The sequence below is a fragment of the Cellulomonas sp. PhB150 genome (genome assembly GCF_003755175.1).
In the GTDB taxonomy this organism is placed as follows: Bacteria; Actinomycetota; Actinomycetes; order Actinomycetales; family Cellulomonadaceae; genus Cellulomonas.
Genome location: NZ_RKHX01000004.1, coordinates 282,318 through 338,537, shown reverse-complemented (window position 1 = coordinate 338,537; position 56,220 = coordinate 282,318). Strand labels below are relative to the sequence as shown.

Below are 56,220 nucleotides of genomic sequence, written 5' to 3'. Positions count from 1 at the left end.
CGGGCCAGGACCACGGCGTCGAGGTCACCGGGTCCGGTGCCCGAGCCCGCGACCCGGCCGAGTCGGGTGTCGACGTTGCCGCGGATGTCGACGACGACGACGTCGGGCCGGGCGGCGAGCAGCTGTGCGGCCCGGCGCGGCGAGCCCGTGCCGACGACGGCGCCGGTCGGCAGGGTCTCGAGCGTGAGGCCGTCGCGGGCGCACAGCGCGTCGCGCGGGTCCTCGCGCAGCGGCACCGCGCCGAGCGCGAGGCCGGCCGCGTCGCCGGTGGGCAGGTCCTTGAGCGAGTGCACCGCGACGTCGCACCGGCCGTCGAGCAGCGCGTCGCGCAGGGCGGTGACGAACACGCCCGTCCCGCCGAGGGTCTGCAACGAGCCGGTGAGGCGGTCGCCGTCGGTCCGGACGCGCACGGTCTCGACCTCGAGGTCGGCGAGCGCGGCGAGCGCGTCGGCGACGTGGCCGGTCTGGGTGAGGGCGAGCGCGCTCGCGCGTGTGCCGATGCGGACGTGCTGGGGCATGCCGTCAGTCTCCCTCGCCGCGGCGCGGGTGTCGAAGCGCGCGGGGTCAATTCCGCAGGCGGCCGAACGGACCTGACAAGTCGTCAGGAAATGGCGAGAAATAGTGACGCGGGTCATGCCCGTGCGCCACATTTCTTAGGGTTGCCTGTCCTCCCAAAGAATTGCCTGACGAATTGTCAGAAAGAAATGTGCGCGGGATCACTCGGGGACGAGCGAGCGGCCCGCGGCCCGCGCGTCCGGGATCACTGCCGCGAGGCCGTTGCCCGCGACCCAGGCGCCGGCCACGGCCACGTCGGGCTGCGTGGCCAGCGCGGCCCGGACGGCTGCGACCCAGTCGCGGTGCGCCGCGCTCGGGCGCGGCAGGGCCTGCGTCCAGCGGACGGTGGCGTGCCCGACGACGTCCCGCTCGCGCAGCGGCACGCCGAGCAGCGTGGACGCGTCCGCGAGGGCCGTCGCGAGGTCGGGCGCGGGTCCGTCCTCGCCTGCCCGGCCGTACGACAGCCGGACGACGTGGCGTCCCGCGCCGGCCTCGGCGGCCAGCCACGGCCACTTCGCGGTGGCGTGCGTCAAGGCCTTCGCCTGCACGTCGTCGGCCTCGCGCGCGACCAGGACGCCCGTGCCGCGGGGCGCGGCGTCCAGCGCGGGGGCGTCGAGGACGACGGTGACCAGGGTGACGGCGGCACCGGTGTCGGGGGTCGACCCGAGCCCGACGAGGTGGTCGAGGAGCCCGGGCGCGGGGGCCGCGAGGACGACCCGCTCGGTGCCGATCTCGCCTCCGGGCGTCGTGACGACGAGGCCCCCCGACGCGCGCCGGATGCTCGAGACCGGGGTGCGGAGCCGGATCTCGCCGGCCTGCTCGGCCAGCGCGTCGACGAGGCCGTGGACGCCCCCCGTGAGGCCGGCGACCGCCGTGCCGGCGGGCGCCGCGGCGCGGATCGAGCGGACGGCTCGGGCCAGGGACCCCCGCGACCGTGCGACCGCGGCCGTCAGCCCGGGGGCGACCGCGTCCACGGCGAGATCGTCGGGCTCGGCGGCGTGCACGCCCCCGACGATCGGGCGGACCAGGCGGTCGAGGGCCCGCGCACCCATGCGCGCCCGGACCAGGCCCCCCAGCGTCGTGGCGTCCGCGCCGACCGAGCGCGGGAGGACCAGGTCCAGGGCGGCGCGCGCCGCGCCGAGCGGTCCGAGCGTCCGCCGCACGTCCGACGCGAACGGGGCCGACGGGATGCCGAGCAGTCCCGTGCGGGGCAGGGGGCCGTCACCCGACGGGAGGTGGACCCACGAGCCCAGCCCGCTGGGCGCGCAGACCCCGTCCGCGAGGCCGAGCTCCGCGAGGTAGCCCGCGACGACGCCACCCCGCGTGGCGAACGACTCCGCGCCCGCGTCGAGCCGGAGGCCGGCGACCTCGTGGCCGCGCACCGCCCCGCCGGGGGCGTCGCGGGCGTCGAGCACGAGCGTCCGGACGCCCGCGAGCTCGAGCTCGCGGGCCGCGACGAGGCCCGCCACGCCGGCGCCGACGACGACCGCGCCCCAGCGCTCGCCGAGGCGCTCGTCGGGGTGCTCGCCGGAGGGCACGGCTACAGCGAGTGGATCAGGCCGACGAGGCGCGTGAGCACGTCCGGGTCCGTGGTCGGGGGGACGCCGTGCCCGAGGTTCACCACGTGGCCGGGGGCCGAGGCGCCACGGGCGACGACGTCGCGCACGTGGGCCTCGAGCACGGGCCACGGGGCCGCGAGCAGGGCGGGGTCGATGTTGCCCTGGATCGGGGTGTGGCCGCCGAGCCGGCGCGAGGCCTCGTCGAGCGGGATCCGGTAGTCCACCCCGACGACGTCCGCGCCCACGTCACGCATCGCGGCGAGGAGCTCGCCGGTGCCCGTGCCGAAGTGCACGGTGCGCACGTCCAGGTCCTTGACCTGCGACAACGCGCGGGTCGAGGCGGGCGCGACGTGCTGCGTGTAGTCGCCCAGCGACAGCGAGCCCGCCCACGAGTCGAACAGCTGGGCGGCGCTCGCGCCGGCCAGGACCTGCGCGCGCAGGAAGGCGCCGGTGACGTCCGCAGCCCACTCGGTCAGTGCGCGCCAGGTCTCGGGGTCGGCGTGCATGAGCGTGCGCGCGGCCAGGTGGTCGCGCGACGGCCCGCCCTCGACGAGGTAGGCGGCGAGCGTGAACGGCGCGCCCGCGAAGCCGATGAGCGGCGTGCTGCCGAGCGCCTCGACCGTCAGGGCCACGCCCTGTGCCACGGGCTCGAGGTCGGCCGGGGTCAGCGTGAGCTCACGCAGCCGCGCCACGTCGTCGGCCGTCCGGACCGCGGCGCCCATCACGGGTCCGACGCCGGGCTTGATCTCGACGTCGACGCCGGCGAGCCGCAGCGGCACCACGATGTCGGAGAAGAAGATCGCGGCGTCCACGCCGTGCCGCCGGACCGGCTGCAGCGTGATCTCGCTGGCCAGCTCGGGGGTCAGGCACGCGTCGAGCATCGCGGTGCCGCCCCGGGCGGCCTTGTACTCGGGCAGGGAGCGACCGGCCTGGCGCATGAACCACACGGGCAGGCGTTCGGGGCGCTGACCCGAATATGCGCGCACCAAGGCGGAATGCGTCGTACGGCCGTCGACGAGGGGATGTGTGAGCGGAAGAACCACGCCTCGATTGTGCCTGACAAATGCCGAAGTGATTCAATCGGAGACGTGGTGCTGCTGTCCCTCGTCGCTTCGCACCACGAGCTCGACCTCGCGGTGCTGGAACGTCTCTCGTCGGACGTGGCCGTCGTGGGCGGTGAGCTCGTGTCTGCGTCCCCTTCCATCTCCGGTGCCGTCGTGCTCGCGACGTGCAACCGGTTCGAGCTCTACCTGGATGTCGACGACGCCGCGCACACCCCCGCCGCGCGAGCGGCCGCAGCCGCCGCCGTCGCCGCCCGGTCCGGGTACGACGAGGCGAGCGTCGCGACCCACCTGCACGCGATGACCTCGACCGACGCCGCCGGCCATCTGTTCGCGGTGGCGAGCGGCCTGGAGTCGATGGTCGTCGGCGAGCGTGAGATCGCCGGCCAGGTGCGCCGCGCCCTGACGACCGCTCGGCGCGACGGCACCACGACGAGCGACCTCGAGGCCCTCTTCCAGGCAGCCTCCCGCGTCAGCCGCGCGGTCGACGCTGGCACGGGCCTGGGCGGCGCGGGTCGCTCGGTCGTCGGCGTCGCGCTCGACATCGCCGAGACGGGCCTGCCCGTCTGGTCGGACGTGCGCTGCGTGCTCATCGGCACCGGCTCGTACGCGGGCGCCTCGCTCGCGGCACTCAAGGCGCGCGGCGTCGGGGACGTGCGCGTGTACTCGCCCAGCGGCCGGGCCGGCCAGTTCGCCGCCGCGCGCGGTGTGCGCTCCGTGCCCGCCGGCGCGGACCTCGCGACCGAGCTCGCGAACGTGGACCTCGTGGTCGCCTGCAGCGGCGCCGCGGGTGCCGTGCTCGAGGTGGACGCCCTCGCCGCGGCCCGCCCCGCGGGCGCCAACCCGCTCACCGTCGTCGACCTCGCGCTGCGCCACGACGTCGACCCCGGGGTCCGCGCCCTGCCGGGGGTCCGGCTCGTCTCGCTGCACACCGTCGCCGAGCACGCCCCGGCCGAGCACGCCGCCGTCGAGGCCGCCCGGGGGATCGTCGACGGCGCGGCGCGGGCCTACGAGGCCGAGCGGCGCGTGCGCGAGTGGAACCCCGCCGTCGTCGCGGAGCGCACCCGCGTCCTCGGCGGCCTCGAGTCCGCGCTCGAGGTCCTGCCGGCCGACCTGCGCGACGAGCGCACCGAGCGGGGCCTGCGCCGCCGCACCCGTGCGCTGCTGCACGGCCCGACCGTGAGCGCGCGCGACGCCGCGCGCGCCGGCGACACCGGTGCGTACGCCGCCGCCCTCGCCGCGCTCGCGGCGATCGACGTCCCGGCGGTCGAGCCCGCCTAGCTCCTGACGGCCTGCCGCTGCGGCACGGCCGCCGGGCCCGGCGCCCACGTGTGCGGGACCACCTGGTTGGTCTGGATGTCGGTGAGCTCGGCCGCGTAGACGACGGCCTCGTAGACGCCCGCCTCGACGTGGTCCATCTGGAGGTGCTCGGCGCGGTCGATGTCGTCGCCGAGGTGCGAGATGCGGGCGACGACGTAGCGCTGGGCGTCCTGCCACTGGTCGACGACCCGCACCGAGAGGCCGTTCCACTGCGCGGTGAGGTCCAGCTCGAAGAGCTCGGTGACCTCCTGGCGGGGGACGCGGCGGTACCAGCGGCCGTTCGCGGACTGGCGGAAGCCGGTCTCGGCGAGCGGCGGGTTCGCGAGCGCGAGGACGAGGGTGTGCCCGTTGTCGACGACGTCCGCCTCGAGGTACGCACCGTGCCACTTGGCGACCGGCCCGACGCAGCGGGACAGCGACGCCAGCGCGGGGCGGGGGCTCCCGAGGTGGGTCAACGACCAGCCGGTGCCCACGTCGCCGTACCGGGCGAGCAGCGTCGCGGTGCCGTCGGCGTGCACGCGCACGAGCTCGGCGCCCGGCGGGATGCGCGAGTGGCGCAGCCACCACAGCGGGACGATGTAGCCGGGCACGTCGCGGTACTGCAGCTGCGGGGAGGACTCGAAGCGCAGCACGTCGATGTGCTCGTCGTGCGGGCTGAACGGCGACCCGGGGTACCCGAGGCCGTGGACCTCGAACAGCTGCGAGGGGGTCGTGGCGAACGAGACGTCGGCCGCGCGCACGACGTACCCCGCGAGCCGGTCGTGGCCGGCCGCCAGGTGGGCGTGCGACAGCGCAGGCGTGATCGCCTTCTGCATGAGCGTCACGGGGCTACCTCGCCAAGGGACGGTCGAGCGCCGCGAGCTCGGGGGGAGCGCGGGAACTCGGATGAACACGGATGAAACGGACGGGGGGTGCGCGCACGATTGTGCAGACAAACCGGGCGCGTGTCCAGGTCGGGTCCATCGTCCGGGTGACGGCGTGGCGCCACCCGAGGGGTCAGTCCTCCAGGTAATGGACCAGCGAGGCGGCCAGGCCCGTGTAGGACGCGGGCGTCAGAGCGGCGAGCCGAGCGGCGACGTCGTCGGGCAGCCCGAGGCCGGCGATGAACTCGCGCATGTCGTCGGCCGTGAGCCGGCGACCGCGCGTGAGCTCCTTGAGCCGCTCGTACGGGTTCTCCATCCCCGTGACCCCGGCCACCGAGGCCGCGCGCATGGCCGACTGGACGGGCTCGCCGAGCACCTCCCAGTTCTCGTCGAGCTCGCGGGCCAGCAGGTCCGCGTCGACGGAGAGCGCGCGCATGCCGCGGCGCACGTTGTCGATCGCCAGGAGGCTGTGCCCGAACGCGGGTCCGATGTTGCGCTGCGTGGTCGAGTCCGTGAGGTCGCGCTGCAGGCGGCTCGTGACGAGCGTCGCCGCGAGCGTGTCGAGCAGGGCGGAGGAGATCTCGAGGTTGGCCTCGGCGTTCTCGAACCGGATCGGGTTGACCTTGTGCGGCATCGTCGAGCTGCCCGTCGCGCCGGCCACCGGGATCTGCGTGAAGACCCCGCGGCTGATGTACGTCCACACGTCGGTCGCCAGGTTGTGCAGCACGCGGTTGTAGCGCGCGACGTCCGCGTAGAGCTCGGCCTGCCAGTCGTGCGACTCGATCTGCGTGGTGAGGGGGTTCCACGTCAGGCCCAGGTGCTCGACGAACGCCTTGCTGACGGCCGGCCAGTCGGCCCCCGGGACGGCGACCACGTGCGCGCCGTAGGTGCCGGTCGCGCCGTTGAGCTTGCCGAGGAACTCGTCGGCCCCGATGCGGCGCAGCTGGCGGCGCAGCCGGTGGGCGAGCACGGCGAGCTCCTTGCCGAGCGTCGTCGGCGTGGCGGGCTGGCCGTGCGTGAGCGCCAGCAGGGGCTGGTCCTTGAGCTCGGTGGCGAGCGCGGCGACCTCGTCGGCCACGGCGGAGGCGGCCGGCAGCCAGACCTCACGGACCGCGTCGCGGACCATCAGCGCGTAGGACAGGTTGTTGATGTCCTCGCTCGTGCACGCGAAGTGGACGAGCTCGCCGACGTCGCGGAGCCCCGAGCCCTCCGGCGCGGCAGCGAGCCGTCGCTTGAGGAAGTACTCGACCGCCTTCACGTCGTGCACGGTCGTGCGCTCGATCTCGGCCAGCTCGGCGATCTCGTCGGCGCCGAACGTCGCGACGACGTCGCGCAGGTAGGCCTCGTCGGCCGGCGTGAGCGTCGGGGCACCGGGGACCACGCCGTGCTGGGCCAGGTGGATGACCCACTCGACCTCGACGTGCACGCGCTCGCGGTTGAGCGCGGCCTCCGAGAGGTGGTCGACGAGCGGGGCGACGGTGGCCCGGTAGCGGCCGTCGAGCGGCCCGAGGGCGATCGCGGGGTTCACGTCGGCCAGGCTCACGCGCGCAGTCATGGCCACATCGTCCCAGAACCTCCGCACCGGGACGCGCCCGCGTCCACGGTCCGCGTCGTTACCCTGGGCACGCGATCGACGAGAGGGGGGCACGTGCAGCGCACGCAGGAGGCACGACGAGCCGTCGTGGCCGTCGTCCTCGTGGCGCTCGTCGTGCTCGGTGCCGCCCTCGCCGGGCCGTGGCACGTGACCCCGCGCGGGACCGCGCTCCCGGCTCTCCGGATCACGATGCCGCCCCGCCCGACGCAGACGCAGGCGTCGCCCCCGGCCGAGCTGACGGGCGGTCCCAGCCACGTCGGGGCGCCCGGCTGGATCCTCTACGCCGTGCTCGCGCTGCTCCTGGGCCTGCTCACCTGGTACCTCGCACCCAAGGTGCGCCGTGCCCTCAACGCGTGGTCCGCCCGCAGCGAGGCCGTGCCCGAGGGCGGCGACCCGGGCGACCTCCTCGGCGCGGAGGTCCTGCCCGCCACGCCCGTGCTCGAGCAGGGCGTGGCCCGTGCGGCGCGGTTCCTCGCGGACGACCGGGTCCCGCCCGGCGACGCCGTCATCGCCGCCTGGGTCGCGCTCGAGGAGTCCGCGGCCCGCAGCGGCGTGGTGCGCGACCGCGCGCAGACCGCGTCCGAGTTCACCGTCGACGTCCTCGGCGCGACGCAGGCCGACGCCGCGGCCACCCGTCGGCTCCTGTCCCTCTACCTCGCCGCCCGCTACAGCGAGCACCGCCTCACGCCGCAGGACGTCGCCACCGCCCGCGACGCGCTGACCCTGCTCGCCGACGGCGTCGCGCACCTGCGGAGGGCCGACGCGTGACGCGGCGCCAGGTCCGCAGCGCGATCATCGGCCTCGTGCTCGGCACGGGGGTCGCGCTGACCAGCGTCGCGCTCGGCACCGCCCTCCTGCTCGGCCTGGCCGTCGCCGGGACCGTCGTGGTGGTCGGGCGCGCGACCGCCGACGTCGAGCCAGAGGTCGGGCACGAGCGGCGGGTCCGGCGCGACGGCGTGCGCGGCGAGGTGCAGGACCTCGCGTGGTCGCTCGTCGGCCGCGACGGACGGGTGGGCGAGCGCGCGCTGCGCCGGCTGCGCGACGCGGGCGTGACCCGGATGGCCCGGCACGGCGTCGCGCTGGCCGACCCCGCCGACGCCCCCCGCGCGCGCGAGCTGCTCGGCGACCGCGCCTACGTGACCCTGACGCGCATGTCCCACCCGCTGCCCAGCGTCGCCGACGCGCGGCACACCATCGGCGCGCTCGAGCGTCTCGGATCCAACAGCCCGGAGACCCCATGACGAATCCCCTGCCCGTCGCCGACGTCGCCACCGCCGGGCGCGCGGTCCTCGACGAGGTCGCCACCGCCGTCGTCGGCATGCGCGAGCCCCTGCGCGTCGCGCTCGCCGCCGTCCTCGCGTCGGGCCACGTGCTGTTCGAGGACGTCCCCGGACTCGGCAAGACGCTGGCCGCCCGGTCCCTGGCCACCGCGCTGGGCCTGGAGTTCCGCCGGGTGCAGTGCACGCCCGACCTGCTGCCCTCGGACATCACCGGCTCGAGCGTGTTCGACCCCGCGACCACGTCGTTCGAGTTCCGCCCGGGCCCGGTGTTCGCCGGCCTGCTGCTGGCCGACGAGATCAACCGGACCGCACCCAAGACGCAGTCCGCCCTGCTCGAGGCCATGGCCGAGCGGCAGGTGACCGTCGACGGCGTCACCCACCAGCTGCCGCAGCCGTTCCACGTGTTCGCGACGAGCAACCCGGTCGAGTACGAGGGCACCTACCCGCTGCCGGAGGCGCAGCTCGACCGGTTCATGGTGCGGCTGGCCGTGGGCTACCCGGACCGCGACGCGGAGGTCGACGTGCTCGCGCGCCGGCTGGAGCGCCGGGCCGAGGGGGCGCCCGTGCGGACCGTCGTCGACGGCGCCACGCTGCTCGGCATGCAGGCCGGCGTCGAGGCCGTCACGGTCGACCCCGACGTGCTGCGCTACTGCGTCGACCTCGCGGCCGCGACGCGCGAGCACGCCGCCGTCGAGGTGGGCGCCTCGCCGCGCGGCTCGCAGGCCCTCGTGCTCGTGGCCCGCGCGCTCGCCGTGCTCGACGGCCGCGACTTCGTCGCCCCGGAGGACGTCAAGACCGTCGCCGTGCCCACGCTCGCCCACCGCATCTCGCTCACCCCGCAGGCGTGGGCGGGCGGCGTCGCGCCGCAGCGCGTCGTGGACGAGGTCCTGCACACGGTCGCGGGGCCGACGACCGCCCGGCGCGTCCCGGCCGACGCGTGAACGAACGCTGGACGCGGGCCCGCGCCACGACCGCCGCGGTGGTCGTGGGGGCCGTGCTGCTCCTGACGGGCGCCCTGCTCGGGCGCCCGGACGTCGCCGTGCTCGGCGCCGCGCCCGTCGTGGCGGCCGTGCTCGACTGGCGGCGTCGGCCCTCGCAGGCCGTGCAGGTCCGGCTCGACGCGCCCGACGAGTCGCCGCCGGCCGGCGTCCTGGCCGCCGACGTGACGGTGGTCGCGCCGCCCGGTGCGGCGGCGGTGCTGGTCGGGGTGCGGAGGCACGAGAGCGAGCTGGACGAGGTCCTGGTCCGCGTCGACGGCACCCGGGTGCTGCCGCTCGTCGTGGAGACCATGCGCACCGGGCCGCAGCCGCTGGCGGAGGTCGACGCGGTGGGGATGGGCGTGGGCGCGGCCAGCGTGTCCGAACCCGCGGAGCCGGCGGCGCGCTCGGTCGTCGTGCTGCCCGCGACACGGCCCCTCGAGGAGCTGCCGCTGCCCCCGCGCCTGCGCGGCCTGACCGGCGGGCACGACTCCCGGCGGCCCGGCGAGGGGGGCTCGCTGCGCGACGTCCACCAGTTCGCCCCCGGCGACCGGCTGCGCCGCATCGACTGGCGCGTCACGGCGCGCCGATCGCCGCGCCTGCAGGAGCTGTACGTGCGCCGCGAGCACGCGCTGGCCGAGGCCGCCGTCATGCTCGTCGTCGACTCGCGCGACGACGTCGGTCCGGACCCCGCCACCTGGCGCGGCACCGTCCGGCCCGCGACGAGCGACTCGACCTCGCTCGACCTGGCCCGGCAGGCGGCCGCGTCGGTCGCGCAGGGGTTCCTCGCCCTGGGCGACCGGGTGGGCCTCGACGACCTCGGTGCCCTGCGCCGCCCCCTGCCGCCCGGGGGCGGGCGCCGCCAGCTCGACCGGATCCGGCAGGCGCTCGCGGTGACGTCGCCCGAGGGGGAGCCGCGGCGGCGGGTGCGCGCGCCCCAGGTCCCGTCCGGCGCGCTGGTCGTCGTGTTCTCCACGTTCCTCGACGACGACGCGGCCGAGGTCGCCGCCCAGTGGCGGCGCACCGGGCACCGCGTGGTCGCGGTCGACGTGCTGCCCGCGCTGCGCGACAAGCACCTCGACGACAAGCAGCGGCTCGCGCTGCGCCTGGTGCGCATGATGCGCGAGGACCGGCTCGCCACGCTCGCGGACGCCGACGTCGAGCTCGTCGCCTGGCGCACGTCGCCCGGCGTGGGGCTCGCGCGGCTCGCCCGCCGGGCGCAGCGCCGCGTCGGCGCGGGGGCGCGATGAGCGCGGCACGCGAGGCGCAGCTCACCACGGCCGCGACCGTGCCCGCCCTCGTGCTGCGCGCGGTCCTGGGCGTGCTCGTGGCCGTGCTCGTCGTCCTCGCCTGGGCGGCGAGCTACGACGTCCTCGGTGCCGTCGTCGGGGTCGCCGCCGCGATCGGGGCGTACGTCGCGCTGCGGCCGTGGTCGGTGGTGGCTGCGCTCGCGGTCGCGCTGGCGGGCTTCCTCGTGCTCGTGGGTGGCCCGGCCTCCCTGCCCACCGTGATGGTCCTCGTGCTGCTCGTCCACCTCGTCCTGTGGGGCGCGGCACTCGGCGCGCGCACGTCCTGGCGCGCGCGGGTCGAGGTGGGCGTCGTGCTCGACGGGCTGCGGTCGCTGGCCGGCGTCCAGGCCGGTGCGCAGGTGCTCGCCGTCGTCGCGGTGCTGCTGGCCGGGGCCGAGGTCGGTGCCGCCGACGTGTGGCGGGCCGCCGCGATGCTCGCCGCGATCGGCGTCGCCGTGCTGGTCCTCCCGCGGGCACCGTCCGCCGACTGAGGCGTCCACAGCCCCGGCGGCTCGGGGCCGCGTCCACAGATCGCGTCGTGCCCGCCCGGCGCCCGGTGGCCGCCGGCCTACCGTCGCCGCATGCTCGACGACCCCGTCCCGTTCCTGCTGTCCGCCCTCGACGCCTCCGGTCGCGCCCGGCGCTGCCTGGTCGCCGCGGGTGGCGTGCCGTGGAGCGGAGCGGTGGCCGTGCGGTACCGGTCCGAGATCGACGTCGCCGTGCTCGAGGCGGCGGCGCTGGACCGGGCCGTCGGGGAGCTGGTCGCCCTCGTGGGGTGCCGGGTGTGAGCGGTGTCCCCTGGGGCGACGGCGTGCGGGCCGTCGGCGGACCGGGGCCGACGGCGGTCGAGCTGCGGGACCTCGACGCCGCGGCCGCGGCGCTCGGGGCGGCCGCGCGTGCGCTGCGGGCGTGCGCGGCCGACCTGCGGGCCGCGGCGCGGGTGGTCGACCGCCTCGACGCCGTGCTGGTCCCCGCCCCTGTCGCCTACCCGTTCGACGCCGCCCGGGCGGAGGCCCTCGCGCGCGCCGCCTGGGCCGCGGCGGCCCGGGCCGACGACCTGGTGCGGCGGCTGCGGCGGGTGGTCGAGCTCTACGTCGAGGCGGAGTCGTGGGTGGCGCGGACGGTCCGGGAGGTGGTCGCCCTGCAGGCGCACGTGGTGGGGGAGGTCCCGCTGGTGTGGCCGCTCGTGGCACCGCTGGCGCCCGTGGTGGTCGCCGCAGCCGCGGCCGGAGACCCGCGGGCGCTCGCCGGCCGGCAGGTGCCGTCGTCGCTCGTCGGGCCCGTCGCCGGGTTCCTGCGTGGCGCGCTGCCCGGCACGCGGGTGCCCAGCGGTCGCCCGCTCGGGCCCCTGGCGCAGGAGCTGGTCGGCGGCGACCCGGCACCCACCGCGCTCGTGCCCCGGTCCGACCCGCCCGGGCTGCCCGCGCCGCGGTCCGCCGCCGACGTGCTGCGCAACGTGTCCGCCTCCTACCCGGCTGCCCACGGCGGCGCGCCCGGCACGCCGCCGTCGACCATCTCCGTGCAGCGCCTGACCCACCCGGACGGCAGCCACGGCTGGGTCGTCGAGATCCCGGGGACGCAGAGCGCGGGCTTCGGCGGCGACGTCGCCACGGACATGACCACCAACGCGCGCCTCGTCGCCGGGCTGCCCGACGACATGTCGAGCGGCGTCCTGCACGCGCTGCGCGACGCGGGCGTGCCGCCCGACGAGCCCGTCCTGCTCGCGGGCCACAGCCAGGGCGGGATGGTGGCGGTCGCCGCGGCCGCGCTCGCCGTGGGCTCCTACGACGTGCGCGCGGTGCTCACCGCCGGCTCACCGGACGTGCCGCGCGCGGTGCCGGCCGGCGTCCAGGTGCGTCACTACCGGATCGACGAGGACCTCGTGCCGCAGACCGACGGCCGCCCGGACGCCGTGAGCCGCGACGTCGTGTCGGTGCGCCGGAGCATCGGCTCGGCGAACCTCGCGCACGCCCACGGGCTCGACCAGTACGTGCGGACCGCCGAGCTCGCCGACGCCCAGCTTGCGGGGAGCCCGGCGCTGCGCGGGTTCGACGCGGCGCTCGCAGGGGTGCTCGGCCCGGCCGGGACGACGGCGGAGACGCGGCAGTTCGCGGTCACGCGGGCGCCCGACGCGGTCGTGACCGACCCGGCGACGGGGCGACGCCGCGTCCCTCGACTCGACCCGGCGCCCGGCGTCAGTCCCGGCGGCTCTCCGGGATGAGGACCGAGAGCGCGAAGCTGACGATCGAGATGATCAGGCCGCCGAGCACCGCCCACCAGAAGTCGTCCACGCGCAGGCCCCAGGTCGTGAACTCGGTGATCCACGCGGTGAGCATGAGCATGAGGGCGTTGACCACGAGCGTGAACAGCCCGAGCGTGAGGATGTACAGCGGGATCGACAAGATCGCCACGATCGGCTTGACGATCGCGTTGACCAGGCCGAACACGAGCGCGATCAGCACGATGATGCCGACGTGCTGCCACGTGGTGTCGTAGCCGACGATGTCGAGGCCGGACAGCAGGATCGTCGCGAGCCAGATGGCGACGCCGTTGATGAGGACGCGGAGCAGGAAGGCCATCCCGCGATCCTGCCATCTGGGGAGGCCTTCGGCCCGGTTCCCGGCCGCGACGGGGTGGCATGCTGGCACCCGTGACCCGCGTCCCCTTGCGCCAGGCCCTCTCCGACCTCCCGCCGTACGTGCCGGGCGGCCGCGCCCCGGTCGGTGCCGCGGCGTTCAAGCTCTCCTCCAACGAGAACCCGTACCCGCCGCTGCCGTCGGTCGTCGCCGCGATCATCGACGCCGCGGCCGACGTCAACCGGTACCCGGACATGTACGCGACCGAGCTGTCCGAGGCGATCGCCTCGTCGCTCGGGGTCGCGCCCGAGACGATCGTGACCGGCTGCGGCTCGGTCGCGGTGCTGGGGCACGTTCTGTCGGCGGTCTGCGAGTCCGGCGACGAGGTGGTCGTCCCGTGGCGGTCCTTCGAGGCCTACCCGATCGCCATCTCCCTGGCGGGCGCGACCGGCGTGCGCGTCCCGCTCGCCCCGGGTGGGTGTCTCGACCTCGAGGCGATGGCCGCCGCCGTCACCCCGCGGACGCGCGTCGTGCTCGTGTGCACCCCCAACAACCCGACCGGCCCGGCGGTGCACGCCGACGAGCTGGCCACGTTCCTCGCGGCGGTCCCCTCCGACGTCCTCGTCGTGCTCGACGAGGCCTACGTGGAGTTCGTCCGCGACCCCGACGCGCCCGACGCCCTGGCCGTCTTCGCCGACCACCCGAACGTCGTCGTGCTGCGGACGTTCTCCAAGGCGTACGGCCTGGCCGGCCTGCGGGTCGGCTTCGCGGTCGCCCGCCCGCGCCTGGCCGCCGGGATCCGCGCGGCCTCGACGCCGTTCGGGGTGTCCCACGCGGGCCAGCTGGCCGCGCTCGCGTCGCTGCGCGCGTCGGGGGAGCTGCTCGCGCGCGTCGACCGCATCGTCGGTCAGCGCACCCGGCTGCTCGAGGGCCTGCGTGCCCAGGGGTGGGACGTGCCGGACAGCCAGGCCAACTTCGTCTGGCTGCCGCTCGGCGAGGCCTCGAGCGCCTTCGCGGAGCGGTCTGCCCGCGCGGGGGTCGTCGTCCGGCCCTTCGCCGGCGACGGCGTGCGGGTCAGCGTCGGCGAGCCCGAGGCGGTCGACCTGTTCCTCGAGATCGCGGCGGCCCAGCACACGCGATGACGGGTCTGTCGGGAGTCCACAAGGCGCGCGTCGCCGCGTTGTCGGAGGGCTTCTGGCGCAACCTACGGTTGCGTAGGCTACGGTGACGTAGGTTCGGGACAACCCACTCGGACTGACCGGTGCGGCCTCCGGGCCGCGGCACGCGAAGGAGCTACCGCGTGAGCTCGACCTCCCTCCCCGAGAGCCAGACGCCCACGACCCCCACCCCCGGGTCGGACGCCTCAGCGACGGGCCCCCTGACCACGGACGGGCTCGTGCAGCTGCTCGACCACGAGGGCCGTCGCGTCGCGAACCCGACGTACGACGCCCTCGTCGCCCACCTCGACGCGGACGACCTGCGCGCGATGTACCGCGACATGGTGCTCGTGCGCCGGTTCGACACCGAGGCGACCGCGCTGCAGCGCCAGGGCGAGCTCGCGCTGTTCGCCCAGGCCCTCGGCCAGGAGGCCGCGCAGATCGGCTCGGGGCACGCCCTGGCCCCGCAGGACCACGTCTTCCCGAGCTACCGCGAGCACGGCGTGGCGCACACGCGCGGCGTCGACCTCACGGACGTCCTGCGCCTGTTCCGCGGCGTCGACCACGGCGGCTGGGACCCCGTGGCGCACGGCTTCCACCTGTACACGCTGGTCATCGGCTCGCACACGCTGCACGCCACCGGCTACGCGATGGGCGTCCAGCGCGACGGCGACGTCGGCACGGGCGACCCGACGCGGGACACCGCGGTCGTCGCCTACTTCGGCGACGGGGCGACCTCGCAGGGCGACGTGAGCGAGGCGCTCGTGTTCGCCGCCGTCAACGAGGCCCCGGTCGTGTTCTTCTGCCAGAACAACCAGTGGGCCATCTCCGAGCCGACGACGAACCAGTCGACGGTGCCGCTCGCGAACCGGGCGCCCGGGTTCGGCATCCCCGCGGTCCGGGTCGACGGCAACGACGTGCTGGCCAGCTACGCGGTGACGCAGGAGGCCCTGCAGCGCGCGCGGTCCGGCGGCGGGCCCACGTTCATCGAGGCGTTCACGTACCGGATGGGCGCGCACACCACGTCCGACGACCCGAGCCGGTACCGCTCGTCGGAGCAGGAGGAGCACTGGCGTCGTCGCGACCCGATCGACCGGCTCCGCACCTACCTCGAGCAGCTGGGCCAGCTGCCGACCTCGTTCCTCGACCAGCTCGACGCCGAGGCGGACGCGCTCGGCGAGCGCATCCGCACCACGGTCCGGGCGATGGGTCGCCCGTCGCCCGCCTCGATGTTCGAGCACGTCTACGCGACGCCCCACGCGGTCGTCGAGAGCGAGCGCGCCTGGTTCGAGCGGTACGAGGCCTCGTTCCTCGACGCGCAGCACGGCGAGGGGAGCGCCCGATGACCACGACAACCGTCCCGGCCGCCGACGCGCTCACCGGAACGCAGCGCCTGACCTTCGCCAAGGCGATCACCCTCGGCCTGCGGCGCGCGCTGGCCGACGACCCGAACGTGCTGCTCATGGGCGAGGACATCGGCAAGCTCGGCGGCGTCTTCCGCGTCACCGACGGGCTGCAGGCCGAGTTCGGCGCGAAGCGCGTGGTCGACACCCCGCTCGCCGAGTCCGGCATCATCGGCACCGCGATCGGGCTGGCCATGCGCGGCTACCGGTCGGTGTGCGAGATCCAGTTCGACGGCTTCATCTTCCCGGCGTTCGACCAGATCACGACGCAGCTGGCCAAGATGCACTACCGCTCACGCGGCCGGCTCACGCTGCCCGTCGTGATCCGCGTGCCCTACGGCGGCGGCATCGGCGCGGTCGAGCACCACAGCGAGTCGCCCGAGGCGCTGTTCGCCCACACGGCCGGCCTGCGGGTCGTCACGCCGTCGAGCCCCGCGCAGGCCTACGCGATGATCCAGGAGGCCGTGCGGTCCCCGGACCCCGTGCTGTTCTTCGAGCCCAAGGGTCGCTACTGGGAGAAGGGCGACGTCGACCTCGACGCGCCCGCGACCAACGGCCTGGACGGCGCGCGCGTGGTCCGCCAGGGCACCGACATCACGCTCGTCGCCTACGGCCCGACCGTGCAGACGGCGCTCAAGGCCGCGGACACCGCCGCGGCCGAGGGCACGAGCATCGAGGTCGTCGACCTGCGCGCGCTCTCGCCGCTCGACACCGCGACCGTGGCCGAGTCCGTGCGCAAGACCGGCCGCTGCGTCGTCGTGCACGAGGCACCCGTGCTCTACGGGACCGGTGCCGAGGTCGCGGCCCGCGTCACCGAGGAGTGCTTCTTCCACCTCCAGGCGCCCGTGCTGCGGGTCGGGGCCTTCCACACGCCCTACCCGGTGGCCAAGATCGAGCACGACTACCTGCCGAGCCTGGACCGCGTGCTCGACGCGGTGGACCGCTCGCTCGCCTTCTGACCCTTCAAGGAGCTCGACTGTGCCTACCTTCCAGCAGTTCCCGCTGCCCGACGCGGGTGAGGGGCTGACCGAGGCCGAGATCGTCGCCTGGCAGGTGGCCGTGGGGGACCGGGTCGAGGTCAACCAGACGATCGTCGAGATCGAGACCGCGAAGTCGCTCGTCGACCTGCCCAGCCCGTGGGCCGGCGTCGTCACGCAGCTGCTCGTCGCGCCCGGCACGACCGTGGACGTCGGGACGCCGATCATCGAGATCGACACCGACCCGGACGGCGCTGCCGCGCCCGCCGCCGAGCCGCCCGTCGCCACGGGTTCGGTGCGGCACCTCGGCGGGGCCGAGCGGCACCGCGGGGTCGAGCCCGGCGGGGCCGACGAGATGGAGGCTGCGCGCGAGGCGAGCACGCCGGCGCCCGCGCCGGCCCCGGAGCCCGACCCTCAGCCCGACCCTCAGCCCGCCGCGAAGCCCGAGCCCGTGCTCGTCGGCTACGGCCTGGCCGAGGGCGCGTCGGCTCGTCGGCCGCGAGGTCCCGAGGGTGCGGCCCCCGTGGCCCGCAGCCCCCACGCGCTCGCGAAGCCGCCCGTGCGCAAGCTCGCCCGCGAGCTCGGGGTGTCCCTCGACTCGGTCACGCCCACGGGTCCCGGCGGGATCGTCACGCGCGAGGACGTGCTGGCGATGAGCGCGCAGGCCGAGGCCCGCACGCTCGCGACGTACGCGGGCGACGAGCAGCCGTGGCTCGCGTCGGGGACGGTGTCCTCCGACGGTCGCCAGACGCGCGTGCCGGTGAAGTCGGTGCGCAAGCGGACCGCCGAGGCGATGGTGGCGAGCGCGTTCAGCGCGCCGCACGTCACCGTGTTCCACACGATCGACGTCACCCGCACGATGAAGCTCGTCGAGCGCCTGCGCGCCGACCGTGAGTTCGCCGACGTCCGCGTCACGCCGCTGCTCATCGCGGCCAAGGCGCTCATGCTCGCGATCCGCCGGCACCCGGAGATCAACGCGTCCTGGGACGAGGTCAACCAGGAGATCGTCTACAAGCACTACATCAACCTCGGCATCGCGGCCGCGACCCCGCGGGGCCTCGTCGTGCCGAACATCAAGGACGCGCACCGCCTGACGCTGCGCGAGCTCGCCGACGACATCGCCCAGCTCACCGCCACCGCGCGGGCCGGCCGCACCACGCCGTCGGACATGTCCGACGGGACCATCACGATCACGAACGTGGGCGTGTTCGGCATCGACACCGGCACGCCGATCCTCAACCCCGGCGAGGCCGCGATCCTCGCGTTCGGCGCGATCCGCGAGCAGCCCTGGGTGCACAAGGGCAAGATCAAGGTCCGCCACGTCACGCAGCTGGCCCTGAGCTTCGACCACCGGCTGGTGGACGGCGAGCTCGGCGCGCGGGTGCTCGCGGACGTGGCGCGGGTGCTGGCCGAGCCTGCGCACGGCCTCGTCTGGGGCTGATCCGCGCTACGTGGTGGCGGGCTGCCGCCGCTCGACCAGGAACGCCGCGACGGCCAGCACGATCGCGGCCGCCTCGACGATCGCGCACGCCCAGATGTCGAACCCCTGCCACTCCTCGTGCACGCCCATGAAGCCCGACGAGGTAGTGGACAGCAGGAACGCGCCCAGCGTCGACGCGCCGAAGCCCGCGGCCAGGAACAGCGGGATCCAGTGCCGCCAGACCAGGACGAGCAGGCCGATCGCGAGGCCGGCCACCGCGTTGACCATGAACGCGTTCCCGACCCGGGTGCTCTTCATCCCGTCGGCCCACAGGTCGAGGTGGATGACGGCCGAGAGCAGGACGCAGGCCGAGATCAGCCCGCGCAGCAGCGCGGAACCGGCGGCGGGGCCGCGGAGCCAGGCCATCGCCTCAGGCCTTCCCGGCGAAGACGGCGTCGCCCTGCACGTGCACGTCGAAGGGCGAGAGCCCCTCGGTCGCGGGGCCCGCGAGCACCGCGCCCGTGAGGTCGAAGCGCGAGCCGTGGCACGGGCAGTCCAGCTCGCCCTTGCCGGGCGTGACGGTGCAGCCCTGGTGGGGGCAGATGGCCGAGTAGGCCGTGACCGCACCGGCCGTGGCCTGGACGAGCAGGAGCTTGTCGCTGCCGGACGTCACCGAGAGCGAGCCGCCGACGGGGATGTCGGCGACCTTCGCGAGCGAGCCGTCCGCGGCGGGGGTGGCTGCCGGGGTTTCCGAACCCCCGCCGCCGCACGCCGCGAGCACGGCCACGCCGGCGGCGGCCGCGGTGACGACCCCTGCGCGCGTGAGCATCTGGCGTCGGTCCATGCATCCGGTACAGGTGCTGCTGTGCTCGTGCATCGTCGCCTCCGGGGGTCGGTGTCGCGGGGGGGCTGGTCTGACGAACCTAGCCGCGCTCCCTGGGAGGCGCCTCTGAGTCCGCGGAGCCGGGGTGGGGTGATTCCTGGGCAACCAGCGTCGTGGTGGCTCCGACGGCGGTGACCCCGGCCGGCGCGGCGGCCGTCTCCCGGGCGCGGTCGTCGGCCATCCGGCCCTCGATCCCGGAGACGTTCCGCAGCGGCAGCTCCGGCAGCAGGATCGCGAGCACCACACCGATGACCAGGGCGATCGCGGTGAGGATCATGACGAGGTCGACCGACTGGGCGAAGCCGTCGAGGATCGGCCTGGCCAGGCGCTCGTCGAGCGCGTTGATGAACGCGGAGTCGTCGAGGGAGAGCTTGGCCCCCTTGAGCGCGTCCAGCACGGGCGCGTTGGCCGGGTCCCTCAGCACGTCCGGGTCCTGCAGGGCGGCCTGGAACTCGGGGGTCTTGCCGGCCTTCGCGAAGGCGCCCGCGATGTTCGACCCGACGGTGGAGAACAGCACCGAGAGGAAGATCGCGGTGCCGAGCGTCCCGCCCATCTGGCGGAAGAACAGCGACGACGAGGTCGCCACGCCCATGTCGCGCACGGCCACGGCGTTCTGCACGGCGAGCACGAGCGGCTGCATCGTGAACCCGAGCCCGAGCCCGAACAGCACCGACGCGCCGAAGATGTACGGCAGCGCGGTGCCCGCGTCGACCCGGGAGAACGTGAGCGCGCCGAGCACCATGAGCACCGTGCCCGCCACCGGGAACATCTTGTACCGGCCGGTCCGCGAGGTGGTCTGACCGGCGATGATCGAGCCCGCCATGATGCCGACGGTGAACGGGATGAGCGTCAGGCCTGCCTGGGTGGGCGACTGGCCCTTGACGATCTGCAGGTAGAGCGGGAGCGTCGCGAGGCCTCCGAACATGCCCAGGCCGATGACCGTGTTCGCCCCCGCGCCCACCGAGAACGTGCGGTTGCGGAACAGGTAGAGCGGCAGGATCGCGTCGGCCTTCGCGCGCAGCTCGGCGAGCAGGAACAGCACGATCCCGACGGCGCCGATCGCGTAGGCCGACGCCGCCTTGCCCGAGCCCCAGCCCCAGAAGCGGCCCTGCTCGGCGACGACGAGCAGCGGGACGAGCGCGACGACGAGAGCGACCGCGCCCTGCCAGTCGATGCGGTGCTCGACGCGCTGGAGCGGCGGCAGGTGCAGCACCCGCCAGATGACGAGGATCCCGATGATCCCGATCGGGACGTTGATGAGGAACACCCAGCGCCAGCCGTCGATGCCGAGGATCGTGTCCGCGCCGGCGAAGAACCCGCCGACGACCGGTCCGAGCACCGACGAGGTGCCGAAGACGGCGAGGAAGTACGCCTGGTACCGGGCGCGCTCGCGGGGGGCGACCAGGTCGCCGAGGATCGTGATCGCGAGGGACATCAGGCCACCGGCGCCCAGGCCCTGCAGGCCGCGGTAGACCGCCAGCTGGTACATCGAGTCGGCCGTGCCCGACAGCAGCGAGCCGACGACGAACAGCGAGATCGCCAGCATGTAGAAGGGCTTGCGGCCGTAGACGTCGGAGAGCTTGCCGTACAGCGGCGTCGAGATCGTCGCCGTCAGCAGGTACGCGGTGGTGACCCAGGCCTGCAGGGACAGGCCGTGCAGGTCGTCCCCGATCGTGCGGATCGAGGTGGCGACGATCGTCTGGTCGAGCGCGGCCAGGAACATGCCGATCATCAGGCCGCCGAGGATCGTGAGGATCTCGCGGTGCGTAGGGGGACGGAAGCCCGACGGGTCCTCGGGCGCGGCCGTGCTGGTGCTCTGCTGTGACATCGGACCTTCTCGAGCGTGGGGACGGAGGCGGATCCGGGCACTGGCCCGCAGGGGTCAACACTGGCCCCTGCCCCCCGTGTTCCTCCAGCACAATCTGAGAGAGCGCTCTCCCGCTTCGCGTCCGCAGCGGTTAGGGTGGCCCGGTGATCACCCCGACGAGTGGAGCGCTGCGGTTCGCGCGCGCCCTCGTCGTCTCCTCGGTGGTCGTCGCCCTGGCCTGCGGGGCGCACGTGATGGGTGGCGGCTCGCTGCCCGCGCCGATCGTCGTCGTCGCGCTCGTCGCCCTCGTGCTGGCCGGCGCCGTCGTCCTGACCGCGCGCCGGGTCGGGGTGCTCGCGGCCGTCGCCGCGCTCTCCGTCGCCCAGGTCGGCCTGCACTCCGCGCTCTCGCTCTTCGAGGGCTTCGGGTGCGCGACCCTGGTGCCGACGGGCCAGCACGCGGGCATGGGCCACGCGGCGCACGCCGCGTACCTCGCGACGACGGGCTGCGGCTCGGCCGTCGGGCACGCGACGCTCATGCCGATGTTCGGGGCGTGGGCGATGGTTGCCGCGCACGGGCTCGCGGTCGTCGCGTGCGCGCTCGTCCTCGCGGGTGCCGACCGCGCGCTGGAGTGGCTCGCGGCGTGGCTGCGGCCGCTCGTCGCCCGGTTCGGCGCGGTGTCGCTGCCCGCGTGGGCCGAGCTGCCCGTCGCCGTCGAGCACGAGTCCTTCGAGCGCCAGACCTGGCGCGGGGTGGTGCCGCTGCGCGGGCCGCCCTCCTGGCAGTCACCGGTGCCGTCCGCCCTCTGAGGCCGCGCGGCGCCTCGTCTGTGCCCGCCACCCGTCCGGCGGCTCGTCGGCGTCGAACGCCTGACGAGCCCGCCGGAAGCCATCGTGAAGGAACCCTCATGCCTCGTCGTCCCCTGCAGACCGCCGCCGCAGCCCTCGTCGGGCTCGGCCTCGTCGTCCTGCCGGCCACCGCCGCCTCCGCCCACGTCCGGGTCATCCCGGAGACCACCGCCGCCGGCGCGTGGACCGTCCTGACCTTCCGCGTCCCGAACGAGAAGGACGCGGCGACCACCACGAAGGTCGTCATCGACCTGCCCACCGACACGCCGCTGTCCCACGTCGGCACCCGCCCCGTGCCCGGCTGGACCGCCGAGGTGCAGACCGGGAAGCTGCCCGCGCCCGTCGACGTCGAGGGGGCCACGATCACCGAGGCGCCCCTGCACGTCGTGTTCACGGCGTCGGCCGACGCGGCGATCGGGGCCGGTCAGTTCCAGGAGTTCGAGCTGCAGGTCGGCCCGCTGCCGGCGGCCGGCACGGACCTGCTGCTGCCCGCGCACCAGACCTACTCCGACGGCACGGTCGTGGACTGGGACGAGCCGACCACCGGGGCCGAGGAGCCGGAGAGCCCGGCACCCGAGCTGAAGGTCACGGCCGCGGAGGGCGACGACCACCAGGCGGCGGCCTCGCCCACGGCCGCGGCGTCGTCCGCGTCCTCGTCGTCCTCCTCGGACGCGGGGCTGTGGTTCGGGGTCGCCGGGCTCGTCGTGGGCGCGGCCGCCCTCGTCGTGGCCCTCGTCACGGGCCGCCGACGTCAGGTTCAGCCGTGACGTGGGGGATCCTGGGACACATGCGTCGTCGAACTGCTCCAGCCGCCGGGCTTCTCGTCGGGCTCCTGCTCGCCCTCGGGGTCGTCGCGGCACCCGCGGCCCAGGCGCACGACGAGCTCGTCAGCGTGGACCCCGCCGACGGGAGCACGGTGACGGCCGTGCCGGACCACGTGACGTTGACGTTCGAGGATCCCGCTGTCGCGCTCGGCACCGTGATCGAGGTGAAGGGGCCGGACGGATCCGTCGTCAGCACGGGCGACGCCGAGCTCGTCGACAACACCGTGAGCCAAGCGATCGGCGGTGACCTCCCCGCGGGGGCGTACACCGTCGCCTGGCGCGTGACCTCGCAGGACGGGCACGCGGTGTCGGGGACGTTCGGGTTCACGGCGGAGGCCGGCGCGCTGCCGGTGCCGTCCGAGACGCCGACGACCGGCTCGGGGGTGTCGGAGTCGGCCTCGCCGTCGGCGACGGCCTCGGACGCGCCGGTCGCGGCGCCGTCGTCGTCGGCCTCGTCGTCGGCCTCCGCCTCGGCCTCCTCCTCGGACTCCTCTGAGGGGGACTCTGGCGGCGGGTCGCCTGCGTTGCTGGTCGTCGGCGCGGGCCTGCTCGTCGGGATCATGTTCGGGCTGCTGGGCTGGATGCGCGCCCGTCGTCGGCGCGCCTCGACGCCCGGGGGTGCCCAGCGCCCGTGACCGACACGCGCCGCAGCGTCGCCCGCCCCGCCCGCCCCGTCGCCGACGGGAGCGGCGGGGTGGGCGTCGCCGTGCCCGCGTCGCCCGCGTCGCCCTGGCGGGTCGCCGCCCTGGTCGTCGCGGCCGTGGCCGCCGTGCTCGCCGCGGTCGCGTTCTCCGGCGCCGCCCTGCCCGAGCTGCTGCGCGACCCCGGCGCGGCCGTCCGGTGGGGGCTGCCGATCGCCACGACGCTGACCGACCTCGCGGGGTCGGTCGCGCTCGGGGCGCTCGTCCTCGCGGTGTGCGTGCTGCCGCGCGCCGGTTCGTCGGACCGTGGCCGGGGCCCGCGTGCGGAGGGCCGGGCGTACCCGCGCAGCCTGCTCGTCGCGGGCTGGGCCGCGGGTGTCTGGACGCTCGCGTGCGTGGTCAACCTCGTGCTCAAGTACGCGTCCGTGGCGGGCCGACCGCTCGACTCCGCGTCGTTCGGGCAGGAGCTGGGACTGTTCGTCACGCAGATCGAGCTGGGCCGCACGCTGCTGCTCATCACCACCGTCGCGGCCGTCGTCACCGCGCTCGCCCTCGTCGTCGCGACCCCGACGGGCGCCGCCTGGACCGCCGCTCTCGCGCTCGTCGCACTGTGGGAGCAGGCGCAGCTCGGGCACGCGGCCGGCGCCGCGAGCCACGACCTGGCGACGTCCTCGATGCTGCTGCACCTGGTCGGGGCGGCCATCTGGATCGGGGCGCTCGCGGCGCTCGCGCTCCTCGTGCGGCGGATCGGCACCGACCTGTCCGCGTCCGTCTCGCGCTACTCGTCGATCGCGGCGTGGTGCTTCGTCGCCGTCGCGGTCTCCGGCACCGTCAACGGGGTCATCCGGCTGAGCTCGTGGTCCGACTTCGGCACGAAGTACGGGGCCCTGCTGCTCGCCAAGATCGCATTGTTCGGGGTGCTCGGGCTGCTCGGGCTCGCGCACCGCCGCGCGGTCATCCCTCGGCTGGCCGGCGGGTCGGCCGGGCGCGCGGGGACCGCGCTGTTCTGGCGACTCGTGCTGGTCGAGCTCACGGTCATGGGAGCCGTCTCCGGGGTCGCCGTCGCGCTCTCGTCGACCGCGCCCCCCGTCGCCGAGGTGCCGCCTGCCGATCCGACGCCCGCCTACCGCCTGACCGGTCACGCGCTGCCGCCCGAGCCGACCCTCGAGCGCTGGTTCACCGAGTGGCGCTGGGACCTCGTCCTCGCGTCGGCCGCCGTCGCGGGCCTCGTCGTCTACTGGCGCTGGGTGCTGCGCCTGCGCCGCCGCGGCGACTCGTGGTCGTGGGCCCGCACCGCGTCGTGGACGTTCGGCATGGTGCTGTTCTTCTGGGTCACGTCCGGCGGGCCGTCGCTGTACGGGCACGTGCTGTTCAGCGCGCACATGCTCCAGCACATGCTGCTGGCGATGGTCATCCCACTGTTCCTCGCGGTGTCCGCGCCGGTGACCCTGGCGCTGCGCGCGCTGCCGAACCGGTCCGCGACCCTGCGCGGCGACGCCTCCCGCGGGCCGCGCGAGTGGATCCTCGTCATGGTCAACAGCCACGTCGGCCGCTTCCTGGCGAACCCCCTGGTCGCGGCGCTGAACTTCATCGGCTCGATGCTGGTCTTCTACTACTCGGGCATCTTCGAGTGGGCCCTGCGCAGCTCGGTCGGGCACCTCGCGATGGTGGTGCACTTCTCGCTGGCCGGGTACCTGTTCGTCAACGCGATGATCGGCATCGACCCCGGCCCCCGGCGGCCGCCGTACCCGCAGCGGCTGCTCCTGCTGTTCGCGACGATGGCGTTCCACGCGTTCTTCGGCGTGACCCTGGTGGGCGGCGACTCGCTGCTCGTGGCCGACTGGTTCGGCCTCATGGGCCGCCCGTGGGGGGACTCCGCGATCGCCGACCAGCAGGCCGGTGGCGCGATCACCTGGGGCATCGGCGAGATCCCGACCCTGGTGATGGCCATCGGCGTCGCGGTCGCCTGGTCCCGCGACGACGAGCGCGCCGCCCGCCGCCGCGACCGCCGGGTGGACCGCGACGGCGACGAGGAGCTGGACGCCTACAACGCCATGCTCACCCGCCTCAACGACAACTAACCCCCCACCCCACCCGCCCCACCGCCCACTCACTCCCTCCCCCTCACGCCCTCACCCCCCGCCGAACGGTGGGTTGTGCTCGGCTCAGGGCGCTGACGCGTGCACAAGCCACCGTTCGAGGGCTTGGCGTCGGCAGGGTTGTGGATGAGGGACGTCGCGGAGATGCGATGTTCGGTGTGATCAGCGGGTGTCTCGGGTCATCGTCGTGCCTGCCGGTCTTCTCGCCGTGGCGACGGCTCAGGCCGGGCTGGTGTCCGTGGCGCAGTGCGACGCCCACGGTGTCTTGCGCGGAACGCGGGCACGGCTCATCACCTCTGGACGGTGGAGCAGGCCGACCAGGGGCGTGTTCGACGTGACGGGTGTCCCGGAGCGCCGACGCCACCCCGACGACCGCCGGCTCCGCGCGGCTTGGCTGGGGATGCTTGCCTACGGGCCCGAGGCCATCGCGGTGGGGGCGTGTGCACTCGTGCTCCACGGTGTTGCGGGCCTCGCGATCCGACTCCAACCGCAGGTGGCGCTTCCCGCTGGTCGGCACCTGGCGCCGCGAGACGGGATGGGAGTCCGACGGTTCGACGGGTTCGGCACGACTCGCTGGGGCGGGCGCGTCATCGCGACCATCGACGACGCGCTGGTCCAGGCTCTCCCCGAGCTCCCTCGCAACGAGGCGGTCGCCGTGGTGGACAGCGCCCTCAACCGGCGGCTGATCGACGTCGGGCGACTGGAGCGTGTGCGATCACGGCTGCGAGGCCGACGCGGGGCCGCGGGCGTCGACGCGTGGTGGGGTCTCGTCGACGGGCGCTCGGAGTCGCCCCTTGAGACCGAGGCGCGGCTGACGTGCGTCGACGCCGGGATGCCTCCCGATGAGCTCCAGGTGGAGATCAACGATGCCGCCGGTCGCTTCGTCGCGCGGGGCGACCTCGGCTGGCGGCTGCGAGGCGGGCGGTGGCTGCTCGCCGAGGTCGACGGCAAGGAGATCCACGATGCTCCGCAGGCGCTCTACGGCGACCGCGAGCGGCAGAACCGCTTGCTCACGACCGGCGAGGTTGATCTTCTCCGCTTCATCCGCGCCGACTTCCGCACGACCTTGACGTCGACGGTCGGCGCCCACCTCGCTCGCGACCGATCCGCCGCCCGCCGACCGGTGGCTGACGCACGAATCAACGCCGGGAAGCGTGCGTCATCCACCGCTCGGCGGCTGAACGACCCCGCAGTTGCGACGAACGGTGGGATAGGCACGGTTCCGGGGCGGGAAGCGTGCACATCCAACCGGTGGGGCGGGTGAGTGAATGGGGAGGGGTGGGTGGGGTGGGCGTGATAGGACGGGGGGGTGACTGATGCCGCCACGCCGTTCCATGACCTCGATGCCTACGTCGCCATCCCCCGGGTCTCCGGGCTGAAGCTGTCGCCCGACGGGTCGCGGCTCGTCACCGCGGTGGCCACGCTCGACGCGAAGTCGACGAAGTACGTCACCGCCCTGTGGGAGGTCGACCCGGCCGGGGAGAGGCCCGCGAGGCGCCTGACGAGGTCCGCGAAGGGCGAGGCCAGCGCGGCGTTCACCCCGGCGGGCGACCTGCTGTTCACCAGCTCCCGCCCCGACCCGGACGCGAAGGAGCAGGACGACGAGGCCGGTCCCGCCCTCTGGCTGCTGCCGGCCGACGGCGCCGAGGCGCGGGTCGTCGCCGACCGCGCGGCCGGGCTGGGTGGCGTCAAGGTCGCCGCGGATGCCGGGACGGTCGTCGTCGGGTCCGACGTGCTGCCGTCCGCGGTCGACGCCGAGCACGACGAGAAGCTCCGCAAGGCCCGCAAGGACAAGAAGGTCGCCGCGATCCTGCACGACGGCTACCCCGTCCGGTACTGGGACCACGACCTCGGCCCGGCCCAGCCGCACCTGTTCACCTCCGACGTGCCGCAGTCGGTGACGGCCCCGCTGGCCGCCGCCCAGGACCCGCGGCTCGAGCTCACGGACGCGACGCGCGACGCCCGCGCGGCGCTCGTCGAGCAGGGGTACGCGATCAGCCCGGACGGCACGACGATCGTCGCGGGCTGGACCGTCCCGGGCGCGAAGGGCGACCAGCGCTCGCAGCTCGTCGCGATCGACGTCGCGAGCGGCACGCGCCGGGTCCTCGTGGACGACGACGGCGCCGACCTCGGCAGCCCGTCCGTCAGCCCCGACGGCCAGTGGGTCGCCTACTCGCGCGAGACGATCTCCACCCCGTTCGAGGCGCCCGTCGTCCGGCTGGGCCTCGTGCCGCTCGCCGGCGGCGACGCGCGAGTCGTCGCGGACGGCTGGGACCGCTGGCCGCACTCGCCCGTGTGGCTGCCGGACAGCAGCGGGCTGCTGGTGCTGGCCGACGAGGACGGGCGGGGCCCGGTGTTCCGCGTGGACCTGGCAGTCGACGCGGCCGACGCGGCCGACGAGGTCACCCGCGTGACCAGCGACGCCGCGACCTTCACCGACGTCCAGGTGACCCGCGACGGCACGACCGCCTACGCGATCCGCACGTCCTACGAGGCGCCGGCGCACCCGGTCCGCATCGACCTGGCCAGCGGCGAGACGACGGCGCTCCACGGCCCGGTCGAGACCCCCGCGCTGCCCGGCACGCTGACCGAGGTCGAGACCACCGCCGAGGACGGCCGCCGCGTGCGCGCCTGGCTCGCCCTGCCCGACGGGGCGAGCGGCGCCGCCAAGGCCCCGCTGCTGCTGTGGATCCACGGCGGCCCGCTCGGTTCGTGGAACGCCTGGTCGTGGCGCTGGAACCCGTGGCTGCTCGTCGCCCAGGGCTACGCGGTGCTGCTGCCCGACCCGGCGCTGTCGACCGGATACGGCCAGGACATGATCCAGGCGGGCTGGGGCGCGTGGGGCGCCGCGCCGTACACGGACCTGCTCGCCATCACCGACGCGGTCGAGGCGCGCGACGACATCGACGAGACCCGCACGGCCGCGATGGGCGGCTCGTTCGGCGGCTACATGGCGAACTGGGTGGCCGGGCACACGGACCGGTTCCGCGCGATCGTCACGCACGCGAGCCTGTGGGCACTCGACCAGTTCGGCCCGACGACCGACGCCGCGTTCTACTGGGCGCGCGAGATGACCGCCGAGATGGCGCTCGAGAACTCGCCGCACCGCTTCGTCGACAAGATCGTCACCCCGATGCTCGTCGTGCACGGCGACAAGGACTACCGCGTCCCGATCGGCGAGGGGCTGCGCCTCTGGTACGAGCTGCTCTCCGCGTCCGGCAGCCCTGCCGGCGAGGACGGCCGCGCGGCGCACCGGTTCCTGTACTTCCCCGACGAGAACCACTGGGTGCTCAGCCCGCAGCACGCGATCGTCTGGTACCAGGTGGTCGGTGCGTTCCTCGCGCAGCACGTGCTCGGGAACGACGCGACGTACCCCGACATCCTGGGCTGATCGGGCGACGGGCGGACCGCTCCGGGTGCGAGGTCGGCCCAGTCACGCCAGGCTCGGGGGTCTGAGTCGGCGCGACCCCCAGCGCCGGCCCGACCCGAAGGAGTCCGCATGGGCATCGGTGGTGGCATCGCCCTCATCGTCATCGGCGCGATCCTGTCGTTCGGCGTCAAGGACGCGATCGACGGCGTGAACCTCGAAGTGATCGGCTACATCTGCATGGGTGCCGGGGTCCTGGCGCTGATCCTGGCGATCGCGCTCAACGCGCAGCGCAGCAACACCACGCACCGCGAGGTCGTCGAGCACCGCGAGGTGCCGCCCGCCCCGCCGGCCGGCCCGCAGGTCTGACCTGATCGGAGGCGGGGCGTCCGCGCTACGCGCGCAGGGCGCCCCGCACGATCGAGTCCCCCGAGTGGGCCGGGTTGCCGTCGAACGGCTCCTGCGAGACGTCCACCACCGAGTACTCGTCCAGGTCGAGGCCGGCCGGCAGGTCGAAGCGGCCCGACGAGCCGTCGAGCGTGCCGACGCTCACGAGCCCCTTGACGTCCGGGGTCAGCAGCCAGACCTCGCGGAACCCGTCGGGGTCCGACTTCTCGTCGACGTCGACGACCAGCACCCGGGTGCCGTCGCGCGTCGTCTCGACCTTGGCGCTCCCCTGCGCGGACCAGCCCGGCAGCGGGTCGAGCGTCGCGGTCGCGACGACCGACCGCGCGCGGTCGTCGCGCGTCAGGGCCCAGCCCACGCCGGCGCCGCCGATGATGATCCCGACGGCCGCCGCGGCGGAGATCCAGGCCCAGGCGCGCGGGCGGCGGCGCGGGGCGAGGGGAACGACGACCGGGTCGGGTGCGGTCGCGGGGACGGCGGCCGGCGCCAGCTCGAGCTCGGCCGCGATCCGCTCCCACACCTGTGGACCCGGTGTCACGAGCTCGGTGTCGGCGGAGCGGGCCAGCCCGACGACGTCGGCCAGCGCGGCGATCTCGTCGCCGCACAGCTCGCACTCCTGCACGTGGGCACGGTCGGCCGTGGTGCCGGCCTCCTCACCGAGGGCGAGGAGGGCGAGCACGTCGTCGTCCACGTGGAACTCATCGAACGGCACCATCCACCTCCCATCGGTTGCGCAGCCGAGCGAGACTACGCCGCACATGGCTCTTCACGGTGCCGAGCGGCAGGTCCAGCCGGGTCGCGATCTGGTCGTGCGTGAGGTCCTCGTAGAACGCGAGCCGCAGGATCGTGCGCTGCGGGTCGCCGAGCCGGGCGAGCTCGTCGGCGACGACGACGCTGTCCACGACCCTGTCGTCGGCCGCCGCCACGTGCTCCGCGCGGGGCTCGGCCGCCGACACGAGCCGGCGCTCACGGGCGCGGCGCTCGTGGGCGTCGGCGACGGCGTGCCGCGTGATGCCGATGAGCCAGGCGGGCAGTCGCGAGCGGGTGGGGTCGAAGCGGTGCCGGCCGCGCCACGCGTCGACGAACACCTGCTGCGTCACCTCCTCGGCGTCGGCGCTGGTGCCGAGCGAACGTAGGGCGATCGTGTGCACGAGCGCGGACCAGCGGCGGTAGGCCTCGCGGATCGCGTCCTCGTCGCCCGCGGCGAACGCGGCGCCGAGCTCCTCGACGCCCTCGCCGTCCGGGTCGATGCGGTGCGGGTGGTCCGGGACTGCGCGCAGGGGAGCGTCCGACCGGTCAGGGCCCTTCCCGCTCACGCAGCCCTCCTCGATCGATCGGGTCTCGTCCGGCGGGACCAGGACGGCCACCGCGTGCACGACTCATCCACCGATCGGATCGGCAGTGACGACGACGTTGTCCGCATAGTGCCCGATCTTCGCGTTCCATGCTCCCCCGCACGTCACCAGGACGAGCCGGGGCTCCCCAGCTCGCCCGAACCAGGCGTCGAGCGGGGCGCGGTCCTTGGGGATCTTCTCGACCGATGCCACACGGTACCGGTGCTGCGTGCCGTCGTCAGCGGTCACGACGACGCGCGCCCCGACGGACACGTCGCGCAGCTGCGCGAACGGGCCGATCCCGCTGAGTCGCGAGTCGACGTGCGCCGCGAGCAGCGCGTTGCCGGCGGCCGCACCGGGCGCCGGCCCGAAGCGGTACCAGCCGACCTCGGTCGCATCGGGGGGCAGCTCCATCGAGCCGTCGTCGGCCACGCCCACGGGCACGACCGTCATGTCGATGTCGACGCTCGGGACCGCGAGCCGCACCGGCGGGGCTGCGGGGTCAGCCGCCGGTGCGGTCGCGTCCTGGACCGGGACGTCGGGCACGGCGGCGGGAGCCGTGCTCGGCGTCGGTCCGGGTGGCGCCGACGACACCACCGCGTCGGGCTCCTGCGCCGTGCTGGGGGAGCACGCGGCAAGGACCCCGACGAGCAGGGCGCCGAGGAGCGCCCTGCCCGTGCGGTGGTGTCGTCGTGCCATGGTCAGCGCTGCGCGTCAGCGCGACGACGGCCGACGATCGCGAAGCCTGCGACGCCGAGCGCTGCGAGAGCACCCAGTGCGTAGGGCCAGACCGGGGTCGAGCCCGAGTCCGCGACCAGGCCCAGCTCGCCGGCCTGGACGCCGCTCGGGTCGCCGTGCAGACCGTCGATCACCTGCGTGGCCAGGGCCAGCGTGGAGGGGTCGGCGGTGGCGTCGCCCCACGCGTACAGGATCGTGTTCGTGCCCTCGGCGACCTTGACGTCGGCCGGGCCCAGCAGGGCGGGCTCGGCCGTGCCTGCCGCGACGACGCTCGCCGAGACCGTGCCGGCGGGCAGGTCCAGCACCTTCTCGTCGGGGTTCTCGAGGCCGCTGATGACGGCGTCCTTGCCGGCCAGCACGTCGACCGCGGGTGCGGCGGCGACGTGGCGGACCGTGATCCGGCCCTCGCCCGCCTTGGTGGTCGAGGTGTCGTTGGTGAACAGGGTCGCGGTCGGGTCGCCCGAAGCGTCGAGGTGGGCGACGGCCGTGTAGTTCTTGCCCGCCGCGAGCTTGAGGTCGACCGGGCCGATCGCCGGGTCGCTGTCGTCCTTCGCGTCCGCGGCGGTGATGGCCACCGTGTACGTGCCGGCGGGCAGGTCGAGCGGGCCGGCGAGCTTGCCGGGCTTGAAGTCGTCCAGGGTGAGCTTGCCGTTGACCCAGACGTCGACGGTGAGACCAGGAACGCCGTGCAGGACGGAGAGCTTGGCGTCGTCCGCAGCGGAAGCGGGTCCGGCGGTGACGGCGACTGCGGCGAGTGCGAGAGCCGCGGCGGCGGTGCCGGCGAGAAGTCGAGAGCGCATGGTGCGTCCTTCCGGGAGCAGTGCCGGGATGGCGACTGACGACCCTCCTTCCGGCCCAGGTGCCGATCCGGATGCAGCGGTTGCCTCCATCGAGCGACGATGTAGGCAAGCCTTACCTTCATGACGTACGCTTCCTGACACATCGTCACCAAGAAGTCTCAGGAGCGCTCGTGACCACCACCGCCGTCCGTCCGGCCGACGAGGCCACCGCTGTCCCGCTGTCTCTCGCCCTGCGCGAGGGCACGCGCGCCGAGCACGAGAGCGCGGAGAGCAGCGGCTTCGTCGAGCAGCTCCTCGGTGGCCACCTGGACCGGGACGCCTACGCCGCGCTCGCCGTCCAGCAGCTCGCGGTCTACACGGCGCTCGAGGCCGCCGGTGCTCGGCTCGTGGCGGCGGGCGCGGACCGCGGCCTCGTCTTCGACGAGCTGACCCGCGTCCCGGCCATCGAGACCGACCTCGCCCACCTGCTCGGCGCCGACTGGCGCGACGAGATCGCCTTCCTGCCGGCGACGCTCGCCTACGCGCAGCGCCTCGAGGCCTGCGGCGACGACCTGTCGCTGTACGCCGCGCACGCCTACACCCGCTACCTCGGGGACCTGTCGGGCGGCCAGATCATCAAGCGGATGATGCAGCGCCACTACGGCTTCGAGCAGGACGGCATCGCGTTCTACGACTTCCCCGAGATCCACAAGCTCAAGCCGTTCAAGGACGTCTACCGCGAGCGGCTCGACGCGCTGCCGCTCGACGAGGCGCAGCGCGAGGCCGTCGTCGAGGAGGCGCGCGTCGCGTTCCGCCTCAACCAGGCCGTCTTCGCGGAGCTCGGAGCGGCCCGCGCGCAAGGCTGACGCGCGGGCGGACGGGTGACGTGAGCTGGAAGGTCCCCCGATCGTGTCGTGCGGACGGCCGCGGTGGACGATGATGGCCCCGTGACACGACGCGGCGCCGCCTCGCCGGGCGCGCGTGCGGGACGACGTTCCGCCGCGGCCCTCGTCGGCGTACGCGGACTGGCCCTCGCCGCGCACCGCCTGGACCGCTGCCGCACCCTCGAGGACGTGCAGCAGGCGACGACCCGGATGGGCGTCGAGGTGCTCGCCGCCCGCCGCGTCGCGTTCTGCCGGATCGAGCAGGACACGAGCCGGATCCTCGACATCACGCCGCAGCCGACGGACCCGCGGCTGCTGTGGATGGTGCGCTCGTCGTACCGCGCCGACGACCGCCCCGCGCTGCGCGCCCTGATCAGCGAGCGGGCCAGCTGGGTCGCGCACGCCGTCGACATCGAGGGGCAGCCCGTCGCCGAGGGCGACGAGGAGGCCGGCGACGCGGTCGAGATCGCCACCCTCAACGAGGTCGATGCGGGCTCCGCGCTCGCCGCGCCGATCATCGTCAACGGCGCCGTCTGGGGTCAGATCTACGCCGTCAAGGCCGTCGGCGAAGGCCTGTTCACGGTCGACGACGTGGCGCGCGCCGAGGTCCTCGCCGCGCTGGCCGCCGGCGCCGTGGCCCGTGTCGACCTCGAGGACCAGGTCCGCCACCTCGTGGCCGACGACCCGCTGACCGGCCTCGCCAACCGCCGCGTGGCGGACTCCGTGGCCGAGTCCGCGCTCGAGTCCGGCGACGAGACGTGCATCGTCATGTGCGACGTCGACGGGCTCAAGCGCGTCAACGACCAGATGGGCCACGACGCGGGCGACGACCTGCTGCGCACCGTCGGCGACGTGCTGCGCCGGGTCGCCGACGCCCTCCCGGGCACGACCGCGGCACGCATCGGCGGCGACGAGTTCGCCCTCGTGACCGTAGGACGCAAGCGGTCGGAGGTCGCCGAGACCATGGCGACGACGCTCGCGATGTACCCCCTGCCCCACGGTGCCGCGATCTCCTACGGCCTCGCCTCGACGGCGGTGTCCGGCCCCGTCTCGGCGCGCCAGCTCTTCCGCCGCGCCGACGTCGAGCAGTACCGGGCCAAGCGGGCGCGCGCCCGCCGGCTCAAGGTCGCGACGCCGACCGCCGACCCTGCGGTGACCGCCGAGCGCGTCGTGGTCGTCGGCTCGGCCGCGATCGCCGCCGCCCAGTCCGGCGTCGTGCCGCGGCTGTGCGCGCTCGCGGCCGCCGTGACCGAGACGATGGGCGGCTCGGCGTGGGCCGTGCTGATGAAGCGTGGCGAGGAGAGCTCCGCGATCGCGCGCGGCGGCAGCCCGTCCGACCTCGAGCGCGACCAGTCGACGACGACCCTCGAGCACGGGCCGTGGCTCGTGGAGATCGGCGTCTCGTCCACCGCCGCCGAGGGTGGTGTGGTGAAGTCCGCGCTCGACGCGCTCACCGCCGTCGCGGTGATGGGCGCGAGCTGACGTCAGCCGTGCAGCGGTAGGGAGAGGACCGCCGCGGCGCCCGGGACCAGCCGGACGGGGACGCCCCAGTCCTGGGCGTTGAGGTGGCAGGCCGGGTACTCGATCGCCGGGTCGTCGTCGCAGCTCGCCGCGTGCGCCGTGACGTGCAGGACGCCCTCGGCGACCGCCGGGTTGAGACGCAGGGTCCGGGTCAGCGGGACGTCGTCGCCGGCGCCGTCGAGGAGCAGCTCGGGCGGGGTCGACGAGACCTGCAGGCGGGTCGACGGCCCGTAGCGGTCGTCGTACTTCTGGCCCGTGGCCGGTGTGAAGACGACGTCGAGCGCGACCTCCCCGGGAGCGATGTCGGTGACCGGGCGCTGCGTGCGGTGCGTGCCGCCGTCGACGTGCTCGCCCGCGGCGATCGGGATGCGCGTGACCCGGTGGGCGGCGGACTCGACGACGAGCAGGCCGTCGGGCAGCACGACGAAGCCGCTCGGCTCGGCCAGCCCCGAGGCGATCGTCGTGACCTCCCCGTCGGCGTAGCGGCGGACGGCGCCGTTGTAGGTGTCCGCGACCGCGACCGAGCCGTCAGGCAGCACGGCCACGCCCAGCGGGTGCTGGAAGCGCGCCTCCGACGCGGGGCCGTCGCGGTGGCCGAAGTCGAACAGGCCCTCGCCGACCGCGGTGCGGATCGTCAGCGGAGAGGGCTCGACCCAGCGCAGCGACGACGTCTCGGAGTCGGCGAACCAGATCCGGCCGTCCGGGGCGACGGCCAGCCCGGAGGGCTGCGCGAACCACGCGTCCGGGCCAGGGCCGTCGAGAAGACCCTCGTTCATCGTGCCGGCGACGTGAGTCGTCGTCCCGGCCACGGCGTCGAACGTCCACAGCGTGTGGTTGCCGGCCATCGCGACCAGGAAGGCGGCCAGGTCCTGCGACCACACGACGTCCCACGGGGACGACAGCTTCTGCCCGCGGGCGCCGTCGCTGACGACGTTGTCCGCCGCGCCGACCATGTACTGCTCGCCCGTGCCGGCGACCGTGGTCACCATGCCGTCGGACAGCCGCACCCCACGCAGCGCGTGGTTCACGGTGTCGGCGACGAGCACGTCGTACCCGAGCGCGCCGCGCAGCTCGTCGGGCACGAGGCAGAGGCCGTTCGGCTCGTTGAAGCGTGCCTCGCCCGGCCCGCCGTCGACCAGGCCGCGCTCGCCCGAGCCGATGCGTCGGACCAGCGTCTCGGCGTCCGCGGCCAGCTCGGCGAGCGAGTGGTGGCCCGCGTCGGCGACCAGCAGGTTGCCGTTCGGCAGGGCGATCGCCTTCGCGGGGAAGCGCAGCGTGCCGGACGTCGGCTCGGGCGGGACGTAGGGGCCCGAGCCGCGGTGCAGCGTGCCCTTCGCCTCGTGCTCGGCGACCAGCTCGTCGACCAGGATCTCGACGTTGCGCCGGTGCCCCTCGCCCGCCATCTGCGCGACGACGTAGCCCTCGGGGTCGATGACCACCAGCGTGGGCCAGGCGCGTGCCGTGTACGCGGACCAGGTGACGAGGTCCGGGTCGTCGAGCACCGGGTGGTGGACGCCGTACCGCTCGACGGCGGCGGCCAGCGCGACGGGATCGGCCTCGTGCACGAACTTCGGCGAGTGCACGCCGACGATCACCAGGACGTCGCGGTGCGCCTCCTCCAGCTCACGCAGCTCGTCCAGGACGTGCAGGCAGTTGATGCAGCAGAAGGTCCAGAAGTCGAGGACGACGATCTTGCCGCGCAGGTCCGCGAGGGTGACGTCGCGGCCACCGGTGTTCAACCACCCGCGCCCGACGAGCTCGGACGCACGGACGCGGGGGAGACGAGCGGTTGGAGCAGTCACGTGCTCAGTCAACACGAGATCGTGACGTGGTCATCCCGCGGGAGGCTCAAGCACGACCGGTCCGACGACGCCCACGTTCACCGGACCGCGGACCGCTGTTCACCGGCTGCTCGCCCGGCGCTGCCAGACTCCGCCGGATGACCCAGACAGCCCTCGCGCCGGTCGCCGGACCGGCGGGTGACCTCCCGGCGCATGGCGCCCCCGCGCGGGGCACCCGGCTGCGCGCGCTCGACGGGCTCCGGCTGCTGGCCGCGCTGGCGGTCTGCCTCTACCACTACACCGCGCGCTCGGACATGACGCGCCGCTGGGGCGCGGACCCGGCCGACCTGTTCCCGCGGATCTCCTCGGTCGCGGTCTACGGGCCGATCGGCGTACAGCTCTTCTTCATCATCAGCGGGTTCGTCATCTGCATGAGCGGCTGGGGGCGCACGGTGCGTGCCTTCGCGGCGTCTCGCGTCGCGCGGGTGTTCCCGGCCTACTGGGCGGCGCTGGGCCTCCTCGTCGTCGCGATGGTCGCCTTCCCGAAGGTCGCGGGGACACCCCGGCCCGACGACGTCCTCGTCAACCTGACCCTGCTCCAGGTGCCTGCGGGGGCGCCACGCATCCTCGGCGTGGACTGGACGCTGTGGGTCGAGGCGTGGTTCTACGTGCTGTTCGCGATCGCCGTGCTGCGCGGCGCGGGTGCGAGCCGGGAGCGCGTCGTGCGGTTCGCGTGGGTGTGGCTGGCCGCGTCGCTGCTCGTCACCGCGATCGACTCGCCGCTGCTCGACGAGCTCCTGATGCCGGACCACGCGCCGTTCTTCGTCGGCGGCATGGCGCTCTACCTCGTCCACCGGTTCGGCAGCACGCCTGGCCTGTGGGCGCTGGTGGCGGTGAGCTTCGCGCTCGGGCAGCGGCGCGTGGTCGCGGACCTGTGGCACCCCGGCACGGACATGTACATCCAGCGCTCGCCGGTGGTGATCATCGCGGTGGTCGCGGCCTCCTACCTGGCGGTCGCGGCGGTCGCGCTGGGCTGGCTGCGCTGGGCGAGGTGGCGGTGGCTGACCACCGCCGGGCTGCTGACCTACCCCTTCTACCTCGTGCACGAGCACCTGGGCTGGTTCGTCATCACCTCGCTCTCGCGTCGCGGGGTGGACCCGCACGTGACGCTCACGCTGACGATCGTCGGGATGCTGTGCCTGGCGTGGCTCGTGCACCGCCTCGTGGAGCGGCCCCTGGCCCCCGTGCTCAAGCGGGCGATCGCTGCCCGTCAGAGCGAGAAGGACGCGACGAAGGCAGCGGCGTAGACCAGAAGGCCGACGACGAGGACGTCGACGCAGCCCACCTCATCACACGACCCATCCCGGTGTGCCACGATCCGGGGGTGACCATCGGACTCGTGCTGGGCGGCGGAGGGGTGCGCGGCGCCGTGCAGGTCGGCATGCTGCGCGCCCTGTTCGAGGCGGGGATCGTGCCGGACACGATCGTCGGGACGTCCATCGGCGCGATCAACGGCGCGGCCGTGGCGCACGACCCCACGATCGCCGTGGTCGACCGGCTCGTCGAGGCCTGGGCCTCGCCCGCGGCCGCCGCGATCTACGGCGACTCCTGGCCCAAGCAGCTGCGCCGGCTCGCGAGGTCGCGCACGCACCTGAACGACCCCGCGCCGCTGCGCGCGCTGCTCGTCGACATGCTCGGCGAGGACCCGACGTTCGAAGGGCTGCAGGTGCCGCTGGCCGTCACCGCAGCCAGCATCGAGCGCGCCGCCGAACGCTGGTTCGACTCCGGGCCGCTGATCCCCGCGGTGCTCGCGTCCTCGTCGGTGCCCGGCATCCTGCCCGCCACCGAGATCGACGGCGAGCACTTCGTCGACGGGGGGATCGTCAACTCCATCCCGCTCGGCGAGGCGATCCGGCGCGGTGCCACCCGGGTGTACGTGCTGCAGGTCGGCCGGATCGAGGAGTCGCTCGTGGTGCCCGACAAGCCGTCGGACGTGGCGCGCGTGAGCTTCGAGATCGCGCGCCGGCACCGGTTCTCCCGGGAGATCGACATGGTCCCCGAGGGCGTCAGCGTGCACGTGCTGCCGAGCGGCGGCGCGAAGCCGGGCGACGAGAAGCTCACGTCGTACCGCAAGCTCGACGCGACGCGGGCGCGCATCGACGCCGCCTACGAGGCGAGCGCGCGCTACCTGGCCGAGCAGTGACTTGGCGCCTGCCGCCCCGCTGGGTGCGGCGTGTGCTGCTCGCTCCGCTGCTCGTCGCCGTCGCGCTCGTGTGGCTCCCCGTCGGGGCGGTGCTCGTCGTGCTCGTCGGCGGCGTGATCACGTGGCTGCTGCCCGGGAAGCTCCGGGTCACGCGCATCCTGTGGATGGCGACGTTCTACCTGTTCTGGGACGCGGTCGTCATCATCGTCGCGTTCGCGCTGTGGGTCGCGTCCGGGTTCGGCTGGGCGATCCACCGGCCGCGCTTCCAGCGGGCCCACTACGTCTTCGCGGGCCGGATGCTGCAGGTGCTGTTCTGGCAGATCCGCTGGACGCTGCGCCTGACCATCGACGTGCAGGACGCCGACGTGGGTGCCGTGCTGACCGGCCGCCCGATCATCGTCGCGAGCCGGCACGCCGGACCCGGTGACTCGTTCATCCTGGTCCACGCGCTGCTCAACTGGTTCGACCGCGAGCCGCTCATCGTCCTCAAGGACACGCTGCAGTGGGACCCGGCGATCGACATCCTGCTCAACCGCCTGCCCACCCAGTTCGTCACGCCGCACTCCGCGCGCCGCACGGGCGCACCCGGCCTCGCGTCGGCCGTCGGCGACCTGGCCGAGCTGCTCGACGACCGCAGCGCGCTGCTCATCTTCCCCGAGGGCGGCAACGTCACGCCGCGGCGCCGGACCGCCCGGATCGAGGCGCTGCGGGCCCGCGGCCGCGACGACCTCGCCCTGCAGGCCGAGCAGATGGTCAACGTCATGGCGCCCCACGCGGGCGGCCTGCTCTCCGCGCTGGAAGCCGCACCGGACGCCGGCGTGGTGTTCGTCGCGCACACCGGCCTCGACCGGCTCGTGACGACGCGCGACATCTGGCGCGAGCTGCCCATGGACAAGCGGATCATCATGAAGGGCTGGTCGGTGGACCCGGCCGACGTGCCGCGCGACCGTGCGGCGCAGGAGGACTGGCTGTTCGCGTCGTGGCTGCGCACGGACCAGTGGATCGCGGCCAACGACCCGGTTGGCCTGTCGAGCGACGTCGGCTGAGCGGACCGCGCTCGATCAGCGGCTGTGTTCAGCGTTCATGCCGCCATGCGTGACCAACGCTGAACACAGGCCCGCGAGCGGGCGTCAGACCCGGTCGAGCACGTAGATGCGCGGGTGGTGGCCCTTGGCGAAGACGCGGGTGACCTCGCGGAGCTGCCACTGGTCCGTCTCGCGCAGGCAGCGGTCCATGAGCTTGATCTCGTGCGTGAGCACCAGCAGGCGCGCGCCGGGCGCGGCCAGGCGGTGGGCCGAGCGCAGCAGGTCGGCGTGCAGCTCGGCGTTGGTCGCGTGCGAGCCGTGCAGCGTGCCCCACGGGGGGTCGGCGAGCAGCAGGTCGTAGCCGCCCTCGAGCTGCGGGTCGCGGATGTCGGCGGTGATCAGCGTCGCCGCGCGGGTCAGCTTCGCGGCCGCGAGGTTCTCGACGGCGGCGGCGATCGCGTCGTTCGAGTCGTCGATGCCGACGGCCGCCGCCGCGGGGCCGGCCAGCAGGCGCTCGATCAGCAGCGTGCCCGAGCCGCACATGAGGTTGACGACGCGGTCCTCGGGGACGACGCCGGCGATCCGGGTCATGGCCGCGGCGATCGTGGCGTTCGCGGCGCCCGGGTAGTCGGCCTCGCGCCAGGGGCGGGCGGACAGGGGGCGGTTGCCGACGCGGACCAGCACGTCCCAGCCGGGGTCGCCCTCGCCGCGGGCCGGGCCGCGGCGGACGCGGACGACGAGCTCGCCGTCCTTCTCGTCGTACTTCAGCCCGGTCGCGGCGTTGAGCTCGGAGGCCAGCCGCGCGAACACCGAGGAGTCGCTGCCCGCCGCCTCGAAGCGGAAGGTTGACGAGCCGGCGACGCGCAGCGAGGCGTACATGGCCTCGACGATCCGGGCGAGGTGGTCGCCGCTGGTCAGCGACTTGGGCCGGGGAACGTCGAAGTGCAGGACGAGGAAGACGGCGACCGCCGTGGTCAGGCGCCGGGTGTGGGCCAGGGGGGTGCTGACCGCGACCGCGAGGGCGTCGTCGCGGCCGGCCACCGGGGCGGCTGGGCGGCGCGGGTGCAGCACCTCGGCGATCTCGTCGGCCAGCACGTCGCCCAGGCCGGGCAGGAACGTGACCTCGATGGGGGTCTCGCGGGGCTGGTCGTCGCGGGCCGCACCACGGCGGGTGGGGGTGGGTCGGCCGTGGTGGCGCGCGCCGGAGGGTCGCCGGCCGCGGCCGGACGCGGGAGCGGGCACCTCAGGCGGGGACGAGCACGGGCGCGCCGACGGCGCGGAGCACGAACGCCTCGGTCTGGGCGATCGCGCGCTCGCGGGCCGGGCCGTCGTCGGGCACGCCGCGCCCGGACAGGCACGCGTTGACCAGCGGGACCGTCGTGTCGAGGTCCTGCTCGGGGAAGGCGCCCGACGAGATGCCGGCCGCGAGGATCTCGCGCAGCACCTGCTCGACGATCACCACGTGCTCGCGGACACGCTGCTGCGTGCTGCGGGACAGCACCGAGCGCAGCTCCGGCCCGGGGGCCACGTGGTAGACGCGCTTGAGCTGCGTCTGCTGGCGGACGTAGGTGCGCAGCTGCTCGACCGGGTCGTCGATGTCGTCCAGCGCGCGCTGCAGCGTCGCGGCGTACTGGTCGGTCTCGTGGGTGATGAAGCTGACGAGCAGCGCTTCCTTGTCCGGGAAGTGGTTGTAGACCGCCGTGCGGCCGACGCCGGCCGCCTGTGCGATCTCGGCGAGGGTGATGGCGTCGAAGCCCTGCTCGGCCATGAGGGTCGACAGCGCCGCGAAGAGCTTCTGGCGGGTCTGCTCACGGTGCTCGTGCAGCGATCCGCCGATGATCTTGGGCATGGTGACATCCTCGCACGTCGCGTCAGAAAACCACACCGCCCGCGGGGTGATCCGTGCGATGTGCACAGGCCCTTCACCTGCCGCCGCCCTGCCGGAACTGGACACGCGTCCCTACACTCGAAGAGGTCCCGACGACGACGTCGGCCAGGAGGTGCGATGAGCGTCGCCACCGTGAGCGCGGCACACGACGAGTTCGTCACGACCGGGCAGGCGCCCGGCCGGTCCGTGCGCCGCGTGGTGGCCGACTCGTGGCGCCGCAGCCGCCGCAGCGGCGTCGATCCCGAGCAGTCCTCACCGCCCGTGGACGTCAGCGCGAACGACCTGGCGGGCCTGCGCCGCGAGCACCCGCTGTCGGTCGCACTGCCGGTCGTCCGCCAGCTCCTGCTCGACCGGGACCCCGGTTGGGTCGCGGCCCTCACCGACCAGACCGGTCGCCTGCTGTGGGTCGAGGGGGACGCGCGCGTGCGGCGCCAGGTCGAGGTCGCCGGCTTCGTCGCGGGCGCGGTGTGGCGCGAGGACTGCGCGGGCACCAACGCGCCCGGCACGGCCCTGGCCACCAACCGGGAGGTGCAGGTCATCGGCACCGAGCACTGGGCGCGGCCGGTCCAGCCGTGGAACTGCGCGGCCGTCCCGGTGCACGACTCCGCGGGCCACGTGCTCGGCGTGCTCGACGTGACCGGCGGCCCCGTGGTCGCCTCGGGGCTCGCGATGCAGCTGGTGCGCGCGACGGCCGCCGCCATCGAGGCGACGATCGCCTCGCGGCCGGTCGGGGGCACCTCGGCGGTCCCTGCCGGACCGCCGGTGCCCACCCTGCGTGTCCTCGGCGGCCAGGGCGGGACGCTGGCGCTCGACGTCTCCGCCCACCGCCTCGGGGGACGGCACGCGGAGATCTTGCTCCTGCTCGCGGAGCACCCCGCCGGCCTCACGGGCGACCAGCTCGCCGTGCTGCTGTCCGACGCGGAGCTGTCCGACGTGACGGTCCGCGCGGAGGTGTCCCGGCTGCGCCGGCTCGTCGGGCCGCTGCTCAGCGAGTCGAGGCCCTACCGGCTGACGCGCGCGGTCCGCACCGACGTCGACGTCGTCCGCGCCGCACTGGCCGTCGGTGACACGGCGCAGGCCCTGGCCGCGTACGCCGGGCCGGTGCTGCCGCGGTCCGTCGCGCCGGGGGTCGAGAAGGTGCGCACCCGGCTGGCCGACGAGCTGCGTGCCGCGGTGCTCGCGTCGCGCGACCCGCAGCTGCTCGCACGGTGGGCGGCGTCCGACGAGGGCGCCGACGACTGGGCCGCCTGGGCCGCCCTCGCCTCGTCGAGCGTGCCCGGCTCGGCACACCACCTGCACGCGCACGCGCAGCTCGCCCGCCTGGACCGCGAGATCGGCCGCCGTCACCCGCACGAGTGAACTTCGGGTGCCGGACTGCGATGATCGCGGGCCTCGCGCACGCTGGACAGATGACCGAGTCACATGTCCATCTCACCGACGACGATGTCCGCGCAGCGCGCCGGGCGTGGTTGACGGCCCACGAGGAGGACCCCGACTCGGGGCGCACGGCCCGCCTGTACGACGGCTACCGGCGCGTGGTCAGCGCCCAGGCGCAGCAGATCGCGGACGACTTCCGGCGCCGCCGCGCGGAGCGGTAGGCAGCCCCGGCAGGTGTGCAACGGTCGTGCAACGTGCCGCGACCTACCGTGCAGCAGGATCGCGGCAAAGGTGCCGCGCCCCGGACGCCTCGTCGTCCGGATGACCTGCCAGGAGGCGCGATGACCGTCTACGCAGCACCGGGACAGCCCGGCAGCCCCGCTACCTACCGTGACCGCTACGACCACTGGATCGGCGGCGAGTACGTCGCTCCCGCGGCGGGCCGGTACTTCGAGAACCCGTCACCCGTGAACGGCAAGACGTTCTGCGAGGTCGCCCGCGGCGACGCCGACGACATCGAGCGCGCGCTCGACGCGGCGCACGGCGCGGCCCGCGCGTGGGGCAAGACGTCCGCGACCGAGCGGGCCCTGGTCCTGAACAAGATCGCGGACCGCATGGAGCAGAACCTCGAGATGCTCGCGGTGGCCGAGACGTGGGAGAACGGCAAGCCGGTGCGGGAGACGCTCGCCGCGGACATGCCCCTCGCGATCGACCACTTCCGCTACTTCGCGGGTGCGATCCGCGCGCAGGAGGGCTCGATCTCGGAGATCGACGGCGACACGATCGCCTACCACTTCCACGAGCCGCTGGGCGTCGTCGGGCAGATCATCCCCTGGAACTTCCCGATCCTCATGGCCACCTGGAAGCTCGCGCCCGCCCTCGCGGCCGGCAACTGCGTGGTGCTCAAGCCCGCCGAGCAGACGCCGGTCTCGATCCTGCTGCTCATGGAGCTCATCGCCGACCTGCTCCCCCCGGGCGTCATCAACGTCGTCAACGGGTTCGGGGTCGAGGCGGGCAAGCCGCTGGCCTCGTCGCCGCGCATCCGCAAGATCGCCTTCACCGGCGAGACGACCACGGGCCGCCTGATCATGCAGTACGCGTCGCAGAACATCATCCCGGTCACGCTCGAGCTGGGCGGCAAGAGCCCGAACATCTTCTTCGAGGACGTCGCCCGGGAGAAGGACGCGTTCTACGACAAGGCGCTCGAGGGCTTCGCGATGTTCGCCCTCAACCAGGGCGAGGTCTGCACGTGCCCGTCGCGCGCGCTCATCCAGGAGTCGATCTACGACGGCTTCATCGGCGACGCGATCGCGCGCGTCGAGGCGATCACGCAGGGCAACCCGCTCGACACCGAGACGATGATCGGCGCCCAGGCGTCCAACGACCAGCTCGAGAAGATCCTGTCCTACCTGGACATCGGCCGGGCCGAGGGTGCCAAGGTGCTGACCGGCGGCTCGCGCAACGTGCTCGAGGGGGACCTCGCCGAGGGCTACTACGTGCAGCCGACGATCTTCGAGGGCAAGAACTCGATGCGGATCTTCCAGGAGGAGATCTTCGGGCCGGTCGTCGCGGTCACGAGCTTCGCCGACTACTCCGACGCCATCCACACGGCCAACGACACCCTCTACGGGCTGGGCGCCGGCGTGTGGTCCCGCGAGGGCGAGATCGCCTACCGCGCGGGCCGTGACATCGAGGCCGGTCGGGTGTGGACGAACTGCTACCACGCGTACCCGGCGGCGGCGGCGTTCGGGGGCTACAAGGGCTCGGGCGTCGGCCGCGAGAACCACAAGATGATGCTCGACCACTACCAGCAGACCAAGAACCTCCTGGTCAGCTACTCGGGCACCAAGCTCGGCTTCTTCTGACCGAGCCGGACCACCAGCCCGATCTAGCCGCACTTGTGACGGGAGTGCGCTCCTGAGGCTCCGCGGGGCCTCAGGGGATGACACCCGTCACAAGTGCGGCTAGGTGGGGCCAGGAAGGGAGCGCGATGGGAATCCCCGAGAGGGTCGCCGTCACCGAGGCGGCCGCCACGCTGCTGCGGCAGCTGCGCGAGCAGCACGGCGAGCTGATGTTCCACCAGTCGGGCGGCTGCTGCGACGGCTCGTCGCCCATGTGCTTCCCCGTCGGCGAGTTCTTCACGGGCGACGTCGACGAGCACCTCGGCGACCTGGACCTCGGCGACGGGGTGGTCGTGCCGGTGTGGATGACCAAGGCGCAGTACGAGTACTGGAAGCACACGCACCTGACGATCGACGTCGTGAAGGGTCGCGGTGCGGGGTTCTCGCTCGAGGCCCCCGAGGGCGTGCGCTTCCTCATCCGGTCGCGCCTGCTGACCGACGACGAGTACGGCGAGCTGCACACCGCGGGCGTCGTCTAGCCGGGATAGCGTGCGGGCATGACGACGCCGGACGCCGCCCCCGCCATCGAGCCCGACGACAAGGACTGGACCTGGGTCCTGCAGGAGCGCTGCCCGGAGTGCGGCTTCACGGCGTCCGACGCCGAGACGACCGCCATCGGCGGGACGGTGCGTGACCTCACGCCCCGCTGGGTCTCGGCCCTTCACCGCACCGACGCCACCCAGCGCCCGGGCCCGACGACGTGGTCGACGCTCGAGTACGGCGCGCACGTGCGCGACGTCTTCCGGGTCTTCGACGGCCGCCTCGCGCTCATGCTCGACGAGGTCGACCCGCTGTTCGAGAACTGGGACCAGGACGCCACGGCGCTCGCGGACCGCTACGACCTGCAGGACCCGACGGTCGTCGCCGAGGAGCTCGCGGACGCCGCCGACGTGGTCGCGGACCGGTTCGACTCCGTGCCCGACGACGCGTGGGCGCGCACGGGCCGTCGCTCGAACGGGTCGGTCTTCACGGTGCAGACGCTGGGGCAGTACTTCCTGCACGACGTCGTCCACCACCTGCACGACGTGCACGCCTGAAGTTGTCCACAGGGTTCGTCCACAGCCGGTGGGTACTGCGGGTGAAAGCCTGTGGACAAGTCCGCCGGACCGGTGGACGAAGCGGATCACACACATGGCCGAAACATTGACTCGCTAGCGTCCGGCCATGAGCCAGGTCTGGGGTGTCCCCGCGGAGCTCGACGGCCAGCACGTCGTGGCCCTGCCGAGAGGTACGGACGTGCTCGCGCTCGCCGGCGCGTGGTTCGCCGCCGCGGCCTGGGAGGCCGTGCCCGTGGCCAGCGCACCCGCGACGAGGATGGCCGGCGCGCGATTCCGGGGCGTGGTCGTGCAGGAGGCAGCCGTCGCCACGCTGGGCCGGCTGCGGCTCGGTGACGCCGGGGTGCTCGTCGGACCGGCACCCTCGCCCGACCACGACGTGTACGGCCTGGCCGAGGGCGGCGACCGTGCCGTCGGCTGGATGACCGCGGCGGCCCGCCGCACCGGCGGGCTCGTGGTCTCGCCCGACCGTGCGCTCTCGCTCGTGCCGGACCGGAACGCCGACGTGACCCTCACGCTCTGGTCCGCCGAGCCCATGGCCGCGGTCGACGCGGTCCCTCTCGTCCGCCCCGCCCTGGCCGGTGCGCGGCTCGGTCCGGTGGACCTGCCCCGGCCGAACGGCTCCGCCGATCCCGGACCGCAGCCGTTCGGCGTCACGGCCGTGTTCGACTACGACGGCGCGGTCACGCTCACGATGTCCCGCGCGACGAACGGCCCCGTGGTGCTCGGCAGCCTCGACTGGCGCGAGCACGGCCCGTGGGCCTACCGCGTGACGTGGGAGCCGCTCGAGCCCGGCGAGCTCGAGACGGAGACGCCCTCGCCCCTGCACGTCATCGCGCGCGACCGGGTCATGCCGTCGATGGCGCGCGTGGTCGCGGCGCTGTGGCGGGCGGTCGGCGGGACGGTGGTCGACGCGGGCGGGTTCGTCGTCACGTCCGACGAGCTGCGCGACCGCGCGACGCCGCACCGCTGAGCGTCAGGAGAACGGCTCGGAACCGGCCGGCACCAGGTCCACGGCGACGCTGAGCCGCGAGCCCGACCCCTCGGTGAAGATGACCCCGCGCAGCGGCGGGACGTCCTGGTAGTCACGCCCCCAGCCGAGCACCACGTACCGGTCGTCGACGAACTGGTCGTTGGTCGGGTCGATGTCCACCCAGCCCGCGCCCGGCACCCAGGCCGAGACCCACGCGTGCGAGGCGTCCGCCCCCCGCAGCTTCGGCCGGCCGGCCGGGGGTCGCGTCTCGATGTAGCCCGAGACGTAGCGCGCGGGCAGCCCGTGGGCCCGCAGCGCGGCGATCATCAGGTGCGCGAAGTCCTGGCACACGCCCGCGCCCTGGGCGAGCAGCTGCGCCTGCGTGGTCGAGACGGTGGTCGAGCCCGACCGGTAGGCGAGCTCCGTGCGGATGCGGTGGGCGAGGTCGACGAGCAGCTCGCCGAGGGGCCGGTCCGGCGTGAACGAGGGCTCCGCCCACGCGCGCACCTCGTCGCCCGGCACGGCGTGCGTGGAGGGCAGGACCAGCTCGCGCAGCGCGACGAGCACGTCGGGCGAGACCGCCGCGGCGGAGTCGCCCGTCTCGACCGACCGTGCGGTGTCCTCCCAGGTGACCGCCGGGAGCGAGTCGAGCGTCGCGGCGACGCGGCTGACCTCGATCGTCGACCGCGCGGTGACCACGAGCCGGGTGTGCGCGCGGGTCACGCCGTAGTACGTGGTCCGGTTGCCGTAGTAGTCGATGTGGGTCGAGGTGTCGGCGGGCGCGGGGTCCACCTCGACGGCCGCGGCCAGCACGGCCTGGCCCGGCAGGTCCCGCGGCGTCATCGTCGTGCGGCCGTAGGAGTCGGTGACCGGGCCGCCGTAGGTGTAGGTGGTGCGGTGCACGAGGTCGTAGGTGCGCGTCACGGGCGGTCCACCTCGTCGGCCGCGTCCCACGGGTCCTCGAGCGCGCGGCTCGGCCCGGGCCGGGCGAAGTGCACGCGCTGGATCTCGTCGGCCGCCGAGCGCAGTCGCCACGACATCGACTCGAGCGCCTCGCCGAGCCGGTCGCGGCGCCCGTCGGCCTCCGCGACGGTCGCCGGGTCGAGCTCCGCGACCAGGTCCGCGACGTCGGACAGGAGGTGCTCGGCGCCCGGCACCGTGCCGAGGTCGTCCGTGAGCCGGTCCAGCTGGAAGGCCAGCGCGCGCGGGTTGGTGCGGTCGAGCAGCAGCAGGTCGAGCACGGCGGGGACGCCGGCGCCCGAGGTGTAGCGGCGGCGGAACGTGATCGACGAGTCGTGGGAGAGGACCACCGCGTCGACGAGGAAGCCCTCGACGGCCGGTGCGCGGTGCTCGACGAGCGTCGCCTGCAGGTGCCCGACGACGTGCTGCGCGCGCTCGATGCGGCGGCCCGCGTCGAGGAACCGCCAGCCGACGTCGCGCACGAGCCCTTCCGCGGCGATGCCGGCCACGGCGTGCAGCGCCTCGAGCACCTGGTCCAGCACGGGCCGCAGGCCCGCGGTGGCGAGGCGCGGGTCGTCGAGGCGGCCCAGGTCGAGGGCCTCGTCGGGCGCGGGCCGTCGCCTGCCGCGCTCGGCGCGCAGGACGCGCTCGATGCGGGCCAGCGGGCCGAACGTCTCGCTCGAGAGCTGGTCGCGGACGGTCGCGGCCGACGAGCCGAGCCGCCGCAGGGCGGACGCGACGGACGTGGCCGTCCGGGCCTCGAGGGCCAGCTCGCGCAGGCTCGCGCCCGTGCGCTCGTCGTCGGGCTCGAGGCCGCCGATCAGCACCGACAGCGCGCGGCCGCCGGCCGAGCGCGGGCGCGCGTGGAAGTCGTCCCAGCGGTCGACCACCACGCGCAGCAGCCGTGCACGGTCCTCGGCCCGCTCGGCGTAGCGGCCCATCCACCACAGGTTCTCGGCGGTGCGCGGCGAGATGCCGGCGGCCTGCCGCCGACCGCCGCTGGTGACCTCGAGGGACGTGTCCTCCGCGGCCTGCTCCGTCTGGCTGGACAGCACCCACACGTCCTTGGCGACGGCCCCGGACGACGACGACACCACGGCTGACCCGGCCACGCGGGCCAGCCCGCCGGCCATCACCGCGTACGAGCCGCGGTGCGCGACCGCGTAGGTGCGCAGCATCGCCGACTGGGACCCGCCGTCCCCGTCGGGACGGTGGCCAGGCTCCTGCCCGGCCCAGGCCCACGGCTCGGCCGCGATCCGCGCCGCGAGCCGCTCGCGCCCGGCGGCGTCGAGGGTCCAGCCCTGGATGAGGCCGGGCGCGGTACGGCGGACGGTCGGCAGGACGACCAGCTCGTCGAGGTGGGCCAGGACGTGCGAGAGGCCGGCCGGGTCGCCCGCCCACCACGTCGGGGCCGAGGGGAGCACGAGGTCCTGGTCGAGGATCGTGCGGGCCAGGCGCGGCAGGTAGGCCAGCAGCGCGGGGTTCTCCAGCACGGAGGCGCCCAGCGGGTTGACGACGCTCACGTTGCCGGCGCGCAGCGAGCGGACCAGGCCGGGGACACCGAGCCGCGACCCCGTGCGCAGGTCGAGCGGGTCGCACCACTCGGCGTCCACGCGGCGCAGCACCACGTCGACGGGCTCGAGGCCGTCGAGCGCACGCAGCCACACGCGGCCGTCGCGCACCAGCAGGTCCGTGCCCTCGACGAGCGGCAGGCCGAGCATCGAGGCGAGGTAGGCCTGGTCGAACGCCGTCTCGCTGGCCGGGCCAGAGGTGAGCAGCACGATGCGCGGCTGCTCGGCGTGCGCGGGGGCGACGTCGCGCAGAGCGCCGCGCATCGCGTGGAAGAACGGGCCGATGCGCTGGATGGAGGCCTGCCGGTAGACGTTGGCGAGCACCTGCGAGACGACGCGTCGCCCCTCCATCGCGTACCCGGCGCCCGAGGGCGCCTGCGTGCGGTCGGCGACGGCTCGCCAGCCGCCGGCCGGGTCGCGGACCAGGTCGGTCGCCGTGAGGACGAGCTCGCGCCCGCCGGGCAGGCGCAGCCCGTCGACCGCCCGCAGGAAGCCGGGGTGCGCGACGACGGACGTCGGCGGGAGAAGCGAGTCGGTCAGCAGCCGGCGCGCGCCGTAGACGTCCTGCAGGACGGCGTCGAGCAGCTCCGCACGCTGCACCAGCCCCGCGTCGAGGTCGGACCACTCGGCCTCGTCGACCGTGACCGGGGCGGGGTCCAGGCGCCAGGGCCCGGCGCCCTCGGGGCGGTCCGCGCCGTAGGTGACGCCGTGGTCCGCGAGGAGCCGCTCGGCGTCCTCCCGCGCGCGCTCGAGCGCGGCGGGGTCCGGGGCATCGGCCGGGTCCGCGAGCCAGCCCCAGTCCGGGCGGTGCTCGGGAGGGCTCCCGTCCGCGGACGGCCGCGGGGACGAGAGCAGGTCGGTCACACCCGGGAGTCTGGCCTATGACCGGGCAGGTGCGCGCCTCCGGCACGCCCCCCGGCCTGGGCGGGTCGCCCGTTCGCGCACGCTCGTGCTCGGTACGGTCGGCCCATGCGGGGGTTCAGCGGGCTGCGGGCGCGGCTGTGGTGGGAGCGGGCGTTCTGGGTGCTGCCCACGATCGGTGTGCTGCTCGGGGCGTACGTCGCGGTGCAGATGGCGCTGCTCGACGGCGTGCTGCCGGTCTCCGACCTGGTCTCGGCGTCCGCGATGACCGGCATCCTCACGGCCGTCGGCGGCGGGATGGTGACCTTCACGGGGTTCGTGTTCTCCTTCGTGGTGCTGCTCCTGCAGTTCGGGTCGAGCCAGTACTCGCCGCGCTCGGTGTCCTACTTCCTGCGCGCCCGCTCGACGCAGGTCATCCTCGCGATCTTCGTCGGGACGGTCGCCTACGCGTTCCTCAGCGTGGTCGTCGTGCCCGACGAGGTCGAGTCCGGCGCGATCTGGACCGTCGGCATCGCCGTCCTGCTGCTGTTCGTCAGCCTGCTCGCGTTCATCGCGCTGCTGCACTCGGTCGGCAGCCGGGTGCGGGTCGACGCGGTCCTCTCCCACCTGGGCCGCACGGCCCGCGGCGGGATGGCCCGCCGGCTGCACACTGCGCGCCGCGTCGACGTGGTCGAGGAGGAGCTGGCCGAGGACGACCGGCCCGTGCGGGAGCTGCGCTACGGCGGGCACACCGGGCAGGTGGTGGCGATCGACGTGCGGCGGCTGCTGCGCAACGCGCGCCGCACGGGCTCGCGGCTCGAGGTGCTGGTCCAGATCGGGGACTCGGTGTCGCGCGGCACGCCCGTCGTACGCGTGCACGGCCCGGGCCTGGACGGCATCCTCGCGCGCTGCCTCGTCGTCGACGTCGAGCGCTCGCTGCGGCACGACCCGCTCTATGCGCTGCGGCTGCTCGTCGACATCGCGCTGCGCGCCCTCTCGCCGGCGGTCAACGACCCGACGACGGCCGTGCGGTCGCTCGACGAGATCGAGGAGGTGCTGCGCGAGACGTCGGTGCTCCGGCTCGGTCCGCGGGTGCTGCGTGCGGGCGACGGCGTCGTCGTCGTGCCCCGAGCCACCTGGCAGGACGTCGTGGACCTCGCCCTGCTGGAGATCACGGTGTTCGGGCAGGGGCAGCCGCAGGTCACGCGTCGTCTCACCGCGATCCTCGACGACCTGGTGGTCGACCTCGACGACGAGCGGGCCGCACCGCTGGTGCAGCTCCGGGAGCGGCTCGGCGCGCTCGTCACCGGCGGAGACGCGGAGCTGGCGGCCGTCGCGCTCACCGCGGACCGGCAGGGCCTGGGTGGCACCCGCGGCCGCGCGCTCTCCCGGGCGGCGGGCATCAGCTCCCGCTGACGACCGACTGGATCTCCGCGACCGGGACCTCGGCGGTCGCGGTCCGTGTCAGGTTCGCGAGGTCGTGCGTGCCGGGATCGCGGTTCGAGGTCCACGACGCGCGCCACGTGCTCACCGCGGTCATGGTCGCGGTGGGTTCGTCGTGGCCGGCCTTGACCGGGAGGTTGGCCGACGAGCGGTCGAAGGTGATCGCGCAGGGGGTGTGCTCCGCGCCGGCGGTCCAGGCGACGCCGGGGCCTCCGCAGTCCGTCGTGCGCGCGCCGTCGGCCCCGACGACCATGTCGTCGAGCGTTGCCGTCACGGTCGCGCTCGTGCCGCTGGGGATCGTCGCCGTCACGCTGACCGACGTGGTCGGGTCGTCGAGCCAGACCCAGGTGTCGAGCCCGACGAACGTCGCGCCGTCGTCGGTCCGGCTGGGGTTCCAGCGGATGTGGCCGTCGGGCAGGGTCGTCGCCTTGTAGGCGATGCGCGCGAGCTCCTCGGGCGGCACCTCGACGTCGGTGGGCGGGGTGTCGTCGGCCTCGACGTAGACGGTGTCGTGCGTGCCGTAGTACTGCTTCCAGGCCGCGTTGTACCCATCCGTGGTCCCGGTCCACCGCTGGACGTCGCAGTACGGATACCAGTAGCCGCCCTCGTCGTCGTCCTTGTGGTCCTGGTAATGGGGCTCCGGGGAGAACCGGTCCTCCTCCGGAAGGTTGTGCTGCAGCTGGGTGAACGAGCCGCCCGGCCCCCACACCGCGGCGTACTCCTTGCCGGTCATGAGGAAGTCGTAGTAGCAGACCGGGGGCGTGGTGAGGTGCTGCTCGGGGATCGTGTACGAGCCGCCGGTGCTCGTGCCTGTCCCGGTCACGGTGACGCTGACGGTGCCGCCCGAGCTGTGGCCCTCGGCGGTGTCGCACGCGGTGTGACCGCACAGCGACCCGTCGGCTGCCGCCCCCGTGGCCGAGACGATCGTGGCGGCGCCGGCGATCAGCAGCGTCACGGAGAAGGCGAGGGCGCGGTTCAGCATGCGTCGCCCGCGGTGTAGGTGTCGACGGTCCAGGGGCTGCCCGCCGCGTGGGTCATGGTGACCTTGATGATGATCGGGTCGAAGCCGGCCTCGGGCCCGGTCTTGGTGCTGCCGTCCTTGAGCGTGAACAGCCAGTCCGACGAGACCTGGCAGGTCTCGATGGAGGCGGAGTCGGCGTCAGCCTTGACGTCGACGAGCTGCACGCGGTTCGCGCCGGACAGCGTCGTGCCCGCCTTGGCGTTCCCGTCGACCTGGCTCTTGACGTTCGTGTAGACCGCGGGAGAGGTGATCGCCCGCAGCTCGGCCGGGATCTTCGCCGTGGTCAGCGCCTTCCAGAAGTCGGCCTCGTACAGCGTGTAGACGTCGACGGCGGCCTTGGCGTCGCCAGTGACATCCGGCAGGTCGGTGAAGATGATGCCGAGGTCGGTGTCGGTCCGGTCGATCGGCCCCTCCGCCGCGGCGGTCGGCGTCGCCGTAGGCGTCGGGCTCGGAGGTGCGGTCGTCGTCGCGGGGGTGGTCACCGCGGTCGTCATCGGCCCGTCCGGCGCGTCGTCGGACGTGCACGCCGTGGAGGAGGCGAGCACGAGCGCCGCCATGGCGAGAGCGGCCCAGCCCCGGTGCATCGGTTCTCCTCGTCGTCGGAACGACGGCGGGCCGGGGCGGGCGTGGTGCCCGACTCGACCCGATCGTCCGGATCACTGTATCCGGGGCGCCTGACGCCCACCGCCGGAGTTTCAGCCGCCGCGGTTCGGTGGCTCGAAGTGGATGCCGTCGTGCCCGGCCTGCTCCTCCGCGCGGATGACGTGCATCGCCGCGTTGATGAGGGCCAGGTGCGTGAACGCCTGCGGGAAGTTGCCCAGGTGCCGGCCGGAGCGCGGCTCGATCTCCTCGGCGTACAGGTTGAGCGTGCTGGCGAACGAGAGCAGCCGCTCGCACAGGGCCCGCCCGCGGTCGAGCTCCCCGATCTCGACGAGCGCCGAGACCAGCCAGAACGAGCAGATGGTGAACGTGCCCTCCTCGCCGGAGAGGCCGTCGTCGGTCTCCTCGACGCGGTACCGCAGGACGAGGCCGTCGATCGTGAGCTCGTCCGCGATCGCCAGGACGGTCGCGCGGACGCGCTCGTCGTCGGGCGGCAGGAACCGCAGCAGCGGGACCAGCAGCAGCGAGGCGTCGAGCGCGTCGGAGCCGTACCGCTGCACGAACACCCCCCGCTCGTCGACGCCGTTGGCGCAGATGTCCGCGTGGATCTCGGCGGCCAGCTTGCCCCACTGCTCGGCGAAGTCCGGCTCGTCGTGCATCCGCGCCAGACGGGCGCCGCGGTCCAGGGCGACCCAGCACATGAGCTTGCTGGAGGTGAAGTGCTGCGGCTCGCCGCGCACCTCCCAGATGCCGCGGTCGGGCTCGTGCCAGTGCTTGATGGCCTCCTCGACCTGCCGCTTGAGGATCGGCCACAGCGCCTCGGGCAGCTGCTCGCGCGACTTGGTGTGCAGGTAGACGGAGTCGAGCACCGCGCCCCAGACGTCGTGCTGGCGCTGGTCGTACGCGCCGTTGCCGATCCGCACCGGGCTCGCGCCCTCGTAGCCGGTCAGGTGGTTGAGCTCGTGCTCCTCCAGCGTGTCCTCACCGCCGACGCCGTACATGATCTGCAGGTTCTTGTTGTCCCGGCAGACGTCGTGGATGAACGCGAAGAAGTCGTTCGCCTCCCGGTCCAGGCCGAGCGTGTACAGCCCCCACAGGGCGAAGGTCGAGTCGCGGATCCAGGCGTAGCGGTAGTCCCAGTTGCGCTCGCCGCCCGGCGTCTCGGGCAGGCTCGTCGTCGCGGCGGCCAGCAGTGCGCCCGTCGGCGCGTAGGTCAGGCCCTTGAGCGTGAGCGCGCTGCGCTGCAGGTAGGTACGCCACGGGTGGTCCGGGAAGACGCCCTGCGTGATCCACTCGCGCCAGAACTCCTGCGTGCGCCAGAGCATGTCCGCGGCCTCGTCCCACGTCGACGGCGCGGGCAGCGGTGACCACGACAGCGCGACGTAGGCCTTGTCGCCGTTCGTCATCCGCGTGCGCGCCGAGGCGGTGCGCCCGTCGATGCCGAGCCGCAGGCTGGACGTGAGCCGGAGGGTGGGCCCGCCGACCTCGGGGTCGGGCACGGCCTGGATCTCCTTGTAGCCGCCGCCGGTGTAGTCCCAGCGCGCATCGGTCCGGCCGTAGTCCGGCGCGGGCGCGCAGGTGACCTCGAGATCGACCGTGCCGCTGACGCACGTGATGGTGCGCAGCAGGATGTGCTCGGCATCGTCGTCGGTGGGGGTCCTGCGGTGGGTGGCCGAGCGTTCCTGCTCGTTGTGCCACGGCCCCATGACCATCGCGTCCCGCACGATCAGCCACCCGGTGGGGGTCTGCCACGTCGTCTCGAGCACGAGGGTGCCGGGCAGGTAGCGCCGGGCGGTCGGCACCCGGATGCCGTGCGGGCCCACGCGGAACGAGCCGGCGCTGCGGTCCAGGTTCGCGGCGAAGATGCTCGGCGAGTCCGGGCGCGGCACGCACATCCACTCGACCGCGCCGGCGGGGGAGATCAGGCAGTTGGACTCGCAGTCGGACAGGAACGCGTAGCTCGCGATGGGCGGGAAGCTGGAACGAGATCCCGTGTCGGAGGGGGTGCCGTGCGCGGGGGGCGGGGTCGCAGGGGCCATGCCTCAGCGTGCTGCATCGCTGACACGGTTGTCAGCCCCCTGCGCTGTGACGTGGTTCGCCTGCCTCATCGCGACGGGGCCGGGAGGCGCCTCCGTTCAGCGTTGATGCTGCTCTGTGCGAGCAACGCTGAACACAGGCGTCACGGGGCGACGCCGGAGGCCCCTCGGTCACGCCGAGGGGCCTCCGGGCCGCGCCGTCATCAGGCCGTCGCGTCGGCCTTGAGGTCGTCGACGAACGTCGGGTTCTCCTCGAGCCACGTGCGAGCGGCACCGTCGAGGTCCTTGCCCTCACCCTCGTTGAACATGAGGTTCTCGAGGGAGAACAGCTGCTCGTCGTCCAGGCCGAAGCTCTTGATCCACGAGCCCAGCGTGGGGAAGTCGTCGCTGAAGCCCTGCCGGCCGACCGAGTAGATCTGCTCGGCGTCGCCCATGGCCCCCTTCGGGTCGGCGAGGTCCTTGATCGGGTACTCGTCGTAGGCCCAGTGCGGCCGCCACAGCGTGACGGCGATGTTCGAGCCTGCCGCCGTCGCGCCCTTGACCTCGGCGAGCATCGCCGGGGTCGACGAGATGAGGAAGTCCATGTCGTCGAGGCCGTAGGCGGGGATCGCCTCGTCCTGCGTGATGCGCGTGAGGCCGGCGCCGGACTCGATGCCGACGATCCGGTTGCCGAACTCGTCGGCGTGCTCGGCCAGCTCGTCGAGCGAGGAGATCGGCGCGTCCTCGTTCACGGCGATGGTCAGCTTCGCGTCGTCGTACCAGTGGCCCAGCTTCTCGAGCCGGTCGCCGTACTTCTTGTCGTAGTCCTCGTGCGTCGACGGGAGCCACATGTCGAAGTTGACGTCGAAGTCACCGCCGGCGAGGCCGGCGAAGACCAGGCCGGCCTCCGCCTCGTCCGTCTTCACGGTGTACCCCTCGTCCTCCAGGACCACCTTGAACAGGTGGGAGACGGCGATGCCCTCGTCCCAGCCCGAGTGGATCCCGATCGAGACCGTCGAGAGATCGCCGTTGTCCAGGCGCCCGTCGGAGGACGAGCCCTGGTCGGGCGAGTCGGACGAGTCGGACGAGCAGGCGGCGAGCGTGAGCGCGAGCCCGGCTGCTGCCGCGAGTGCTGCGACGCGGTGATGCTTGCGAATGCTGTGGTGCATCGTTTCCTTCCGTGCGGTCCCGGCCCGGTGCCGGGTACCTGGGGTGGGGATGTCAGGCCTTCGACAGTGCGAGGGCCTGGGCGACCTTGGAACGGCTGCCGAGGGCAGCGGTCACACGGTCGAGGAACATGGCGAGCACGACGACGGCCAGCCCGGCCTCGAAGCCGAGCGAGACGTCGACACGCTGCAGCGAGGACACGACGTCGCGGCCGAGGCCGCCCGCGCCGACCATCCCGG

At 74.2% G+C, this 56,220-nt stretch carries 54 protein-coding genes (2 of these 54 running past the window's edge); 31 read left to right on the top strand and 23 right to left on the bottom strand.

Annotation, left to right across the window (positions count from 1 at the left end):
• From hemC to hemE, 3 genes are all read right to left on the bottom strand, one after another.
• On the bottom strand, nt 1-518 hold the 5' portion of the coding sequence (gene hemC, locus EDF34_RS14650) for a hydroxymethylbilane synthase (protein WP_123372231.1). Its footprint begins 436 nt before the window's first position; the window shows 518 of its 954 coding nt (coding positions 1-518); the start codon lies at nt 516-518; its stop codon lies off the left edge, out of view.
• A gap of 198 nt (nt 519-716) precedes the next feature.
• Nucleotides 717-2,093, bottom strand: coding sequence for an NAD(P)/FAD-dependent oxidoreductase (locus tag EDF34_RS14645; protein ID WP_123372230.1), 1,377 nt, complete (start codon nt 2,091-2,093; stop codon nt 717-719).
• A gap of 2 nt (nt 2,094-2,095) precedes the next feature.
• Nucleotides 2,096-3,157 (bottom strand): uroporphyrinogen decarboxylase, encoded by a 1,062-nt coding sequence (gene hemE, locus EDF34_RS14640; protein WP_123372229.1) that lies wholly within the window; start codon nt 3,155-3,157, stop codon nt 2,096-2,098.
• A 45-nt stretch (nt 3,158-3,202) separates the two neighbouring features.
• Between hemE and EDF34_RS14635 the strand changes: the two genes are divergently transcribed.
• Nucleotides 3,203-4,456, top strand: coding sequence for a glutamyl-tRNA reductase (locus tag EDF34_RS14635; protein ID WP_233575405.1), 1,254 nt, complete (start codon nt 3,203-3,205; stop codon nt 4,454-4,456).
• On the opposite strand, the gene EDF34_RS14630 is transcribed toward EDF34_RS14635, so the two are convergent.
• Both EDF34_RS14630 and purB read right to left on the bottom strand, forming a co-directional pair.
• Nucleotides 4,453-5,310, bottom strand: a complete 858-nt coding sequence (locus EDF34_RS14630) for a hypothetical protein (protein WP_233575417.1) — start codon at nt 5,308-5,310, stop codon at nt 4,453-4,455. The genes EDF34_RS14635 and EDF34_RS14630 overlap by 4 nt on opposite strands.
• Nucleotides 5,311-5,491: 181 nt before the next feature.
• A complete protein-coding gene (gene purB, locus EDF34_RS14625) occupies nt 5,492-6,913 on the bottom strand; it encodes an adenylosuccinate lyase (RefSeq protein ID WP_123372227.1) in 1,422 nt (473 codons plus the stop codon).
• Between the two features lie 93 nt (nt 6,914-7,006).
• Here purB and EDF34_RS14620 point away from each other — a divergent pair, with 93 nt between their 5' ends.
• The 7 genes from EDF34_RS14620 (at nt 7,007) to EDF34_RS14590 (ending at nt 12,719) form a co-directional block, all read left to right on the top strand.
• The gene (locus EDF34_RS14620; protein ID WP_123372226.1) at nt 7,007-7,720 is read left to right on the top strand and encodes a DUF4129 domain-containing protein; all 714 of its coding nucleotides are present in this window, start codon (nt 7,007-7,009) and stop codon (nt 7,718-7,720) included.
• On the top strand, nt 7,717-8,193 hold the full coding sequence (locus EDF34_RS14615; RefSeq protein ID WP_123372225.1) for a hypothetical protein: 477 nt from the start codon (nt 7,717-7,719) through the stop codon (nt 8,191-8,193). The genes EDF34_RS14620 and EDF34_RS14615 overlap by 4 nt, the downstream gene beginning before the upstream one ends.
• Nucleotides 8,190-9,173, top strand: coding sequence for a MoxR family ATPase (locus EDF34_RS14610; RefSeq protein WP_123372224.1), 984 nt, complete (start codon nt 8,190-8,192; stop codon nt 9,171-9,173). The genes EDF34_RS14615 and EDF34_RS14610 overlap by 4 nt, the downstream gene beginning before the upstream one ends.
• Nucleotides 9,170-10,459: a DUF58 domain-containing protein gene (locus EDF34_RS14605; protein ID WP_123372223.1), complete on the top strand. Its 1,290-nt coding sequence runs from the start codon at nt 9,170-9,172 to the stop codon at nt 10,457-10,459. Before EDF34_RS14610 ends, EDF34_RS14605 begins: the two co-directional genes overlap by 4 nt.
• Nucleotides 10,456-10,989: a hypothetical protein gene (locus EDF34_RS14600; RefSeq protein ID WP_123372222.1), complete on the top strand. Its 534-nt coding sequence runs from the start codon at nt 10,456-10,458 to the stop codon at nt 10,987-10,989. Before EDF34_RS14605 ends, EDF34_RS14600 begins: the two co-directional genes overlap by 4 nt.
• 90 nt (nt 10,990-11,079) lie before the next feature.
• Nucleotides 11,080-11,286 carry a hypothetical protein gene (locus EDF34_RS14595; protein WP_123372221.1) on the top strand — a complete coding sequence of 69 codons (207 nt, stop codon included), beginning with the start codon at nt 11,080-11,082 and terminating at the stop codon, nt 11,284-11,286.
• Complete coding sequence (locus EDF34_RS14590; protein ID WP_123372220.1) at nt 11,283-12,719, top strand: hypothetical protein; 1,437 nt, start codon at nt 11,283-11,285, stop codon at nt 12,717-12,719. Before EDF34_RS14595 ends, EDF34_RS14590 begins: the two co-directional genes overlap by 4 nt.
• Here the strand turns inward: EDF34_RS14590 and EDF34_RS14585 are convergent.
• Nucleotides 12,694-13,077, bottom strand: coding sequence for a phage holin family protein (locus EDF34_RS14585; RefSeq protein WP_123372219.1), 384 nt, complete (start codon nt 13,075-13,077; stop codon nt 12,694-12,696). The genes EDF34_RS14590 and EDF34_RS14585 overlap by 26 nt on opposite strands.
• Nucleotides 13,078-13,148: 71 nt before the next feature.
• Between EDF34_RS14585 and hisC the strand changes: the two genes are divergently transcribed.
• From hisC to EDF34_RS14565, 4 genes are all read left to right on the top strand, one after another.
• Nucleotides 13,149-14,216, top strand: coding sequence for a histidinol-phosphate transaminase (hisC, locus tag EDF34_RS14580; RefSeq protein WP_305038129.1), 1,068 nt, complete (start codon nt 13,149-13,151; stop codon nt 14,214-14,216).
• 158 nt (nt 14,217-14,374) lie between these two features.
• Nucleotides 14,375-15,577 carry a pyruvate dehydrogenase (acetyl-transferring) E1 component subunit alpha gene (gene pdhA, locus EDF34_RS14575; protein ID WP_370450081.1) on the top strand — a complete coding sequence of 401 codons (1,203 nt, stop codon included), beginning with the start codon at nt 14,375-14,377 and terminating at the stop codon, nt 15,575-15,577.
• Complete coding sequence (locus tag EDF34_RS14570) at nt 15,574-16,593, top strand: alpha-ketoacid dehydrogenase subunit beta (protein ID WP_123372217.1); 1,020 nt, start codon at nt 15,574-15,576, stop codon at nt 16,591-16,593. Before pdhA ends, EDF34_RS14570 begins: the two co-directional genes overlap by 4 nt.
• A 19-nt stretch (nt 16,594-16,612) precedes the next feature.
• Nucleotides 16,613-18,052 carry a dihydrolipoamide acetyltransferase family protein gene (locus EDF34_RS14565; protein WP_123372216.1) on the top strand — a complete coding sequence of 480 codons (1,440 nt, stop codon included), beginning with the start codon at nt 16,613-16,615 and terminating at the stop codon, nt 18,050-18,052.
• 6 nt (nt 18,053-18,058) lie between these two features.
• Here EDF34_RS14565 and EDF34_RS14560 read toward each other — a convergent pair whose 3' ends face one another.
• The 3 genes from EDF34_RS14560 to EDF34_RS14550 all read right to left on the bottom strand — a co-directional run bounded on the left by EDF34_RS14560 (nt 18,059) and on the right by EDF34_RS14550 (nt 20,742).
• Nucleotides 18,059-18,457: a hypothetical protein gene (locus EDF34_RS14560; protein WP_123372215.1), complete on the bottom strand. Its 399-nt coding sequence runs from the start codon at nt 18,455-18,457 to the stop codon at nt 18,059-18,061.
• A gap of 4 nt (nt 18,458-18,461) precedes the next feature.
• Nucleotides 18,462-18,875 (bottom strand): ubiquinol-cytochrome c reductase iron-sulfur subunit, encoded by a 414-nt coding sequence (locus tag EDF34_RS14555; protein ID WP_233575404.1) that lies wholly within the window; start codon nt 18,873-18,875, stop codon nt 18,462-18,464.
• Nucleotides 18,876-18,954: 79 nt separating this feature from the next.
• Nucleotides 18,955-20,742: an MDR family MFS transporter gene (locus tag EDF34_RS14550; protein WP_123372213.1), complete on the bottom strand. Its 1,788-nt coding sequence runs from the start codon at nt 20,740-20,742 to the stop codon at nt 18,955-18,957.
• Nucleotides 20,743-20,885: 143 nt separating this feature from the next.
• Between EDF34_RS14550 and EDF34_RS14545 the strand changes: the two genes are divergently transcribed.
• The 7 genes from EDF34_RS14545 to EDF34_RS14515 all read left to right on the top strand — a co-directional run bounded on the left by EDF34_RS14545 (nt 20,886) and on the right by EDF34_RS14515 (nt 28,869).
• Nucleotides 20,886-21,530 (top strand): hypothetical protein, encoded by a 645-nt coding sequence (locus EDF34_RS14545; RefSeq protein WP_123372212.1) that lies wholly within the window; start codon nt 20,886-20,888, stop codon nt 21,528-21,530.
• Between the two features lie 98 nt (nt 21,531-21,628).
• Entirely contained in the window at nt 21,629-22,336 is a 708-nt protein-coding gene (locus EDF34_RS14540) for a YcnI family protein (protein ID WP_123372211.1), read from the top strand.
• Nucleotides 22,337-22,356: 20 nt separating this feature from the next.
• Nucleotides 22,357-23,028, top strand: a complete 672-nt coding sequence (locus EDF34_RS14535) for a copper resistance CopC family protein (RefSeq protein ID WP_148076649.1) — start codon at nt 22,357-22,359, stop codon at nt 23,026-23,028.
• Complete coding sequence (locus EDF34_RS14530) at nt 23,025-25,115, top strand: cytochrome c oxidase assembly protein (protein ID WP_370450080.1); 2,091 nt, start codon at nt 23,025-23,027, stop codon at nt 25,113-25,115. Before EDF34_RS14535 ends, EDF34_RS14530 begins: the two co-directional genes overlap by 4 nt.
• A gap of 343 nt (nt 25,116-25,458) precedes the next feature.
• Nucleotides 25,459-26,397: a hypothetical protein gene (locus EDF34_RS14525; protein ID WP_148076648.1), complete on the top strand. Its 939-nt coding sequence runs from the start codon at nt 25,459-25,461 to the stop codon at nt 26,395-26,397.
• A gap of 45 nt (nt 26,398-26,442) precedes the next feature.
• Nucleotides 26,443-28,524: an alpha/beta fold hydrolase gene (locus EDF34_RS14520; protein WP_123372208.1), complete on the top strand. Its 2,082-nt coding sequence runs from the start codon at nt 26,443-26,445 to the stop codon at nt 28,522-28,524.
• A 108-nt stretch (nt 28,525-28,632) separates the two neighbouring features.
• Nucleotides 28,633-28,869 (top strand): DUF6458 family protein, encoded by a 237-nt coding sequence (locus tag EDF34_RS14515; protein WP_123372207.1) that lies wholly within the window; start codon nt 28,633-28,635, stop codon nt 28,867-28,869.
• 25 nt (nt 28,870-28,894) lie between these two features.
• Here the strand turns inward: EDF34_RS14515 and EDF34_RS14510 are convergent, their stop codons facing one another.
• From EDF34_RS14510 to EDF34_RS14495, 4 genes are all read right to left on the bottom strand, one after another.
• Nucleotides 28,895-29,620 (bottom strand): anti-sigma factor, encoded by a 726-nt coding sequence (locus tag EDF34_RS14510; protein ID WP_123372206.1) that lies wholly within the window; start codon nt 29,618-29,620, stop codon nt 28,895-28,897.
• A complete protein-coding gene (locus tag EDF34_RS14505) occupies nt 29,604-30,155 on the bottom strand; it encodes an RNA polymerase sigma factor (protein ID WP_233575415.1) in 552 nt (183 codons plus the stop codon). The genes EDF34_RS14510 and EDF34_RS14505 overlap by 17 nt, the downstream gene beginning before the upstream one ends.
• Nucleotides 30,156-30,284: 129 nt before the next feature.
• The gene (locus EDF34_RS14500; RefSeq protein ID WP_123372205.1) at nt 30,285-30,938 is read right to left on the bottom strand and encodes a class F sortase; all 654 of its coding nucleotides are present in this window, start codon (nt 30,936-30,938) and stop codon (nt 30,285-30,287) included.
• A gap of 2 nt (nt 30,939-30,940) precedes the next feature.
• On the bottom strand, nt 30,941-31,777 hold the full coding sequence (locus tag EDF34_RS14495; RefSeq protein ID WP_123372204.1) for a DUF4397 domain-containing protein: 837 nt from the start codon (nt 31,775-31,777) through the stop codon (nt 30,941-30,943).
• A gap of 170 nt (nt 31,778-31,947) precedes the next feature.
• On the opposite strand from EDF34_RS14495, the gene EDF34_RS14490 reads away from it, so the two are divergent.
• Nucleotides 31,948-32,622 (top strand): heme oxygenase (biliverdin-producing), encoded by a 675-nt coding sequence (locus tag EDF34_RS14490; RefSeq protein WP_233575403.1) that lies wholly within the window; start codon nt 31,948-31,950, stop codon nt 32,620-32,622.
• 81 nt (nt 32,623-32,703) lie between these two features.
• On the top strand, nt 32,704-34,122 hold the full coding sequence (locus EDF34_RS14485) for a diguanylate cyclase (protein WP_123372203.1): 1,419 nt from the start codon (nt 32,704-32,706) through the stop codon (nt 34,120-34,122).
• A gap of 2 nt (nt 34,123-34,124) precedes the next feature.
• On the opposite strand, the gene EDF34_RS14480 is transcribed toward EDF34_RS14485, so the two are convergent.
• Nucleotides 34,125-35,963, bottom strand: coding sequence for an NHL domain-containing thioredoxin family protein (locus EDF34_RS14480; protein WP_123372202.1), 1,839 nt, complete (start codon nt 35,961-35,963; stop codon nt 34,125-34,127).
• A gap of 137 nt (nt 35,964-36,100) precedes the next feature.
• Here EDF34_RS14480 and EDF34_RS14475 point away from each other — a divergent pair, with 137 nt between their 5' ends.
• From EDF34_RS14475 to EDF34_RS14465, 3 genes are all read left to right on the top strand, one after another.
• Complete coding sequence (locus tag EDF34_RS14475) at nt 36,101-37,249, top strand: acyltransferase (RefSeq protein ID WP_123372201.1); 1,149 nt, start codon at nt 36,101-36,103, stop codon at nt 37,247-37,249.
• 77 nt (nt 37,250-37,326) lie between these two features.
• Nucleotides 37,327-38,145: a patatin-like phospholipase family protein gene (locus tag EDF34_RS14470; protein WP_123372200.1), complete on the top strand. Its 819-nt coding sequence runs from the start codon at nt 37,327-37,329 to the stop codon at nt 38,143-38,145.
• A 32-nt stretch (nt 38,146-38,177) separates the two neighbouring features.
• A complete protein-coding gene (locus EDF34_RS14465) occupies nt 38,178-39,191 on the top strand; it encodes a 1-acyl-sn-glycerol-3-phosphate acyltransferase (protein ID WP_233575402.1) in 1,014 nt (337 codons plus the stop codon).
• 84 nt (nt 39,192-39,275) lie between these two features.
• Here the strand turns inward: EDF34_RS14465 and EDF34_RS14460 are convergent, their stop codons facing one another.
• Both EDF34_RS14460 and EDF34_RS14455 read right to left on the bottom strand, forming a co-directional pair.
• The gene (locus tag EDF34_RS14460) at nt 39,276-40,412 is read right to left on the bottom strand and encodes a methyltransferase (RefSeq protein ID WP_123372198.1); all 1,137 of its coding nucleotides are present in this window, start codon (nt 40,410-40,412) and stop codon (nt 39,276-39,278) included.
• A 1-nt stretch (nt 40,413) separates the two neighbouring features.
• A complete protein-coding gene (locus tag EDF34_RS14455) occupies nt 40,414-41,019 on the bottom strand; it encodes a TetR/AcrR family transcriptional regulator (protein WP_123372197.1) in 606 nt (201 codons plus the stop codon).
• Nucleotides 41,020-41,175: 156 nt separating this feature from the next.
• On the opposite strand from EDF34_RS14455, the gene EDF34_RS14450 reads away from it, so the two are divergent.
• The 6 genes from EDF34_RS14450 to EDF34_RS14425 all read left to right on the top strand — a co-directional run bounded on the left by EDF34_RS14450 (nt 41,176) and on the right by EDF34_RS14425 (nt 46,364).
• Entirely contained in the window at nt 41,176-42,417 is a 1,242-nt protein-coding gene (locus EDF34_RS14450) for a helix-turn-helix domain-containing protein (RefSeq protein ID WP_123372196.1), read from the top strand.
• 50 nt (nt 42,418-42,467) lie between these two features.
• Nucleotides 42,468-42,656 (top strand): hypothetical protein, encoded by a 189-nt coding sequence (locus EDF34_RS14445; RefSeq protein ID WP_148076647.1) that lies wholly within the window; start codon nt 42,468-42,470, stop codon nt 42,654-42,656.
• Between the two features lie 120 nt (nt 42,657-42,776).
• Entirely contained in the window at nt 42,777-44,300 is a 1,524-nt protein-coding gene (locus EDF34_RS14440) for an aldehyde dehydrogenase family protein (RefSeq protein WP_123372194.1), read from the top strand.
• A 125-nt stretch (nt 44,301-44,425) separates the two neighbouring features.
• Entirely contained in the window at nt 44,426-44,815 is a 390-nt protein-coding gene (locus tag EDF34_RS14435; protein ID WP_123372193.1) for a DUF779 domain-containing protein, read from the top strand.
• 18 nt (nt 44,816-44,833) lie between these two features.
• Nucleotides 44,834-45,373, top strand: coding sequence for a DinB family protein (locus tag EDF34_RS14430; protein WP_123372192.1), 540 nt, complete (start codon nt 44,834-44,836; stop codon nt 45,371-45,373).
• A gap of 127 nt (nt 45,374-45,500) precedes the next feature.
• Complete coding sequence (locus EDF34_RS14425; protein WP_123372191.1) at nt 45,501-46,364, top strand: hypothetical protein; 864 nt, start codon at nt 45,501-45,503, stop codon at nt 46,362-46,364.
• A gap of 3 nt (nt 46,365-46,367) precedes the next feature.
• Here the strand turns inward: EDF34_RS14425 and EDF34_RS14420 are convergent, their stop codons facing one another.
• The gene (locus EDF34_RS14420; RefSeq protein ID WP_123372190.1) at nt 46,368-47,288 is read right to left on the bottom strand and encodes a transglutaminase family protein; all 921 of its coding nucleotides are present in this window, start codon (nt 47,286-47,288) and stop codon (nt 46,368-46,370) included.
• Nucleotides 47,285-49,759, bottom strand: coding sequence for a circularly permuted type 2 ATP-grasp protein (locus tag EDF34_RS14415; protein ID WP_123372189.1), 2,475 nt, complete (start codon nt 49,757-49,759; stop codon nt 47,285-47,287). The genes EDF34_RS14420 and EDF34_RS14415 overlap by 4 nt, the downstream gene beginning before the upstream one ends.
• A 105-nt stretch (nt 49,760-49,864) precedes the next feature.
• Between EDF34_RS14415 and EDF34_RS14410 the strand changes: the two genes are divergently transcribed.
• Nucleotides 49,865-51,151: a DUF2254 domain-containing protein gene (locus EDF34_RS14410; protein ID WP_123372188.1), complete on the top strand. Its 1,287-nt coding sequence runs from the start codon at nt 49,865-49,867 to the stop codon at nt 51,149-51,151.
• On the opposite strand, the gene EDF34_RS14405 is transcribed toward EDF34_RS14410, so the two are convergent.
• The 5 genes from EDF34_RS14405 to EDF34_RS14385 all read right to left on the bottom strand — a co-directional run.
• Nucleotides 51,138-52,160 (bottom strand): hypothetical protein, encoded by a 1,023-nt coding sequence (locus EDF34_RS14405; protein ID WP_123372187.1) that lies wholly within the window; start codon nt 52,158-52,160, stop codon nt 51,138-51,140. The two genes, EDF34_RS14410 and EDF34_RS14405, sit on opposite strands and share 14 nt — an antisense overlap.
• Complete coding sequence (locus EDF34_RS14400) at nt 52,154-52,783, bottom strand: hypothetical protein (protein ID WP_123372186.1); 630 nt, start codon at nt 52,781-52,783, stop codon at nt 52,154-52,156. The genes EDF34_RS14405 and EDF34_RS14400 overlap by 7 nt, the downstream gene beginning before the upstream one ends.
• A 111-nt stretch (nt 52,784-52,894) precedes the next feature.
• Nucleotides 52,895-54,838, bottom strand: a complete 1,944-nt coding sequence (locus tag EDF34_RS14395) for a glycoside hydrolase family 15 protein (RefSeq protein WP_123372185.1) — start codon at nt 54,836-54,838, stop codon at nt 52,895-52,897.
• 200 nt (nt 54,839-55,038) lie between these two features.
• Nucleotides 55,039-55,983 carry a glycine betaine ABC transporter substrate-binding protein gene (locus EDF34_RS14390; RefSeq protein WP_123372184.1) on the bottom strand — a complete coding sequence of 315 codons (945 nt, stop codon included), beginning with the start codon at nt 55,981-55,983 and terminating at the stop codon, nt 55,039-55,041.
• Nucleotides 55,984-56,035: 52 nt separating this feature from the next.
• Nucleotides 56,036-56,220, bottom strand: partial view of a proline/glycine betaine ABC transporter permease gene (locus tag EDF34_RS14385; protein WP_123372183.1) — the end only. 697 nt of this gene lie beyond the right edge of the window; only the last 185 of its 882 coding nucleotides appear in the window; the start codon falls outside the window, past its right edge; its stop codon occupies nt 56,036-56,038.

Excerpts from the sequence above, each read along its gene's own strand:
- EDF34_RS14630 (WP_233575417.1), bottom strand. The coding sequence starts at position 5,310 with ATGCAGAAGGCGATCACGCCTGCGCTGTCGCACGCCCACCTGGCGGCC.
- purB (WP_123372227.1), bottom strand. The coding sequence starts at position 6,913 with ATGACTGCGCGCGTGAGCCTGGCCGACGTGAACCCCGCGATCGCCCTC.
- EDF34_RS14610 (WP_123372224.1), top strand. The coding sequence starts at position 8,190 with ATGACGAATCCCCTGCCCGTCGCCGACGTCGCCACCGCCGGGCGCGCG.
- EDF34_RS14600 (WP_123372222.1), top strand. The coding sequence starts at position 10,456 with ATGAGCGCGGCACGCGAGGCGCAGCTCACCACGGCCGCGACCGTGCCC.
- EDF34_RS14595 (WP_123372221.1), top strand. The coding sequence starts at position 11,080 with ATGCTCGACGACCCCGTCCCGTTCCTGCTGTCCGCCCTCGACGCCTCC.
- EDF34_RS14585 (WP_123372219.1), bottom strand. The coding sequence starts at position 13,077 with ATGGCCTTCCTGCTCCGCGTCCTCATCAACGGCGTCGCCATCTGGCTC.
- EDF34_RS14570 (WP_123372217.1), top strand. The coding sequence starts at position 15,574 with ATGACCACGACAACCGTCCCGGCCGCCGACGCGCTCACCGGAACGCAG.
- EDF34_RS14560 (WP_123372215.1), bottom strand. The coding sequence starts at position 18,457 with ATGGCCTGGCTCCGCGGCCCCGCCGCCGGTTCCGCGCTGCTGCGCGGG.
- EDF34_RS14555 (WP_233575404.1), bottom strand. The coding sequence starts at position 18,875 with ATGGACCGACGCCAGATGCTCACGCGCGCAGGGGTCGTCACCGCGGCC.
- EDF34_RS14550 (WP_123372213.1), bottom strand. The coding sequence starts at position 20,742 with ATGTCACAGCAGAGCACCAGCACGGCCGCGCCCGAGGACCCGTCGGGC.
- EDF34_RS14540 (WP_123372211.1), top strand. The coding sequence starts at position 21,629 with ATGCCTCGTCGTCCCCTGCAGACCGCCGCCGCAGCCCTCGTCGGGCTC.
- EDF34_RS14535 (WP_148076649.1), top strand. The coding sequence starts at position 22,357 with ATGCGTCGTCGAACTGCTCCAGCCGCCGGGCTTCTCGTCGGGCTCCTG.
- EDF34_RS14515 (WP_123372207.1), top strand. The coding sequence starts at position 28,633 with ATGGGCATCGGTGGTGGCATCGCCCTCATCGTCATCGGCGCGATCCTG.
- EDF34_RS14510 (WP_123372206.1), bottom strand. The coding sequence starts at position 29,620 with ATGGTGCCGTTCGATGAGTTCCACGTGGACGACGACGTGCTCGCCCTC.
- EDF34_RS14500 (WP_123372205.1), bottom strand. The coding sequence starts at position 30,938 with ATGGCACGACGACACCACCGCACGGGCAGGGCGCTCCTCGGCGCCCTG.
- EDF34_RS14495 (WP_123372204.1), bottom strand. The coding sequence starts at position 31,777 with ATGCGCTCTCGACTTCTCGCCGGCACCGCCGCCGCGGCTCTCGCACTC.
- EDF34_RS14475 (WP_123372201.1), top strand. The coding sequence starts at position 36,101 with ATGACCCAGACAGCCCTCGCGCCGGTCGCCGGACCGGCGGGTGACCTC.
- EDF34_RS14455 (WP_123372197.1), bottom strand. The coding sequence starts at position 41,019 with ATGCCCAAGATCATCGGCGGATCGCTGCACGAGCACCGTGAGCAGACC.
- EDF34_RS14450 (WP_123372196.1), top strand. The coding sequence starts at position 41,176 with ATGAGCGTCGCCACCGTGAGCGCGGCACACGACGAGTTCGTCACGACC.
- EDF34_RS14445 (WP_148076647.1), top strand. The coding sequence starts at position 42,468 with ATGACCGAGTCACATGTCCATCTCACCGACGACGATGTCCGCGCAGCG.
- EDF34_RS14440 (WP_123372194.1), top strand. The coding sequence starts at position 42,777 with ATGACCGTCTACGCAGCACCGGGACAGCCCGGCAGCCCCGCTACCTAC.
- EDF34_RS14435 (WP_123372193.1), top strand. The coding sequence starts at position 44,426 with ATGGGAATCCCCGAGAGGGTCGCCGTCACCGAGGCGGCCGCCACGCTG.
- EDF34_RS14430 (WP_123372192.1), top strand. The coding sequence starts at position 44,834 with ATGACGACGCCGGACGCCGCCCCCGCCATCGAGCCCGACGACAAGGAC.
- EDF34_RS14425 (WP_123372191.1), top strand. The coding sequence starts at position 45,501 with ATGAGCCAGGTCTGGGGTGTCCCCGCGGAGCTCGACGGCCAGCACGTC.
- EDF34_RS14410 (WP_123372188.1), top strand. The coding sequence starts at position 49,865 with ATGCGGGGGTTCAGCGGGCTGCGGGCGCGGCTGTGGTGGGAGCGGGCG.
- EDF34_RS14405 (WP_123372187.1), bottom strand. The coding sequence starts at position 52,160 with ATGCTGAACCGCGCCCTCGCCTTCTCCGTGACGCTGCTGATCGCCGGC.
- EDF34_RS14400 (WP_123372186.1), bottom strand. The coding sequence starts at position 52,783 with ATGCACCGGGGCTGGGCCGCTCTCGCCATGGCGGCGCTCGTGCTCGCC.
- EDF34_RS14395 (WP_123372185.1), bottom strand. The coding sequence starts at position 54,838 with ATGGCCCCTGCGACCCCGCCCCCCGCGCACGGCACCCCCTCCGACACG.
- EDF34_RS14390 (WP_123372184.1), bottom strand. The coding sequence starts at position 55,983 with ATGCACCACAGCATTCGCAAGCATCACCGCGTCGCAGCACTCGCGGCA.